The following is a 55,227-nucleotide window of genomic DNA, read 5'->3' on the forward strand; positions in this document are numbered from 1 at the left end:
TTTCTTCAGCGAGCCGGTGCCGTTCGGCAAGCTGTCGCTGCAGGCGCTGTCTGAGCGGCAAAGACAGGCCGTGGCGTAGCGGCGAGGTCCGCGGTATGTTTAACCCGAAACGGCTGAACTCGTCTTCGGCGGTTCGAGATCGTGGCGTGCCTAAATGTTCATCCAGGACGCCGCGCCGGTCTTGATGAATTTCTTATTACGGTGACACTGTCACCGTCATCCCTGATGTGAGGGCGCTATGCGCCATCGCGCGGGAACTTGATGGGCCAAAAATCGTTTGGGCCGGGCGAAGCTCATCTACTCTTCACGGCTCGTTCCTGGCCACACTTCCGCGCCTGAAGGACGTTTCAAAATGGCCAAGAAGTTTAAGGTCGGCGATCATGTCAAATGGAATTCCGAGGCCGGTCGGGTCTCGGGGACCATCATCGCCATTCACACCCGTGATTTCGACTACAAGGGTCATGTGCGTCACGCCTCGCCGGACGATCCTCAATATGAAATCAAGAGCGACAAGACCGACCATATCGCAGCCCATAAGGGCAGCGCGCTCGATCATGCGTAGCGAAGGCAGCGCGTGACGCTTCCGTTCTTCACGATCGGCCATTCCAATCGAAGCCTCGAGGAGTTCGTTGCACTCTTGACGGGAGACGAGATTGACCTGGTCGCAGATATCAGAACGGTGCCGCGGTCGAGAACCAATCCGCAATTCAACAAGGATACGCTTCCCGAAACCTTGGCGCCCTACGGCATCGCCTATGAGCATGTGGCAGCGCTCGGCGGTCTTCGCGGTAAGACACGAAGCCTGCCTCCGGCCATCAACGGTTTCTGGACCAACGAGAGCTTTCATAACTATGCCGATTATGCACTGTCGGCGCAGTTTCACGCAGGCCTTGTGCATCTGCGCGACGAGGGGCAGCAGCGACGTTGCGCGATCATGTGTTCGGAAGCGGTATGGTGGCGCTGTCACCGTCGCATCGTCACCGACTATCTCATTGCGTGCGGGGAAACCGTTTTCCACATCATGGGGCAGGGCCGCCTGGAGCCCGCCCGCCTTACGCAAGGCGCCGTCGTTCAACCCGACGGAACGGTCGTCTATCCCGCTATGAATCAGCCGGACTCATGACCCCGGATGGATGCCGTTTGAGAATCGCGAGCCGCAGAGGTGGTGAAGAAAGAAGGAACGTGGCGATCGCGACCAGGCGTAGCCCGGATGAGCGAAGCGACATCCGGGTTCTGTTAGTTGCGCTGATCCCGGCATGTCGCATGCGCTCATGCAGGCTACTTGCTAGACCTCGCTCACGCCGCCTTGTAAGCCGCGATCTTCTTGATCTGCGGCGCGAGTGCATCTTCGGCGGCTTCGAGATCGTAGCGCGACTGAATCTTCATCCAGAACGCCGCCCCGGTCTTGAAGAACTTGCCGAGCCGCAGCGCGGTATCGGCCGTCACGGGCTTTTCTTCCCGCGCGATGCGTTCGATCCGGGTGCGCGGCACGTGCAGCGCAGCGGCGACGGCGTAAGGTGTCAGCTTGAGCGGAACGAGAAATTCTTCCCGCAAGATTTCGCCGGGGTGAATCGGCGGAAGTTTCTCTGCCATCTGCGGCCTCTCAGTGATGGTCGGTGACCTCCGCTTGCTGCCTTTAACCGAAGTCACTCAAATCTTTACAATTTGAATTGTCGCCGGTGCAGAATCTTAGCCGGTGGAATGTACAGGTTTCCGAAAAACTCATTTCAGGAAACCATTATCATGCCTTCAGCCTCCGGCGAAACCTTCCTTCAAGCGATCGACTTCTCCGGGCGCCTCGTTCGCGCCGCCAATTTTGCGCTGGATCACTGGTGGCTGTGGCTTCTGGCTGGCGCCGCGCTCTGGCTCGCGCTGAAGATCCGTTCGCATCACGCGCTGATCGGCCAGCTCGACGAGCGGGCGGATGCCGCGTTCGGCGATGTCGATGCGCTCTTGATCGAGCGCCACACGCTGATCGGCAATCTGGTCGAGGTCGTCCGCGCCTTCGCGGCGAAGGAGCATGACGTGATCCGCGACGTGCTGGACTCCCGTATCGATGCCCTGGAAGCGCTCAGCAGCGGCGGTGGGGTGATCCAGACCGATACGCAGATCGCCAACGTGCTGCAAAACCTCTTCACGGTCAGCGAAAAGTATCCGGCGCTGGCCAGCGCCGCGCATTACTCTACGCTGCGCAACGACCTGATCCGGATCGAGGATCGCATCACGGCGGCGCGAAAATTCTACAATCTGGCGGTCGAGGAATTGAACGGCGTTCGCCGCGCTTTCCCCGGCAATTTGATCGCACGGATGGGTGCCAATACCGCGCGCGAAAAGTTCACCCTCGGCGAGCGGCGCTCGGAATTCGCCGAGCCGGTCAAGGTCAACCTCTGATCTTCCTTAAGGGGCCGGCGCCATGGCGGTTCACGGCTACATCACGCATGCCGCGCACAACCGGCGCTGCACGGCATGGCTGGTGCTGGCCTATATCGTCTCCTTCGAGGTGATCGGCGCGTTCGTGCTGACGATGCCGCTGCTCATGTGGGATCAAGAGCACACCATCCTCTCGAACCCGGTCGGTTATGCCGTCCGCTACGCGCTGCCGATCGCGGCGCTGACCGGCTTCATGTTCTGGTGGATGTACCGCGGCCATGCCAGGGCCGTGACGCAGGCGCTTGGCGTGCGGATCGTCTCGCGCCAGGACGAGCCGCGCTTCGTAGCGATTGCCGAGGAGCAGTGTACAGCGCTCGGGGTACGTCTGCCGCGCTTCGGTGTGATCGACGCGAGCGAGCCTAATGCCGTGACGGTGGGCGAGGGGCCGACAGCGGGGTTGATTGCGGTCACGCGCGGTCTGCTCGAGCGGCTCGACGATGACGAGCTGGCGGCGGTTCTCGCCCATGAGGCCTCGCACATCCGCCACGGCGATACGAAGCTGCTGGCCGCAAACCACGCGCTGATGCGAACCGCCGTCATCATGCGGATGAACAATCCGCTGCGGTTCGAGGACTGGCGGCAGATGATCATCGTGGTGGCGATTCCGCCCATGCTGATCGTGCTGCTCGCCGGCACTGCGGCGTCGACGCTGTCGCTGCGGCTCGCACGCGCGGCGCGGCGCAGCCTGAAGCTGGGCCGCGATTACGTTGCCGATGGCGAGGCGATCAGGGTCACGCATTTTCCCGAAGCCTTGATCAGCGCCATCACCAAGATCGGCGGCCGCGGTGTCTTCCACGGCAGCGCGCGTGTCGAGGGCCTGCTGTTCGACGGCCCGGCCGATCACGACGGCGGCAGCCATCCCAGCGTCGACGACAGGCTGGACGCCATCGTGGCGCTGGGGGGCGAGCTGATGAATCCCGCGCGGTCGCGGCGCGACAGCCGCGGCCCGGCACAGCCGCAGTTCGGGCGGCGTCCGCGATCGGTCGCGTTGAATTATCCGCTCGATGCGTCGGGCAAGCCGCTCGAGAAGCCGCGGCCGCCTGCTACCAACATCTTCCTGCTGTATCTCACCGATCGCGAGACGTTTCGCGAATACCACAACGCCTGCATCGCCTGGGAAGAATGGCAGCTCAACGAGCGCCGCAATGTCATCGGCCTGGCGCCCAAGCTGATGATTCCGCTCGCCGCGAGCTGCGTCGTCGCGCTTTACATCTACTGGCCAAAGGACGGCAATCTCACCAGGCTGGTCGGCACGTTCAATCCCGCCGAGATGGTCGACATCGCCCGCATGGTCAATTCCGGGCCGTTCTGCTCCGGTCCGTCCTATCCGGACGGGAAATGCCCGGGGGCCAAGGACAAGCCGGTGCTTCCGCCGGCGAATGCCTATAAGGTTGCCGAGCCGCCGGCGAACCGCGGCGGCACGTTCAATAGCCAGCGGCCGGGTGGCATGGTCGATTCATCGGCGCGCGCCGGCGAGCGTTCGGAGCTGCCGTCGAACACGATGCCGCTTCTGTTGTTCACATTGGTGCTCATTGGAATCTTCAGACCAAAACTGCTGCGGCGCATCTTCGGCCATGTCGAGCCGAAACAAATCATCTCGCGCCCGCCCGCGCCCGATCCCATCACGACAGCCAGTTTTGAACGGGCAAGCCCGCCGCCCCCGCCGTGGCGGCAGGACGTTCACAGCCCAGCCCGGGAGTTCGGGCGCCGAAAGGCTTGAGCGGGCGATCTAAGCTAGAGCACGAAGAAATTAGATTTTGATTGCGCCCACGAAGCAGGTGCGCTCCCTCTCCCGCTTGCGGGGGAGGGCTGGGGTGGGGGTGTCTCCGCGGGCGATGCTGCCCGAGTGGAGAGAGCCCCCACCCGGCGCTTCGCGCCGACCTCCCCGCAAGCGGGAGAGGTTAAGCCGGTCTGCGGCCGGCCTATCGAGCCAGACAACATCATGCTCTAGCTAAAGCCGCAGCGCCCTCTCGACATTGCTGTGAAACTTGGCGCGTTCGGGCCCATGGCGATCGAGCGCAGTGGCGAGCTTGATCAGTCCGCTGCCAGCGGCCGAGGGATCAAAACCGAACGGCTTGATCGCAATACAGGCCGCCCTCTCACTTTCGGCGAACGCCAGCATCTGCGAGGCCAGATCACGCAAGATGCCTTGTGCCTCGCGAGCTTTTTTCAGGTCCCGATCGTATTGTCTTATCTGCTCTGACGTGACGCAGGTCTCGCGCGCCTGCGGCGTCGGGACATCGCCCAGAGCCAGCATTTGCTGGCGCACGGTCCGCCTGAGATCGAAGAATTTTCGAACGGGTCGGCCAACGAGCTCAAGCGCAAACCACGTAAACGCGCCGGCCGTGGCGACCGAAATAAAGATCACGTACCAAAGCATTGGCTGACCGCATGCGCCATGTCGGCCGCGATCTAAGCATATTGGAAGCGGTTCCGACCACACCAAGCGTGTTCATCGCCAGATTTTTCCCGCGCCAATGATGCCATAGTGCCGGTGATTTGCCCGACATGTCAAATGCGTCGCAAATGTGCCCGCCACGACGAGCAGATGCCGGCTACTGTGCATGGGGTTGTTTTCGATATTTTTGTTGGGCGAGCCCCAAGGGTGCGGCACGCAGGGTGCTGCCTCCGTTTGAGCCGGGCGGTTTGTCCGTCCATTCGTGGCTCTCATGCGCGCCACTGCCGAGTGAGCCGTAGGAACAGTTTTGCCGATTCGTGCCTTAACCTTCATTAGGAGGTACTCATGGCAGCACGACAACCAGCATGGAAGCGGCAGGGATCACCGATCGGCAAGATGGGGCCGCGCAAGGCAAATCCGAAGTACAAGCGCCGCTCGCGCCAGCCCTGGAGCGACAAGGAAGTGAAGCAGCTGCGCTCGCTGGCCAAGGCGAACACGCCGACCGGCGTCATCAGTCTCAAGATGCAGCGGCCGCCCGCGTCGATTGCGAGCAAGGCACAGCGCGAGGGGATCTCGCTGCGGCCGGTGAACCGCTCGCCGTATAATCGGCGAAAGACGGCGCGGCGCTAGCTGGCGGCCGCGTCGGCGGGCTTCGAGGATCGGGCTTTCGAAGATTTGCCCTTGAGAGGCGCTTGGCTTTCGCCAGGCTCCTCGCGCCCGTCCGCATGATTTCTCGTTCAACCGCGACAAGGCTGTCGGAAATGTTCCGGTCCTAGGAGGCCGTTCCTAGGAGGCCATGGGCAGGCCTTGCTCTGCCCTGAAGCGCTGGTAGGCCGCAATCGCCTTGTTGGATAGCAGCAGCGGTCGCCGCTCACCGTGCCGCATCATCGCCTCGATGGTGTCGAGCAGATGCTGTGCGGTCTGATCGGGGTTTCCGAGCTCGCCCGTCGCTTCCAGATAGTCCCAGGCGATCTGGAAGGCGTTTGCAAGGATGGCTGGCGTTGTCCCGGTCATGAACAACGAACGTCGTCAGCACCGCCCTGTTCCCAAGCCTGGCCTCGGTTTTGCGCAGTCCATCCGCGAATCGTCGGGCCGCGTGCTACATCCGGATATCCGGCCTGAACAGCGCCCGCACCGTCCACTTCATCTGCGGTTGGCTCTGCCTGACGCAAAAGCGTCCGTCGACGACCGGCACCTTGATGACCGAGGTGCGCTTGTTGCCGCAGCAGTGCTGCATGCTGTCGGGAAAGCCCGGCTGGTAGATGTAGAAGCGGGCATAGAACGGCTCGACGGTGACGACGAGATCGAGCGAATGCAGGCCGCGCGGAATCTTGCCGCTGATATCGAGCAGGCGGTCGCCGGGATTGCAGGCCAGAGCTGCCGCGGTCAGGAGCCATTTCATCCGGGCAGAGTAGATGATTCGCGCGGACGGAAAGGGTGGGCGGGATGATCAGCGCGTGATGCCGGCCTCGCGCCTAAAATCCAAAGATGCTGAAGATCGCCCCGAAGATCGCCGCGATCACGGCGACGATGCCGAAGACGACGGACGCCACCGCATCGAGCAGCAGTTCGACCACATCGGAGAGGTTGCTTGCGGCAACGATCAAAACGCAGCAGGTGGTGCCGATCAGCATCGAGACGACCATGCTGAACATCGTGATCCACAGCGCGGTGAAGACCAGGCCGCCGAGAACGACCGCCACCGCAATGCGGCGGACGGAACTGCTGTTCGATACAGGCCGGGCGGCTGGCTCTGGCGAATTCATGACGGGCAATCCTTGAGGGGCCGATGATCCGGATTGTCGCCACCTGGGCGGAAAAGGTTCACCCCTTCAGGGTGCGAGGCCTTGAAATGGCTGATTTCCGCAGCGAAATGCCTGAAATGGCCTGATATCAACGGGACCGGGCGCGACACGAGCGGGCCTGATAACGCGACACGAGCGGGCCTGATAAGGTGCATCCATGACCGAATGGTATTTTGTCTGGGTCGAAGGGCTGCGCGGCCCAATGCCGCAGAAATGGTCGTCGGAGGGGCTCTGGGGCCAGATCGGCCGCCAGGACGTCATCGTCCGCTTCGCACTTGATGATGCCGAGGCGCATCTTCCGATCGATGAATTGGCAAAGCGCCATCCCATTCCCGACCGGAAATAGCTGCCCGCTTCGCGAGCAACGTGTCCCGTGCTGTTCCCCGCCGCTGTTCAGAGCATTTCGAACCGCGCATGGCGGAACATTGCCAATTTAATTCCGTTGCCGGGTTGAAGTGGCGGAAACAACCCCCACTGTCCCGAATTCAATCGCGCCCAGATCGAGCGGGTTGAAACAACCACAAGCCAAGTGGATCAGAAGCCAAGTGAAGGAGTCGTGCATGAAATTGAACTCGGCACAGGTGGAACGCGCGTTGACGCAATTCGAGGCCCAGGCGTTGCCCGACGATCATCCGGTGGTTCCGCAACTGAGCAGCATGTTTGGCGATCACACGTTCTTCATCGACAGCGGCGGCCTCAACGTGCTTGAGCCTGCCGAGACGTCCGAGCCGGAAACGCCGGTCGGCATGATCGTCAACCTTGCCTATTGGAGCGACGAAACGCTGACGAAACTGTCGCCGCACGAGCCCGAGCCGACGGGCGTCATGATCAACCTCGAATCCAGGCACTGACGCCGCGAGGCCGATAGCGCGAGACTGGATCGCCTAGCAGATGTGTCGCGTGCGGCTGCGTGCCGCGCGCGGCGATACGCGCATGTCCGTCAGAGGTCGAAATGAACCCCGATCCGCGTGTCCTTCCGCCAGACGACGCGGCATGGCACGTGGATGTGGTCGGCCTCGATCAGCAGCGTGAAGTGCTCGGGAACGCCGACGGGAGAGCTGACTTCGAGCGCAGCGCCGGTTTCGGAAAGGTTGCGCACCGTGCAATCGATCGCGCCGCCGCCGAACGACATCTTGCCCGCCTTCAAAAACCGACGCCGTGGTGCTGTTCTGTGCTCGTCCACCGCATGGACCTCCGCCATGAGCCGGCAAGAATGCGCCAACAGCGTTACTATCCCGTTACTGCGCCTTCGATCTGCTATGCAACGAAAGGTGGTGGCCGATGGGAGGGCCCGCACTAGCCTCCAGGCCTGGCTCTAGCGGCCAGCTCTGCCCGTCCGCGCGCGCCGTCCCTCGATCGGATAGGCCGGGTCGTTGAAGCCCGGCGTCGATGGGTGGCCGCTGACGACGAGGCGATCGACCAGCGCCTCGTCCTCCGCCGTAAAGCGGTAGTCGAGCGCCCTGATGTAATCGTCCCATTGCGCTTCCGTGCGGGGACCTGCGATCACCCCGCTCACGAAGGACGAGTTCAGCACCCATGAAACGGCAAACTGCCCGGCCGTAATGCCGCGGGCCTCGGCGTGCCGCTTGATCTCTTGCGCTAGCTTCAGCGATTCCGGCCGCCATTCGGTCTGCATCATCCGCTTGTCGGCGCGGCCGGCGCGGGTTTCCTTGTCCGGTGCGGCGTCCGGCGCGTACTTGCCGGTCAACACGCCGCGCGCCAGCGGGCTATAGGGCACGATGCCGAGGCCGTAATAGCCGCAGGCCGGAAAATGCTCGACCTCGGGCATGCGGTTCATCGCGTTGTAATAGGGCTGGCTGACGATCGGGCGGTCGATGCCGTTGTTGTCGCAGATGTTGCAGATCTCGGCGACGCGCCAGGCGCGGTAGTTGGAGACGCCGAAATAGCGGATCTTGCCCTGGCGCATCAGGTCGCCCATCGCGCGCACCGTCTCCTCCAGCGGCGTCGCGTGATCCTCCTTGTGCAGATAGTAGACATCGATGACGTCGGTGCCGAGCCGCGTCAGACTCTCCTCCGCCGCCTGCATCACCCAGCGCCGCGACAGCCCGCCGCGATTGGGATCGTCGCCGATCTGGTTGGCGAGCTTTGTGGCGAGGATCCAGCCCGTGCGCTGGTTCGAGATCGCGCGGCCGACCACCTGCTCGGACTGGCCGCCATTATAGGCGTCGGCGGTATCGATGAAGTTGATGCCGGCCTCGCGCGCCTTCGCGATGATGCGCGAGGAAGTGGCTTCGTCGGTGGGGCCGCCGAACATCATGGTGCCCAGACAGATCGGCGAAATCTTCAGGCCGCTGCGGCCGAGTTGGCGGTATTGCATCGGGTGTGTCCTCTATGCTGGGCCGTCATTCCGGGGCGATGCGCAGCATCGAACCCGGAATCTCGAGATTCCGGGTCTGGTCCTAGCGGACCATCCCGGAATGACGGCAACTATCACCCCTCGCTCTTCAATATCTTGAACACGCCGCTCGCCATCGCGATACAGCGCTTGTCGACGGTCACTTCCGTCGTGATGAAAATCAGGCTGCGGGTGGAGCGTACCACATGCGGCTTCGACACCAGAAGCTCGCCGATCTTGCCGGCCTCGACGAAGTGGGTATCGAGTTGCACCGTCGCCAGCGTCGGCTTGCCCGAGACGAAGCGGGCGGTCATGCCACAGGTCCGATCCGCAAAAGTCATGATGACGCCGCCCTGCACCAGGCCGCGGCGGTTGTGGTGCTTGTCCTCGGTCAGGAGCGCATATTCGTACGTGCCATCGACGACGCGCTGCCAGAGGGGGCCGATCAGGTGCAGAAAGCCTGACGTCTCGACGATCTTCCAGCCGTCGGATTTGAGCTTGTCCGCGGCCTTGGCTGTCATGTCGTGCGATCCATTCCCTGCGGGCTGTCATGCTGTCGGGTCGTTTCATCCGATGCGCCGATGTTGTAGTCAAGCAGGATGGCCCGGTCATTTGACGATACCACACGGCGGAATATCGCAGAGCTCTGCGCGGCGTTCACGAGGGCGCCATCCGTTGAGGCGCCATCCGGGCTGAAGCGAGCGGCGGTCGCCATTGCGCTCACCGGGGCGGAGACGGGCGGCGGCACGGCGTTTCTGCTGACGCGCCGCGCGGCGACCTTGCGCTCCCACGCCGCCCAATGGGCGCTGCCGGGCGGGCGCTGCGACCACGGCGAGACGCAGGCGCAGGCGGCGCTTCGCGAGCTGCACGAAGAGCTCGGCGTCGCCTTGAGCGAAGCGGACGTGCTGGGCCTGCTCGACGATTATCCGACGCGCTCGGGCTATCTGATCACGCCTGTGGTGGTCTGGGTCGGTGCCGTCGCCGATATTGTCCCCAATCCGGCTGAGGTCGCCTCCGTGCATCGCGTCGCACTGGATGACATCGAGCGAGCCGACGTCTTCAGCTTCACCACGATTCCTGAGAGCACGCGGCGCGTGATCCGCTTCCGCCATGCCGGCCAGCACATCCACGCACCGACGGCAGCGCTGATCTATCAATTCGCCGAAGTGCTGGCGGGGCGGGATACGCGCGTGGCGGAGCTGGAACAGCCGGTATTTGCCTGGCGGTAGTGCGCGGTCATGAACGGGCGCATCTATCTCACCATATGAGATACGATGCTCGCGACGATGCCTCATTCGGAAGTCAACTTGCGAACACCGATCGTTTCAGCGACGATGGCTGTCCAACAAGAAAAATAGCTCTGGGAGCGCGCTCGTCATGTCCATTTGGCTTAGTATCGTCGCCACACTGCTCGGCCTGAGCGCAGCAACGGCACACGCCCAAACCTATCCGGCCCGCGCCATCACCCTGGTCATTCCATTCGCGCCGGGCGGCAGCACCTCGATCGTCGGCCGCGCTATCGCCGACAAGATGAGCGAGTTGCTTGGCGAGAAGGTCGTGGTCGATAATCGCCCCGGTGCCGGGGGCACCGTCGGCACCAAGGCGGTCGCGAAGAGCGACCCCGATGGCTACACACTGCTATTGGGCTACACCGGCACGCTGGCGATCGGTCCGTCGCTCTACAAGAATCCCGGCTATGACCCACGCAAGGATTTCGCGCCGATCGGCATGATCGGCAACGCGCCGAACTCGCTAGTGGTGCATCCCTCGTTCCCGGCCAAGACCGTTGCCGAATTGATCGCGTACGCCAAGGCCAATCCCGACAAGGTCAATTTCGGCTCGGCCGGCGCCGGCACCGCGAGCCACATCACCGGCGAATATTTCGCACGCACCGCCGGCATCAAGCTCGTGCATATTCCCTACAAGGGCACCGGCCCGGCGCTGACCGATCTGCTCGGCGGCCATATCCCGATGGCGTTCGCGCCGATCCCGGCCTCGCATGCCAATGTCGCGGCCGGCAAATTGCGCGCACTCGCGGTCACCAGCGTCACCCGTTCGGGCCTGTTGCCGGAGGTGCCGACGATGATCGAGGCGGGCCTCGCCGGCTTCGACGCCTCGCTCTATTACGGGCTGGTCGCGCCGGCCGGCACGCCGCGGCCGATCGTCGACAAGCTCAACAAGGCACTGCGCGACGCGCTCGCCAGCGACGAAGTGAAGAAGCAGCTCGGCAATGACGGTACCGAGATCACGCCCGGCACGCCGGAAGATTACGCCGAATTCATCGACAAGGATGAGAAGAAGTGGTCGCAGCTGGTCAAAGCCAGCGGCGTCGAGCAGGAGTGATGGACTTTCCCTTCTCCCACAAGGGGAGAAGGGAAGAAATGTCGCTCCCTTCAGGGGCTGACTTCGCAGGCTCGCTTGCTACAAGGGTGGCATGCGCCTGCCATTGATTCGCATCGGTTCCGGATTCGTCGCGCTCGCGCTGCTTGCGGGGGCCTCGCCCGCCGTGGCGACGGAGCCTTCCTCCACCGCCGACGCTATGGCGCAAGCCGCTTCGCCGCAGGCCATCACCGAATATCGCCGCAAGCTGAAAGAATATCAGGAGGCGCGCGCCGCGTTCGAGGAGGAGGCGGGCGCCTATTGGACCGCGATCTCCGAGAAGCGAAAGGTTCGCAACGCCAAGCGCCGTGAGCGCCAGACCATCGCGCTCGACGATTACGTGCTGACGCAGCCGCCCGTCTATACCGGTCCGAAGCGGCCGGTCAGCCCGGAGCCGGAGGAGGAGAAGCCGCCGCGCGAGCGCAAGCCGTTGCCTGTGGTAGCCGATTTCCTCAAAGCCGCCGCCGATCATTTCCAGTTCGTGCCGCAGCGGCCTTCATCCGAAGTTGAATTCAAGCGCGCCTATGCGCGCTACGCGCTGGCCGCCGGCCTGACGCGCGAGCAAGCGATACGGGTCTATTCGTTCGAGACCGGCGGCAACGGCAATTACGACATGCAGTCCGGGCTTAATCCGGCCAAGCCGGGCTCGCGCGCGATCTCGACCGCGATCGGCTACAACCAGCTCCTGACCACTAACAGCGTCGAGCTATTCGCCGAGCAGGGCCATGAATTCGTCAGGGAGCTGACGGCGCGGGCCGCGCAGCTGTCGGGCACGCCGCGCAAGGCGATGGACCACAAGCTTGCCGTGCTGAAGAAGATGGTGGCGTTCACGCGCACCGTGCCGGACACCTGGTTCGAGCATGAGAAGCTTGCCAACACCCCGCAGGGCTGGGCGGTGCATGCCATGGTGCTCGATGTCGATGTCGGGCCGATGCTGCAGACCCACAAGCTCCTGACGTCGGTGATTTTCGCGCGCGCCAAGGGCTACAACCGTCCGCTGACGGCGGCGGAGCTCGAAATGATGAACCTGACCGGCGACGGCACCGGCCTCGACATGGTGACGATGCCGCAGGCGATGCGCGAGCGGGTGCCGACCTCGAACTTCTTTCAGCGCGGCGGCTATGAGCGCAACCCCGTCGCAATCCGCCACAACACCGTGGCCAGGCTCTTGGCGGTGACCGACGAGCGGATGGATTTCAACGGTGCCAAGCCCGGCGCGAAGGAGCTGGCGGCGGCGTTTTAACAAGTTGTCGTCCCGGCCAAGCGGAGCGCGAGCCGGGACCCATAGCCACCGGCTTCAATGCATTACCCGAGACGTCTGCCAGATTGCCCGAAGAAAGGCCGCAGCGTATGGGTCCCGGCTCAGCGTTCGCTGCGCTCACTTGGCCGGGACGACGACGGGATTAGCTGCGATCGGAATCAATTCGAGCCGAACATGAATTTGCCGTCGCCCTCGAGATACGGGCCGGACCGCATGTAGAGCTGTCCATTCTGGCCGATGAAGAACAGCGTGCCCCTCGGCACTTTCTTGGCGCCCTTCAGCAAAAGGCCCGCATTGTTGGTGCCCATCTTGTAGGAAAGCGTCTTGCCGTCCTTGCCATAGGCATAGCCCATGTCCGACTTCAGCTCCCAGGGTGTCGGGCCAGCTTGCGCGAATGCGGTAGTCGAGAATCCCGCCAGCATGGCCACCGTCAAAACCGTTTTTATTGAAATGCTCGTCATCATCCATCCTCCCCGTGAGCCGTTCGGCCTCTTGTCCCATGCTTTGAACAAATCACGAACGGTGCTGTGCCGTCAATTGGCACCTTCGACGCATCACGCCGCCCTTGAGACCTTGTGATTTAGACTTTGTGATTTCCCGCCTTCGACTTCGCGACTATCTTCGCCTTTCCGGCTACAAGCATGCAATGCGGAAAAAGTTCAGGGGGATGATTCGGATGAACCACGTCATGAAGATCGGTCTCGGTGTTGCGCTGTCATTCATGACGCTCGCTTCCGCAGCGGCCGATAATTTCAAGCTGTCCAACAATCAGCGGATTGCCTGCAGCCGAGGATTGAGCGCGGGCAAGCTCAATACCTCGACCTGCAAGTCCTATGCGTATGTGTTCAACACCAAGACCTCGGAATATTTCCGCTGCCAGGTCTCGCTGGCGCTGACGCGCGACAACAAGGAAGTGATCAACGTGCAGGCCGACGGCAGCTGCGCCAAAAAGCCGCGCATCTTCGATACCGACGGCGACTATTCGTTCGACGCCACGGAGACCGAGTCGCCGAACACCAATTCGTTCTTCGGGCCCGGCGGCTATGCGGTGTGGGCCAGCGACAACAATGTCCTGAAGGTGCGCGGCTGCATCATCATCTCGTCCGGCCTCGGCTCCGACATCGCGAAATGCATCGACATGAAATTTGAGTGAGCCCGGCTCAGGAGGTGCCGGCGACTGCGAGCTGCGGGCGGGAGCGGGCGAATTTCCGCACCGCCGCCGGTTTGCCGAACAACTGACCCTGGACCAGGTCAAAGCCCATATCGTGCGCGGCGAGGTAATCGGCGCGGGTCTCGATACCCAGGGCGACAGCGCGAGCTTCGTTGTCGCGGGCCAGCTCGATGATGCGCCGGCATACCGTCTGCTTCAGCCGGTTGTCCGCGCAGCCATTGATGTATTTCGGGTCGACCTTCAGCTCGGCGAACGGAAAATGGCCGAGCTCCATCAGCGACGGCCACTCCGCGCCGACATTGTCGATGGCGATCGCGATATTGTGCAGGCGCAGGCGCCGCGCGGCGTCGACTGCAAGCTCCGGATGATCGATGACTTCGCTGCTTTCGATCTCGATCACGAGCCCCCTGAAGGCGGGGTGGACAGGCATGGCGCGGCAGAGGTCGCGCACCGCTTCGGCATTGCCGAAGAATGTCACAGGAAGATTGACCGAGAGATCGACCGGACCCTGGCTCTCGAGGAGATAGCGCCAGTCCTCGATCGCGCGCCCAACCACAAACTCGGAGAGCGCGCGAAAATGCGGATCCTTGTCGTCGGGGATGAAGTAGGCCGGCGGGACCACGCCCCATGCCGGGTGCCGCATCCGCACCAGCGCCTCGGCGCCGTTCGGCATCAGCGTGCGCGCATTGATCTTCTGCTGATACCACAATTCGAGCCAGCCGGCCTTCAGGGCTTCGGCGACATCGACCGCCGGGCTTGGCGCCGGTTCGGCCGGCAACAGCTCTGCGACGGTGGCGCGCAGGCTCGCCGTGCCGAACGGCGTCGGAAGCGAAGGCAGCATGGCAATTCCGTACTCCTCGCCAATTTGCCTGACCGCCTTGACCATGATCGAATCCGGCTGACCGATCACGAGAACCTTGCCGCCGAAATTCTTGCGGACGATGGCTTCGAGAATTTCGCCGACATTGAGCCCGTCGACGCACACGCTGAGCACGATCAGATCCGGCTGCTCGGACTGCAGCAGCCCGGCCAGATCGCCGGCCTGGCCGCATTCGCAGGTGATGAAGCCGAGATCCTCGAGTGCGTCAGAAAGAAACAGCCGAAGGTGCTTCTTGCTGTCGACGACACAGGCCCTGGGTGTCAGCTTTCGATGCCCGAAATGCGCCGCGCGCGAGTACTCGCTGAAGTCGATTTGCTCCATCCCGCCCTCCCAACAGCTACCCCGCCGCAAGTGGTACATCCCCGTTGAGGTCGCAATCATGGAATTTTGTGGCAGCTCACATGATTACTTCAGTAGGGTTAAAGCCGCCGACTAGAATAATGCATTCAGGGGATTGCCCGAGGTTGCGGCTCAGGCCCCGTCGGGTAGCCGATCGGTTGATTTCATTGGACTTCGCCGCGCGGATGCCTTGCCCGCGCAACAATTGATCAGCGCCGCATGTTAACGCCTGTGGCGCGCGTCGACGCCGCGACGTCGGCGTCTTGAGAGCATCCCTGCTCGAAAATCTGTTCGCGTTCCTTCGCAGGAGCAGCAATGATGCAGCGCACGCAACCCTGCGTCCCAAAAAAAGACCGCGGCTGTTCAGCCGCGGCCTATGTTGAATTTATCGCTTCCGCTCCGCGCGGGACGGCGAAGCTAGCCGCCGATGCCCTTTTCCTTGAAGTATTTCAGCGCGCCGGGATGGAACGGAATCGGCGAACGCTCCTGCACCTGATTGTCGAGCGAAAAACTCTCGGCTTCCTTGTGCACGGCGACGATGTCGGCCTTCTTCTCCACCAGCGTCTTGACGATGGTGTAGGCGTCCTCGTTGCTCATCTTGTCGCCGGTGACGATCAGGTTCCAGACCTCGGTGATGGAATTATCCTTGTCGTAGCCGGGATAGGAGCCAGCCTTGATCTTGCTCGGCGAGTAGAGCTTGCCGTATTTGGCGTTCATCTTCTCGGCCAGATCGCCATGGTCGATCAGCTTCATCTTGATGCCAGGGGTTGCCGCGAGATCGGTGACCGCTGCGGTCGGAATGCCGCCGACCCAGAAAAAGGCGTCGATCTTGCCGTCCTTGACCGCATTGACGGATTCGGCAACGCCGAGCCGCTCGCGCTTCATGTCCTTGTCCTTGTCGAGGCCGGCGGCCTCGATGACGCGGAACGCCATCACTTCGGTGGCGCTGCCGGGCGATCCCGTCGAAACACGCTTACCCTTCAGGTCGGCCATGGTATTAATGCCGCGGCCTTCCACCGTCACCACATGCATGCGGTTCGGATAGACCACGAGCAACGCCTGCAGCGGCACCTTGCCGCTCTTGAACTTGTCCTGCCCTTGCAAAGCGTCGAGTGCGGCATCGGCCATGGTGAAGCCCATCTCGCTCTTCCCCGCGCCGATCAGCTTGAGATTGTCGACCGAGCCGCCGGTCACTTCCGCAGTGGCCTGCACGTTGGGAAGGTTCTTCGAGAGCACGTTGGCGACGGCGCCGCCGAGCGGGTAATAGACGCCGCCGGTGCCGCCGGTGCCGATCGACATCGTCTTCTGCTGCGCATGGCCCGCGCCCGCGAAGGCGAACGCGGCAGAAATCGTCATGGCCAGTATGGCTACGGTCTTCTTCATTGTTTTCATCCTCAATCGCTTCCCTGACTTATGTTGTTAGAGCCGGCCGCGTGGGCGACCGTGTTCTTGCCTGCCACAGCACCACGCCGAGGCCGATGATCAGGCCCGGTACATAGGTGTAGCTGATATCGCGCCCGATGATCCCTTCGACGATCGCCTCGATCAGGCTTGGGAACACCAGCAGCAACCCGGATAGCAGAAGCAGGCCGCGTTCGACCGCTGTATTTTGTCGCAGCGCCCAGTTCTGGGCAAAGGCCGCCAGTGCCAAAAGGCCGAAGGTGGTCTTGATCGTGATCTCGACAATGTCGATCCACGATCCGCCCTTCGGGATCGACAGCAAGAGGCCGGGGCCTTGCGGGTCGAGCACAAACACGAACGGCACCAGGAACGCCGGCAGCGTATATTTCCAGGATTGCAGCGTGGTCCGGTAGGGATCGCCGCCGGTGATGGCGGCCGCCGCGAACGGCGACAGCGCGGTCGGTGGGGACACCTCTGACAGCACCGCGTAATAGAAGATGAACATGTGCGCGGCGTAATCGGGCACGCCTAATTTGATCAGCGCGGGTGCCGCGATGACGGCGCAGATGATGTAGGAAGCGGTCACCGGCACGGCGAGGCCGATGATCCAGACGATCAGCGAGGTGTAGATCGCGGTCAGCAGCAGGCTGCCGCCGGCATAGCTGATGACGATCGACGAGAATTTTAGCCCCAGGCCGGTCAGCGTGACAACGCCGACGACGATGCCGGCGCAGGCGCAGGTGGCGGCGGCATTGAGCGCACCGATCGAGCCGTCGGCCAGCGCCTTCACCAGCTTGGCTGGCATCAGCGCGGTCTCCTTGCGCAGGAAACTCAGCGCGAACGTGACGCAGATGGCATAGAACACCGACAGCGTCGGCGAATAGCCGATCACCATGAAGACCACGACGGCGAGCAGCGAGATGAAGTGGAAGCCGTAGCGCTTGGTCATTTCGCCGAGCGACAATTCCGGCTTGAAGGTGACATCCTTGGCGCCGAACTTCTTGGCGTCCAGTTCGACCATGAACAGCAGCGACATGTAGTAGAGACAGGTCGGGATGGTCGCCATCCAGATCACGTCGAGATAGCTGATCTTGAGAAACTCGGCGATCAGGAACGCGGCGGCGCCGAGCACCGGCGGCGACAGGATCGCCCCTAACCCGCCGGCGGCGAGCAGGCCGCCCGCGGCGTTTCGCTCGAAGCCCGCCTTGGCCATCATCGGGTAGGCCACGGTGCCGATCATCACGGTGGTGGCGACTCCCGATCCGGAGGGGCCGCCGAGCAGGAACGACGACAGCACTACGGTGCGGCCGGCGCCGTTCGGCTTGCCACCCATCAGCGCCAACGAGAAATCGATGAAGAATTTTCCGGCGCCGGAATGCTGCAGGAACGCGCCATAGATCGTGAACAGGATGATCAGCGTTGCCGACACGTCGACGGCGACGCCGAAAATGCCCTCCAGCGTGATGAAGAGGTGGCCGACCAGACGGGCCAGGTCGTAGCCGCGATGGGTCCATGGCGCCGGCAGATACGGCCCGAGCATCGCATAGGCGATGAACAATAGCGACACCACGGGCATGATCGCGCCGGTGGTGCGGCGCGTCGCCTCCAGCAGCAGCACGATGAAGACGATGCCGACGATCACGTCCCACTGATCAGGCGTAGTGGCACGGTCGGTGAAATCCTCGCCGCCCCACAGCGCGTAGACGATGGTCGCGACCGCCACAATGCCGGGCACGATGTCCCACCAGCGCACGCGGTTGCGAAAACGTGTCGCCAGCGGAAACAGCAGGAAGCTCAGGACCAGCGTGAAGGCGACGTGGGTGTAGCGAAGTTCCTGGGTCGGAACGATGGCATAGGCCGCGTAGAGGTGAAACAGGCTCATGACCACGGCAATCGTGGTCGAAATCTTTCCTGCCCACCCCATCAGGCGGTTGGCCGCGCCTTCTTCCGCCTCGACGAAGGCTTCCGCTTTTTGCAATGCTTCGTCGGAAACCGCGACGACCTCGTCATTGGGCGGCGTTGTCTTGTCTTGAGCCATGCTTTCCCCGGGACCCGTTAACTTCCCAGACCCGGCTTTCGCGGGCCTTTCGCGGGCGCATTCAGTCCATTTTGGGTAACCGTGGCAAGGGCCTTGTAGGCCTATATCGCGCGCATCTCGTTAGCTTTTCGGAGGCTTGACCCGGGCTCGCCAGATGAGCAAAGCGATATCCGGGAAAACTGCCAAGCTGGACTCCCGGATGAGGTTACGCGCGTCCGGGCTACAAGAAAGCAACCTAATCAGGGAGAAGAAGGTCGATGGAACGGCTCAAGGGCAAGACGGCGATGGTTGTGGGCGCGGGCTCGATCGGCCCCGGGTGGGGTAACGGCAAGGCGACCGCCGTAACCTTCGCGCGCGAGGGCGCGCAGGTATTTTGCGTCGACCGCAACGCTGCCGCGGCGCAAGAGACCGTCGATATCATCACCGGGGAGGGAGGCAAGGCGAGCGCCTTCACCGCCGACGTCTCGCGCGAGGCCGAGGTCGAGGCGATGGTGGCGGCCTGCCTGAAGGCCTATGGCCGCATCGACGTGCTCGACAACAATGTCGGCATCGCTGAGATGGGCAGCGTCGTCGAGGTGACCGAGGCGGAATGGGACCGCGTGTTCGCGGTCAATCTGAAGAGCGCCTATTTCGCCATGAAGCATGTCATCCCGATCATGCAGAAGCAGGGCGGCGGCTCGATCATCAACATCTCCTCGATCGCCTCGATCCGCCATGTCGGCATTTCCTACGTCACCTATGGTGCCTCGAAGGCGGCGATGAACCAGATGACGCGCACCACCGCCGTGCAGTTCGCGAAAGACCATGTCCGCGTCAACTGCATCCTGCCCGGCCTGATGAAGACGCCGATGGTCGCGCATTCGGCGGGGCTGGCGGCCAGCTATTCCGGCGGCGACGTCGAGGCGATGTGGCGGGCGCGCGACGCGCAGGTGCCGATGGGGCACATGGGCGATGCCTGGGACGTCGCCAATGCCGCGCTGTTTCTCGCTTCCGATGAATCCCGCTACATCACCGGCATCGAGCTGGCGGTCGACGGCGGGATCACCGTGAAGTCGGCCTAGGCGCTACCGCCATTCACTCGTCGTCCCGGCGAACGCCGGGACGACGAGGTCAGCCCCGCGCGCTCATTTCGGCCCAGTCCAGTTCTTCCTCGAGCTGGTGAAACGCATCGTCGCCGATCGCCTCGGATTCCCGCAAGGTGAGGATCGATTGCCGGGCGGCGCGAATGGCGCGGCGGCGCAGCGGGTCGGCCGGCAGTTCGCCGCTGGCAACGCCGCCGTCATCGCCGGCGCGCAGCAGCAGCGCGCGGTATTCGAGCCGGAGCAGTTCGGCTTCCTCGGATGGATCGCCGTCGATCTCCTCCAGCGCCGCCCGGTACGCCACCGCGCGGCCATGCGCCACTTCCGCTTTCACCGGATCATCATCCTTCAGCCGCAGCGCTATGATCAGCGGTCGCAGCGTGAGGCCTTGGATCACCAATGATCCCAGCACCACCGTGAACGCCGTCAGCAGCATCAGGTCGCGATAGGGAAAGCTTTCGGGCAGCGCGAACGCCGCCGCCAGCGTAACGATGCCGCGCATGCCGCACCAGGAGACGACGATGCCTCCTCTAACGGTAGGAGCCGTTGTCGGCGGCTTGGTGCGGAGAAGACCGTGCGCGATCACGAACCGCAGTACCACGCCATAAAACATCACCCAGACGATGCGCGTCAGGATGACAATGCCGAGCACGGCGCCGGCGACCAGGCAGTACTTCCAGCGCACGGGATCATCGAGCCGTTCCCAAATGGGGCGCAACTGCAAGCCGATCAGCACGAAGGCCAGCACGTTGAGGACAAAGACCACGGTCTCCCACACCGCATAGGTCGGCACGCGCAGCCGCGCCGGCATTTGCGCCGGTGCGGTGCGCGCCAGCGTGATCGCATAGGCGACGATGGTGAGAATGCCCGATAGCCCGAGATGTTCGGCCACGATCCATATCGTAAACGTGCCGGCGAATTGCACGATGATCGCGCTTGGCGCTTCCGTGATCCGGTGCGTCAGCGGCAGCCAGAGCCGGGCGCAGAGATAGCCGGCCAGCAGGCTTCCGACCAGCGCCAAGCCGAGCGAGGGCGCAAACTCGCTCAATCGCAGATGATGGGCTGTCGCGATGCCGACGGCGACGCGGTAGATCAACAGCGCGCTGGCATCGTTGAGCAGGCTCTCGCCCTCGAGAATTTTGAGCAGGCGGTAGGGCAGGTTGACCTGGCGCAGGATTGCGGTGGCCGCCGCGGCATCGGGTGGGGCGACGATGGCGCCGAGCGCGACCGCCGCGGCCCAGGGCATATCAGGCACCAGCCAGTGCGCCAGCACCGCGACCGAGGTGGTGGTGAGGCCGACGGCGACAAGGACGAGCGTGGCGACCGGCAGCCAGTTGTTGCGGAGGTCGCGCAGCGAGGTGTCGAAGGCCGCATCCAGCAGCACCGGCGCCACGAACAGCGCCAGCGCCAGCTCGGGCTCCAGCATCCAGCGCGGCCCTGACGGCACGAAGGCCAGCAGCATGCCGCCGAGCGCCAGAAAGGTCGGGTAGGGCACGTTGAGCTGCCGTGCCAGCGCGGAGAGCAGCACCGCGCCGAGCAGCAGCCCGATGATCCATTCGAATGCTAGCAAATTTGGAATTCCCTGCCGGTCGAGATCGATGTCGCCATCAATCTAGCACAACCGGCAAGAAGGTATTCCCGTCCGTGCGCTACTGCGCCATCGCCAATATGCCGCCGGCGAACGAATGCCACAGCGGAGAGAGGCTGATCGGCCAGTTCAGGAACTTGATCGCGATCAGCGCGATGCCGCCATAGACATAGACCGGGTGGGGGCGGCCACGCGTGCGCCAGTCGAACACGATGGCAACGACGAGCAAGAGATAGGCGACGATGGCGGGCGGAATGGTCACCGGCACCGGCGGCGGGCCGAGCGGGCCGGGAGACGCGAGGAAGGTGAGAAACCAACGCGCGACCGCGGCATCCAGCAGCGAAATGCCGGCCAGCAGCATCAGCCGCTTGTGGGTTTCCGGCTGACGGATCGATGCAATGGCCAGCGCGAAGACCACGGCAAAGAATAGAATTCCGCTTAGCGGAACAATCGCAAAGGCGATTCCATCCTCAGTGAGCCCAGCAGCCGCCGAGCGCTTCATCGCATTGACGGTAACCAGGAAGCCGAAGATCGTCATGGCGGTCGCCAGCGAGATGCCGATCATGCCGATCGAGCGGTGCCGGGTAATCTTGCCGGATGCGGCAAGCCAGCTCTGAAACGCGAAGTAGAGCGACCAGGCGAAAAACAACAGGCCGTGAAAATGCACGACGGGTGATGCCGAGAATGACCGCTGCGCCAGCGGCAGCCAATAGGTCGGCGCGAAGCCGAGGAAGGCGACGGCCGTGCAGGCCAGAGCCATGTAGAAATAGAAGTAGCGGGTTTGGGATTGCGCGATGGCGCGCGGCGGATTGAGGTCGGTCAACGTGGTCATGGTTATTGAGTCCGGGAAATCAGCAGAAGGTTCACGGCAAATTTTATGGCGAAGAGTATCCATTCGCGTGTGAAGGAGTTCACTTCTCTCGCGCGCCACCGTTCGGCCAAAATCTGTCCCCCGGGATGAAAAGGGAAACGCCAAGCCGGCCGTTGTCGGCGAAGTACGGGCCTTGCTAGAACGGCAGCAGTTGAAAGCGTATTTGCGGACCCATCGATGCGAGGTCATCCCGACATCCAGAGCCTGCTGGCAGCGTTACTGCTGTCGATGATCTGCAGCCAAGCTGCATTTGCGACCGGCGCCGAGCCGGTCAAGGATCTGCGCATCGATCCCGCGCCCTGTCTTGCCGCCTCGCTTGCGCCGGACCACGACAAGACCGTGAATCTCTGCAGCGCACTGATCGACAACGCCAAGACCGAGAAGGCAGATCGCATCAAGGCGCTGATCGCGCGCGCCACCGCCTATGAGCGCAAGGACATGATCGACCGCGCGATATCAGATTATGACGGTGCGCTGCGGCTCGATTCCGCGCAGGCCGATGTTCACAACGCGCGCGGCGAGCTGTTGCGCCGGAAGGGCGATCTGCCCAAGGCGGTGGCGGATTTTGCCGCGGCGATCAAGTTGAATCCCGATCATGCCGCCGCACGGGCCAACCATCGCGCACTGGCGCAGGAGGCGGAGCGGCAGGGCGCCTTGAAGGCGGTCGCCGGCAAGCCGAGCTTCAATTGCGCCACCGCCCGCCGCAAGGTGGAGAAGGCGATCTGCGCCAATCCCGAACTCGCCGATCTCGATCGCGAGGTGCAGGGCTCCTATCAGCGGGCGGTCGCCGAAAAAATGACCCCACAGCAGGCGCGCAAGCTACGGCGAGAGCAGGAGGAATACATCTCCCGCCGCAACAGGGAATACGGCCGGCCCGGCTATGATCTGAAAAAGGCGATGCTGGAGCGCCTGCAACAGATTAACGGGATCGATGGGCACTAGCTTCTGGCTTACAACATGAACAGTCCGAGGCCTTCGACAACTTCGCGCTTCGTTGCCTCGGTTCGGCTCCGCGCCGTTTCCGTACCATGGCGAATCACGTCGAGCACGTAAGCCGGATCGTTAGCCAGTTGCGTCCTTCGTTCTCGCGTCGGTGCAATCAGCGCCTGCAAGATGTCTTCGAGGCGGCGCTTGATCTTGCTGTCGCCTATTCCTCCCCTCCGATACTGCGCCTTCAGCTCTTCCAGCGCGGCGCGGTCCTCGTCGAAAGCATCCAGATAGGTGAAGACGACGTTGCCTTCCACTCGTCCGGGATCTTCGACCCGCAGATGATTGGGATCGGTGAACATCGCCTTTACAGCCGCCGCGATCTCGTCCGGCGAGGCCGAAAGGGCGATGGCATTGCCGCCGGATTTTGACATCTTCGCCTTCCCGTCGATGCCCGGCAGCCGCCCCACCTGCGGAATCACAGCCTGCGCTTCTGGCAGGATGGCCCGTTTGGCGGTGGTGTTGATACGGCGCACGATCTCGTTGGTCTGTTCGATCAGCGGCGCCTGATCCTCGCCCACCGGCACGACGGTCGCCTTGAATGCCGTAATGTCCGCCGCCTGCGCCGCAGGATAGCACAGGAAGCCTGCCGGGATGTCGCGCCCGAAGCCGCGGCCTCGAATCTCGTCCTTGATCGTGGGGTTGCGCTCCAGTCTGGCGACGGTCACGAAGTTCAAATAGAGCATCGACAGCTCGGCCAGCGCGGGCAGGTGGGATTGCAGGCAGATCGCGGTCTTCGCCGGGTCGATCCCGACGGCAAGGTAGTCGAGCGCCACCTCCATCACACCAACCCGCACTTTGTCGGGGGCGTGAGCATTGTCGGTTAGGGCCAGGAGCAGGAACTGCTCGTGGGTCTCCTGAAATCGCAGACGGTTGCGCAACGATCCGGCATAGTGGCCAATATGCAGCGGGCCGGTGGTGCGGTCGCCTGTCAGAATAACGGGTCTGGTCATGAGGTGTCCTTGTGGGATGAAGGGAACACCGCATGGGGGATCATCAAAACAAAAGGCCGCCCTTGCGGCGGCCCCAGATGCAATTAAACGTCCGGCCGCCCTGTCAGAAGGCCAGCCACCAAAGCGTGACAATGAGCATCGCGCGTTTCATGGAGGTCTCCCTAGGCTATGCGCGGATACAGGTCAACACATAGCGCCGCAGGAAGGGCGACAAGGGGCTCGGCCCCGATTTATGGATGGCCCAGAGCTTCTGGCGGTATTGGTCCGATTGGGGGTAGACGCTCCCCGAGCCTTCGAACCTTTGGAAGATCAGCGGCGACCTAGTGATCGGGCGCGGCATAACCGCGCGTCATTCATTTATTTTGAAGAGCCGATGATGCGATCATTTGTTTCGCGATGTGCCGCGAACGCGGCCTTTGCCCTTGCCGTTCTGACTTCTGCAACTGCCGGCGCCCAGACGGCTGCCGAGCCACCGGTTACCTGCGCGCCCCTGACGGTTGCCGAACCCATCAGGCTGATCGAGAGCTGCACCGCGCTGATCGACAATCCGGCGACGACGGAAAGCGACCGCCTCGACGCCGTCATCACCCGCGCCGCCGCATTGCATGGCAACGGCAAGACCGACCAGGCGCTGGCCGAGATCGATGCCGTCATCGCCAAGGACCCCACCCGTGCCCGCGCGTTTCGCGCCCGCGGCGAAATTCTCCGCCAGAGCGGCAAGCTCGACGCGGCCTTCGAAGCGCTGAACCAGGCCATCCGGCTGGAGCCGGACAATGCCACCGGTTACGCCAACCGCGCCAATGCCTTCAATAATGCCAGGAAATATGACCGCGCCATCGAGGACTATAACGAAGCGCTGCGGCTCAAGCCCGATTTCGCGCAAGCGCTGTCCGACCGTGGCGCTGCCTGGTATTTCAAGGGCGAGTATCAGAAGACGATCGCCGATTATGACGAGGCGCTTCGTCTCGAGCCGCACCGCGCCCGCACCTATAGCAACCGTTCCGCGGCCTACCGCAAGCTCGGCCGGACGGAGAGGGCGATCGAGGACGTGAGCACCGCGATCCGGATCGATCCGACGCAGCCGGAATTCTTCGATAATCGCGGCCTCGACCTCGCCGGCAATGGCGACTATGCGCGCGCCATCGCTGACTATGACGAGGCGATCAAGCTGCGTGCTGAGCCGAAATTCCTCACCAATCGCGGCGACGCCTATCAGGCGCGCAAGGATTACGATCGCGCGATTGCCGATTACGACGCGGCGCTAAAACTCGATCCGAAATTCCAGCGCGCCTACAATAATCGCGGCTCGGCCTGGGCCCGTAAGGGCGACCGCGGCCGTGCGCTGCAGGATTATGCGGAGGCAGTCCGTCTCAACCCTTCCGACAGCACCGCCGCCGTCAACCACAAGGAAGTCGCGCAGGCGATCGAACGGCTGGGTTCGCTCGCCTACCAGAAGAATCTGCCGAGCTTCAACTGCGCCACCGCCAAGCGTCAGGTCGAAAAGGCGATCTGCGCCGATCCCGGCCTCGCCCAGCTCGACCGCAATATCAGCGACGTGTTCCTGCGGGTGATCGCCAATGCGGAAGCGGGTAGCCACCGCGCGGCGCTGGCGCTGACGAAGCAGCAGCGCGACTTCATCGACAAGCGCAACGCCTCGTTCGGCAAGCGCGGCTACGATCTCCGCCACGCCATGGAAGAGCGGCTGGAGAAGCTTAATACGATGGCCAGGCAGTGAGATTTAGCCAAAGGGTCATGCTATTACGGCTTGATCTGGCGCAACTTCCCGTGACAATGCGTGCAATAAATACTCGTCCAGCCGTCATGGCCGGGCCTGTCCCGGCCATCCACGTCTTGCCGTGTTCGAAGTGAAGCAAGTACTTGGATGCCCGGGACAACCCCGGGCGTGACGACATCAGGCGAACGACCGGGAGTGCGCCATGAACATCCAGAGCAACAGCCGCTACCACGAGGTCCATGCCCGTTCGCTCGCCGATCCGGAGGGGTTTTGGGCCGAGGCGGCGCGCGAGATCGACTGGATCGAGCCGGCGAAAAAGATCTTCGACCCCTCGATGGGGGCCTATGGAAGCTGGTTCGCCGGGGCGGTGGTCAATACCTGCTACAACGCGCTGGATCGCCACGTCGCGGGCGGGCGCGCCGAGCAGGTGGCACTGATCCACGATTCGCCGCTCACCGGCTCCATCTCGAAATTCACCTATGCCGAGATGCTCAAGGAGGTGCAGACGCTCGCCGCCGTGATGGCCGATTTCGGCGTGGCCAAGGGCGACCGCGTCATCCTCTATATGCCGCTGGTGCCGGAGGCGGTATTTGCGATGCTGGCCTGCGCACGGATCGGCGCGGTGCACAGTGTGGTGTTCGGCGGTTTTGCCGCGAAAGAGCTTGCCACCCGCATCGACGACGCCAAGCCGAAGCTGATCCTGTCGGCAAGCTGCGGCATCGAGCCCGGGCGCATCGTGCAATACAAGCCGTTGCTTGACGCCGCGATCGAACTCTCCAGCGCGAAGCCGCAGGCTTGCGTGATCCTGCAGCGGACGCAGCATCCTTGCGAATTGACCGCAGGCCGCGACCACGACTGGGCAACGCTCCGCGACGCCGCGCTCGCGGCCGGCAAAGCCGCGCCGTGCACGCCGGTGCTGGCGACCGATCCGCTCTACATTCTCTACACCTCCGGTACCACGGGAATTCCGAAGGGCGTCGTGCGCGACAATGGCGGGCATCTGGTCGCGCTGAAATGGTCGATGTTCAACCTCTACGGCGTCAAGCCCGGCGAGGTCTGGTGGTGCGGCTCCGATATCGGCTGGGTGGTCGGCCACAGCTACATCGTCTATGGCCCGCTGATTCATGGCGCCACCTCGATCATGTATGAGGGCAAGCCGGTCGGCACGCCTGATGCCGGCGCGTTCTGGCGCGTCATCTCCGAGCACAAGGCGGTAGCGCTGTTCACCGCGCCGACCGCATTCCGCGCCATTCGCAAAGAAGATCCGGACGGCGCGTTCATCCGCAAATACGACCTGTCGAAATTCCGCACGCTGTTCCTGGCCGGCGAGCGCGCCGACCCGCCGACGGTGGAATGGGCGGAGGCGCAGTTGAAGGTGCCGGTCATCGATCACTGGTGGCAGACCGAAACCGGCTGGTGCATCGCCGGCAATCCGGTGGGCTTAGGCCAGCTGCCGGTCAAGCACGGCTCGCCGACGGTGCCGATGCCGGGCTATCAGGTCGACGTCGTCGACGAGGCTTCCAGGCCGGTCGCAGCCGGCACCATGGGCTCGATCGTGATCAAGCTGCCGATGCCGCCCGGCTGCCTGCCGACGCTGTGGCAGCAGGAGGCGCGCTTCAAGGAAGCCTACCTCTCCGAATTCCCCGGCTACTACAAGACCTCGGACGCCGGCTACAAGGACGAGGACGGCTATGTCTGGGTGATGGGCCGCACCGACGACATCATCAATGTCGCCGGCCACCGGCTCTCGACCGGCGGCATGGAGGAAATCCTGGCCTCGCATCCCGACGTCGCCGAATGCGCGGTGCTCGGCATCAAGGATGCGATCAAGGGCGAGGTGCCCTGCGGTTTCCTGGTGCTGAAGGCGGGCGTGACGCGCATGCCGGCCGAGATCGAGAAGGAGATCGTGGCGCTGGTGCGCGACAAACTCGGCCCCGTCGCCGCCTTCAAGCTCGCGATCACGGTCGGACGTTTGCCGAAGACGCGCTCGGGAAAAATCCTGCGCGGCACCATCAAGAAAATCGCCGACGGCGAGAGCTGGACCATGCCGGCCACGATCGAGGATCCGAAGGTGCTGGATGAGATCGGCGATGCGCTGAAGGGCAGGGTGTAAGGTTCCACGCCCGGCCCTGCTCGTCATGCCCGGGCTTGACCCGGGCATCCATCCTCTTCAAAGCAAGCTGCCATCTTTTCGATGGATTGCCGGGTCATCCCCGATCAAGTCGGGGACAGGAGCCCGGCAATGACGAGATGAAAGAAACGGAGCCTGCGAATGCAATTTGGACCCGCAAAGCACCTCATTGCGCTCCTCTTGGCCGCCCCGCTACTCACCGGCTGCCTCGAACGCGGCCAGCCGACCATGGTCGATTCCAGCGCCGATGACGACGCGTTCTGCCGCGCCAACAATGTCGCGGTCGGCTCGAACGAATACGTCAATTGTCGCAAGAACCGCGACGTGCAGCGCGGCAATGCCAATGCCCGCGCCGACCGCGCCCAGCGCAATATGGCCGAGCAGATGCTCAACAACCCCGTCAGGCCGTGATCAGGAGGCTCTCATGAATGAAGACGTATTCAACGCCAGCCTGCGCAAGTTTCTCAAGCAAGTCGGCGTCACCTCGCAGCGCGAGATCGAAAAGGCGGTGCGCGATGCGCTTGAATCCGGCAAGCTAAAGGGAAACGAGAAACTGTCGGCAAAGATGGTACTCACGATCGACAGCATCAGTCTGGTGCACGAGATCGACGACGACATCGCGCTGACCTGAGGAGATTCTTCGCATCCTTCCCGCTGCGGGAAACAAGTTTCGAATCGATGCTATAAGTCGGCATGGAACCGATCGTAATCAAGCTCTTGGGGTTTGCCGCCGCAACGTGCACGACCCTTGCCTACGCCCCGCAGTTCATCAAGGTCTGGCGAACCCGCTCGACCGAGGACATTTCGCTCGGCATGTTCCTCGTCATGCTGCTCGGCCTCGTGCTCTGGCTGGTGTACGGCCTGCTTTCCGGCGATGTCCCGCTGATCGTCGCCAATGCCATTACGATCGTCCTGGCCGGCGGCATCCTGTTCATGAAGCTGAAATACGGCTGAGCGCCAGCTCCCGCCAAACACAAAGTCCCACCAAACAAAAGGTCCCGCCAAACAAAAAAGCGCGGCAGGTTGCCCCGCCGCGCCTGATGTCGGCCGCAGCCGAAAACCTTACTCCTCGTCGTCGTGCTGCTTCTTGCCGCCGATCGTCTTGAGCTTGGCGAACACAGCGTCGACGTTGAGATCGTCTTCGCTCTTCTCGCTCGTCTCGAATTCCGGCTCCTTCTTCGTGGTCTCGGAGGCCGGCAGCAGGGTGGCGCCGCCATAGGCCGCCGGCACCGGCTTTTCCTTGGCCGCGCGCTGCACCTCGAAATCGAGCTCGATCTGCGAGCACAGGCCGAGCGTCACCGGGTCCATCGGGGTCAGCGTCGAGGCGTTCCAGTGGGTGCGGTCGCGCACGCTCGCGATGGTTGTCTTGGTGGTGCCGACCAGGCGCATGATCTGCGCGTCTTTCAACTCGGGGTGGTTGCGGACCAGCCACAGGATCGCGCTGGGACGCTCGTGGCGGCGCGATACCGGGGTGTAGCGCGGGCCCTTCTTCTTGGCGGCGGGCGGCAGCACGACCTTGCTCTCGCCGAGCTTGAGGCGGTAATTCGGGTCCTTTTCACCCTTTTCGATCTCGTCCCGGGTCAATTGCCCGGTCGAAATCGGGTCCATGCCCTTGATGCCCTGGGCGGCGTCACCGTCGGCAATGGCACGGACCTCGAGGGGATGCATTTTGGTGAAATCGGCCACCTGGTCGAAGGTCAGAGCGGTATTGTCAACCAGCCACACGGCCGTCGCCTTGGGCATCAGCGGTGCATTGCTCATGGCAAATCTCCTTTGTGCCTCGCCCACCTCTTTCGGAGGCGAAGCCTATGGTCATCGGTGATGACGGGAATTCAACGCTTATATAAGCCTTCCGGCCCCATCGGCGCAATGGTCTGCTAAAGTGCCTTGACACAGACCCAAAGCAGTCCCAAGTCCTTATTCGAATTGGCCGTTCCCAGCCCGCCGGCTAGGGGTGATTCGGTCCCGAGATAACCCCCATGCCTCCTGTGTCGATGTCAGCCAAACCAGACCTCAGAATCGTGCTTTGTTCTCCCCGTGGCTTTTGCGCCGGGGTGGTGCGGGCCATCGATACCGTCGAACGGGCGCTCACCATCTATGGTGCCCCCGTCTATGTCCGGCACGAGATCGTGCATAACCGCTACGTGGTCGACAGCCTGAAGACCAAGGGCGCGATTTTCGTCGAGGAACTTGCCGAAATCCCCGACAATACCAACGCCCCGGTGGTGTTCTCCGCCCATGGGGTTCCGAAATCGGTTCCGGCCGAGGCCAAATCGCGCAATTTCTTCTCGCTGGACGCGACCTGCCCGCTGGTCACCAAGGTGCACCGCGAGGCCGCCATCCATTTCAAGCGCGGCCGTGAAATCCTGCTGATCGGGCATTCGCACCACCCCGAGGTGGTCGGCACGCTCGGCCAGCTGCCGCAGGGTGCGGTGACGCTGATCGAGACCGCCGAGGACGCCAAGACGTTTACGCCGAAGGACCCGGACAACCTCGCGTTCGTGACCCAGACGACGTTGTCGATCGACGACACCGCCGAGATCGTGGCGCTGCTCAAGGAGCGGTTCCCGAACATCAACGGCCCGCACAAGGAAGATATCTGCTACGCCACCACCAACCGCCAACTCGCGGTGAAGAAAGTGGCGCCGGTGGTCGATGCACTGATTGTGGTCGGCGCGCCGAATTCGTCGAACTCGCAGCGGCTGCGTGAGGTCGCCGAGCGCGAAGGCTGCAAGATTTCGGTGCTGGCGCAGCGCGCGAGCGATCTCGACTGGTCGCGCTTCGAGGGCATCAAGAGCCTCGGCATCACCGCCGGCGCCTCCGCGCCGGAAGTGATCGTCGAGGAGATCATGGGCGCCTTTGCCGAGCGTTATGAGCTGCATGTGGAGACGGTGTCGGCCGCGGAGGAGAACGAATTCTTCCCGCTGCCGCGTTCGGTGCGGCCAGACGCTGCCTAAAGGTCCCTCATGGCGGTTTACACCGACGTCGCCGCCGAAGACCTCGCGGAGTTCCTGAAAGGGTACGACATCGGCGAGTTGCTCTCCTACAAGGGCATCGCCGAGGGCGTCGAGAATTCCAACTTCCTGGTGCACACCAGCAAGGGCGCGTTCATCCTCACGCTCTATGAGAAGCGCGTGGCAGTGGACGATCTGCCGTATTTCCTGTCGCTGATGGCGCATCTGGCCGAGCGCGGCGTGCGCTGCCCGCAGCCTGCCCGAAACCGCAAGGGCGAGGTCTATAGCGAGCTGGCCGGGCGGCCCGCAGCAATCATCAACTTCCTCGAAGGCATGTGGCCGCGGCGGCCCAACGTCACGCATTGCACCGGCGTCGGCGCGGCGCTCGCCAGAATGCATCTGGCGGGGCACGACTTCCCGATGTTCCGCAAGAACCCGCTCTCGGTCGGCGGCTGGCGGCCGCTGTTCGATACCGCCGCTCCGCGCGCCGACAGCGTCGCGCCGGGTTTGCAGGATTTCATCGCGCGCGAGCTCGATCACCTCGAAGCGAGTTGGCCGAAGGACCTGCCGCTCGGCGTCATCCATGCCGACCTGTTCCCCGACAATGTCTTCTTCCTCGGCGACCAACTGTCGGGCCTGATCGACTTCCCGTTCTCCTGCAATGACATCCTGGCCTACGACGTCGCGATCTGCCTGAACGCGTGGTGCTTCGAGGTGGATCATTCTTTCAACGTCACCAAGGCGCGTGCGCTGCTTAATGCCTATGGCCGCGAGCGGCCATTGTCGGAGGCCGAGCAGGAGGCGTTGCCGCTGCTGGCGCGCGGCTCGGCGCTGCGCTTCCTGCTGACGCGGCTGGTCGATTTCCTCAACGTGCCGCCCGGTGCGCTGGTCAAGCCAAAGGACCCCCTCGAATATGTCCGTAAGCTGCGCTTCCACCAGAACGTCGCCAGCGTGCGCGATTACGGCCTGACCCAGCCCGGATTTGCCGCTTGAGCGAACTCCCCCATGTGACGGTTTTCACCGACGGCGCCTGCTCGGGCAATCCCGGCCCGGGCGGCTGGGGCGCGATCCTGCGCTTCGGCGACAAGGAAAAAGAATTAAAGGGCGGCGAGGCGCACACCACCAACAACCGCATGGAGCTGATGGCCGCGATCTCGGCGCTGGAGGCGCTGAAGAAGCCTTGCGTGGTCGATCTCATCACCGACAGCCAATATGTCCGCCAGGGCATCACCGGCTGGATCCACGGCTGGAAGCGCAACGGCTGGCGCACCGCCGACAAGAAGCCCGTCAAGAATGTCGAGCTATGGCAGCGCCTCGATGCTGCGCTGAAGCCGCACCAGGTGCGCTGGCACTGGATCAAGGGCCACGCCGGCCACGCCGAGAACGAGCGCGCCGATGCGTTGGCGCGCGAGGGCGTGGCAATGGCCAGGTTGCAGGAGAGGGTGGGGAAGTAAGCCCGAGACTTGTAGGGTGGGTAGAGCGAAGCGAAACCCACCATTCGTGCAAGCGTCCACAGCGTTGATGGGTTTCGCTGCGCTCTACCCATCCTACGCGCCGTCATCCCCGCCTTGTGCGCAATTGCGCACTTGGGCGGGGATCCAGTATTCCAGAGACGGTCGAGATCAAGCCGAGAAGCCGCGGCGTACTGGATCGCCCGGTCAAGCCGGGCGACGACAGCGTTGGTGTGGCGACTTCGTCGCGCGACGACGCGCTTCAGCTCAGAGCTGCCCCAGCAGCGTATCGCCGCCGGACACTTCCACCTTGCCCGGCGCGGGCTCGAGGTTGAGCTTCTTCACGACGCCGTCGTCCACCAGCATCGAATAGCGCTTGGAGCGGATGCCGAGGCCGTTGCCGGACGCATCCAGCTCCATGCCGATCGCCTTGGTGAAGTCGGCATTGCCGTCGGCGAGGAAGACAGCTTCGTCGCGCTGGTCGGTGTCGCGCTTCCAAGCGTTCATCACAAAAGCGTCGTTGACGGAGACAATGGCGATGGTATTCACGCCCTTGTCCTTGATGGCATAGGCGTTGAGGAAGATGCTCGGCAGGTGCATCTTGTGGCAGGTGCCGGTATAGGCGCCGGGCACGGCGAACAGCGCCACCTTCTTGCCCTTGAAAATGTCGTCGGTGGTTTTGACCTGCGGACCTTCCGCCGTCATCACGCGAAACTTGGCTTCCGGCAGCTTGTCGCCAACTTGGATCGTCATCGTCAATTCTCCCTCAATGAGCGCTGTTTTGTAGCCCTAGCGGCCCGGCGGCACAATATTGAGCCGGCCCGAAACGGCAACGGCCAAGGCCGTTCACGCTTGCGTCATCAGGGCGCAAATCCGCCTTCGTCCAGGAAGGCCTGCTCCTCGGGGGTGGTCGTGCGGCCCAATAGGCGGTTGCGGTGGGGAAAGCGGCCGAAGCGCCGGATGATATCGGCATGGTGCTCGGCCCATTTCAGGTTTTCAGCATTCCCCGCCGCACGCGTCAGCTCGATGCAGCGGAGCTGGTCGGCGAGGTGCTCTGAATGGTTGAAGGGCAGATAGAGGAATTGGCGCAAGTCAGGATCGATCCGCGCGTCGACGCCGCGTTCGATGGCGCGGTGCGCCACCTCGCGCGCGAGAGCGTCGCTCGCATAGGTCCTGGCATCGCCGCGAAACATGTTGCGGGGAAACTGGTCGAGCACGATGACGAGCGCCAGCGCGCCGTCATCGCTCGCTTCCCATGACGATAGGTCGCCGGCCGACGCCTTCTGCCACAAAGCCAGAAATCGACGGCGCAGTTCGGCATCGAATGCGTCGTCGCGCTCGTACCAGCGAGCGGGGCCGGCGTCGCGCCAGAAGGCCAGGATGTCTGATGGCGCGACGTTCGTCTCGGTCATGTCGTAAAGTCCGCAGGGCCCGCTCAGGCCGCGGCCTTTTTCTCGTCGCGCAGTTCGCGGCGCAGGATCTTGCCGACATTGGTCTTGGGCAGGTCGGTCCTGAACTCGATCTGCTTGGGCACCTTGTAGGCGGTGAGCTGCGTGCTGCAATATTTGATGACGTCATCGGCCGTGAGGTTCGGGTCCTTCTTGACCACGAACGCCTTCACCGCTTCGCCTGACTTGGTGTCGGTAACGCCGATCACGGCGCATTCCAGCACGCCCGGATGGCTCGCGATCACTTCCTCGATCTCATTCGGGTAGACGTTGAAGCCCGAAACCAGGATCATATCCTTCTTGCGGTCGACGATCTTGGTGTAACCGCGCTCGTCCATTACGCCGATGTCGCCGGTGCGGAAGAAGCCGTCCGCGGTCATGACGTTCGCGGTCTCTTCCGGCCGATTCCAGTAGCCGGCCATCACCTGCGGGCCCTTCGCGCAGATTTCGCCCGCCTGGCCGAGCGGCACTCCCTTGCCCTCGTCGTCGCGGATCGAGATGTAGGTCGACGGCACGGGAATGCCGATCGAGCCGGAGAACTGGTCGGTGTCGGCCGGGTTGCAGGTCAGCGTCGGCGACGTCTCGGACAGGCCATAGCCCTCCGACAGCGCGCATCCCGTGACTTTCAGCCATTTCTCGGCGACCGGCTTCTGGGTCGCCATGCCGCCGCCGAACGACGTCTTCAGCTTGGAGAAGTCGACCTTGTCGAAGCCGGGCGAATTCAACAGGCCGTTGTAGAGCGTGTTGACCGCCGGGAAGCTGTTGACCTGGTACTTCATCAACTCCTTGATGAAGCCCGGCATGTCGCGCGGGTTCGGGATCAACAGATTGACGCCGCCGGCCCGCATCCCGAGCAGGAAGCACGCGGTCAGCGCGAAGATGTGATAGAGCGGCAGCGCGCAGACGATGAAGAGCTGATCGACCTGCGGCGGCTTCTTCAACGCCGGCTGCAGCCAGGCATCGTTCTGCAGCACGTTGGCGAGAATGTTCTTGTGCAGCAGCGTCGCGCCCTTGGAAACGCCTGTCGTGCCGCCGGTATATTGCAGGAAGGCGACGTCATCGCGCGTGAGCTGCGGCTTGTTGAGCTTGATGCTGCGGCCGGCCGCGATCGCATCGTTGAACGAGACGGCACCCGGGATCGACCAGGCCGGTACCATCTTCTTCACCTTGCGCACGACGAGGTTGACGATCACGCCCTTGAAGCCGAGCAGGTCGCCCATGCTGCCGACGATCACGTGCTTGACCGAGGTCTTCGCGATCACCTGCTGCACGGTGGTGGCAAAATTCTCCAGCACGACGATGGCTTCCGCGCCGGAATCCTTGAGCTGGTGCTCGAGCTCGCGCGGGGTGTAGAGCGGGTTGACGTTCACCACGGCATAGCCGGCGCGCAGCACGGCGGCGGTCGAGACCGGATACTGCAGCACGTTCGGCATCATCAGCGCGACGCGGGCGCCCTTTTGCAGGCCCTTGCTCTGCAGATAGGCGCCGAGCGCGGCCGACATCTCATCGAGGTCGCGGTAGCTGATCGACTTGTCCATGCAGATGAACGCCTTGCGATCGGCGAACTTCTTGAAGCTTTCTTCCAGCAGCTCGACCAGCGACGAGTACTGCGTGACGTCGATGTCGGCTGGCACGCCGGCCGGATATTGCTTGAGCCAGATCCGCTCCATGGTATCTCCCCTCTGGTTCCGAGCACGGCCCTGAGTGCATCAGATCCGTGTGCTGATTTTTGTTTTGACGCGTTTTCTTCGCGCGAACCGGCACCCACTTCGCTTGAAAACGCGATGGTTGCTGCTGGCTCCGGGCCGGGCACGCCTTGTTTTCGGCAGTATTGTGAATGCCGCCGCCGATGGCAAGCGGCTGTGCGCTATCGACGTATTGCGCGCTTCTGGAATAGTTCGGCCGAATGGCAGGAAAACTGCCTATTTATGGTGCTTCGCGGCCCCGTTAACCAGCTGGCTTGTTTTCGCCCTTGGGTTTAGCGGCGGCCTTTGGCTTGGCCGGCTTCGGCGCGGGCTTGTCGCCGGCAGCCGCAGGCTTGGCGGCCGGCTTCTTCTCGGCGGCGGCAGCCGGCTTGGCAGCCGCTTCGGGCTTGGCGTTGGCGTGCCTGACGGCAGCCGGCTTGGCGGCCGGCTTCGCGCTGGCCTCAGTCTGGGCCACCGCCGCGCCAGGTTTCTTCGCGGCAATCTTCGACTTCTTGCCGCGCCTTGTCGACGCCTGCTTCTCGGCCTCGGCGGCAACGGCCGCGATCAACGCGGCGCCGGTCTTGGTCGGACCGGTATAGACCGGAACGGGTTCGGAGGGCTCCGGCGCGGCCGCCAGCATATCCGCAGGCTTGACCGGCGGCTGCAGCCCCGCCGTGAAGAAGGTCACGGCGCTCTCGCCCGTCGCAGCGTTGCCGTTGCTGGCGACAATATCGGCGTCCTCGTCGGTGGCCGGCCGCTTGCGTTTGCCGTTGCACATCTCATCGCGCAGGTTCGGCGGCGACGCATCGACCGGGACCAGATTGTCGACGGTGCCGAGCGCCGGCTTCAGCCAGCCGAGCCCGCCTCCGCCGAAGCCGCGCTCCATCATCTGCGCCGCGCGCACCGCGCGCGCCTGGCCGGAGGAGGCGCCGAGCACCACCGCGATCAGCCGCTTGCCGTTGCGCGTCGCCGATGCAACGAGATTGTAGCCGGACGCGCAGATGAAGCCGGTCTTGAAGCCGTCGGCGCCGGGATAGCGCCCGATCAGCTTGTTGAAATTCTGCGTCACCCTGCGCCCGTAGCGGATCGAGGGGATGTGCATGAAGTATTCGTATTCCGGCAGGTCGCGAATGACGGCACGCGCCAGGATCGCGAGATCGCGCGCCGAGGTGATCTGTCCGTCCGCCGGCAGGCCGTTCGGATTGACGTAGCTCGTCTGCGTCATGCCGAGCCGTTGCGCGGTCTGGTTCATCATCGCGGAGAAGCCGTCGACCGATCCGCCGACGCCTTCGGCGAGCACCACGGCCATGTCGTTGGCCGACTTCACCATCATCATCTTGAGCGCGTTATCGATGGTGACCTGGGTGCCCGGAGGAAAACCCATCTTGGACGGCGATTCAGCGGCAGCGACCGGCGACACCGTCAGCAGCGTGTCGAGTGTGAGACGCCCGTCCTTCACCGCCTTCAGCGTGACGTAGGCGGTCATGATCTTGGTCACCGAAGCGGGATACCACGGCATGGTGGCGTTGTCGGCCTGCAGCACCTTGCCGGTGTCGGCTTCGACGAGCAGCAGCGCCTCGGCCCGGGCCGCGCGCGGCGTCACGGCGGCAAGCGCCGCCACGACAAGCGCGGCGCAGAGGAGCGTCCAGTTTACCGACGAATGGCGAAACAGCGGGCGAAGAAAATGCACTTTTCCGTTCCGGTCCTCTGAGACCCGCCTTCGAAAAGGAGGTCCTCTCAAGATCTAGCGTTCGGGTTTCAAGCGTGTCCGGCGCCGTCGCGTTGCGGCTGGGCGCAAACCTATACCGGCTTGCCGATCCAGAACAGAGGCCTGTCAACTAATTGGTGGACGAAATGGGCGCAATTTCGGCGGTATCTGACTCGCCCCGGCTCCCGGCTGCGTTATTTGACCTCGATCCCGGCGCGTACGCTCTCGTGCACCATGAACTGGGCCTTGGCGAGTTCCGCAAAGCGTCCACCCTTGGCCACCAGTTCATCGAAAGTTCCACTTTCAATCACGCGGCCGTTGTCGAACATCAGGATACGGGTGGCGTTGCGAATGGTCGACAGGCGGTGTGCGATCACGAAGGTGGTGCGGCCCTTCATCACCTCATCGAGCGCGGCGTTGACCTTGGCTTCAGTGACGGCGTCGAGCGCGCTGGTCGCCTCGTCGAGGATCAGGATCGGCGGGTCCTTGAGCAGCGCACGGGCGATCGACAGGCGCTGGCGCTCGCCGCCGGACAGCATGCGGCCGCGTTCGCCGGCGTGGGTCTCGAATTTCTTCTCGCTGCGCTCGATGAAGTCGAGCGCCTGGGCGCGGCTTGCCGCGACGCGCATTTCCTCCTCCGTCGCGTCCGGCTTGCCGACCAGCAGATTGTCTGCAATCGAGCGGTTGAACAGCAGCGCCTCCTGAAACACCACGGCGATGTTCCGCCGCAGCGCCGTCAGCTTCAGCGCGCGGATATCCATGCCGTCGATCTTGATGATGCCGGATTGCGGATCGAAGGCGCGGTGCAACAGCGCAATCGCGGTCGATTTGCCGGCACCGGTCGGGCCGACCAGGGCGATGGTCTGGCCGGGCAGGGCGGTGAAGGTGACATCCTCGACCGCCGGCCGCTTGCCGTCATAGGAAAACGAGACGTCGTGGAATTCGACCAGCCCGGACAGCCGCCCGGTGTCGACCGCGCCGGGGCGATCGCGCACCGCCGGCACGGCGTCCAGCACGTCGAAGAATTCCTGCAGGCGCGGCGCCTCCATGAACACGCTGTTGATGAAGCTCACCACCTGTTCGAGCTTCTGAATCAGCATCGTCGCAAAACTCACGAACATCACGATCTCGCCGACCGTCGTTTCTCCCCGTTGATGCAGGTATATGCCGACGGTGAAGATCGCGAGCACGGTGATGGTGGTGGAGGCGCGCGTAATCACCGTCACCAGCGCCCACCAGCCGAGCACCGGCATCTGCGCGGCGAGCAGCTTGTCGGCGACGAAGCGCAGGCCCTGCACCTCGGCGTCGATCCGCACAAAGCTCTGCACCAGCGCGACATTGCCGAGCGCGTCGGATGCGCGCGCTGACAGGTCGCTGTATTGCGCCTCGACGTCGCTTTGCATGCCGTAGGTCTTGCGGACCACAAACGTAGTTAGCAGCGTGAATACGACACAGAGCACGAAGAGCAGGATTGCCAGCCGCCAGTTGATGTAAAGCGCCAGCGGCAGCAGCACGATCAAGGACAGGATGGCGGCAAAATGCTCGCGGAAGAAGGCGAGCCAGAGCCGCCACAGCGCATCGGTGCCGTTCAGCATCACCTTCATCAGCCGCCCCGAATGGGTGCCGGTGTGGAAGGTTAGCGGCAGCTGCATGATGTGTTCGAAATAGTCGGTCAGCACCGCCTGGCGCTGACGGTGTGCAAGGCGGTCGGCATGGAGGGCGACGAGGGCGCTGCAGGCGATGGTGAACAGGCCGAAGACAACCCAGGCCGCCAGCAGCGGCCAGGCCGAATTGGTGGCCAGCGGCCCGGTTTGCGGCTTGCCCGAGAGCACGTCGACGATCTTGCCGAACAGCACCGGCTCGGCGAATTGCGCGCCGGCCAGCAGCAAGTTGGCTACGGCGAGAATCCAGCCCAGCCGCGCCTCCTTGCCGAGCAGTTCGAGGACGCGGGTGTAAAGGCGAAGCATGGACATGCGGGCAAGGACTCGGAAGCAAGCGGGGCGTGATCAGTGGGACCCATTCTAATCAGGGATCGCGGTGAAGAACCAGAGCGGGTTGAATTTTGTTCCGATCGCCGCGAGACACGCACCGATCTCATCCTGAGGAGCCGCGAAGCGGCGTCTCGAAGGATGGGCCGCGGGCGCCTTTGGGGGCCGCATGGTTCGAGACGGCGCTGCGCGCCTCCTCACCATGAGGAGTTACATTTTACTCAATTGATCAGACGCCCGTTGAGCGGCGGCAAGAACTGGTCGTCGAAAATGTCCGACGTCTGCGGCCGCTTTTGAAACTTGAAATCCTCAGCGACCTGGTCGATCGAGCGTTCGAAGCGCGCCGGATCGATCGCACCGATGCCGTTGCGCCTCACTTCGCTGGTCAGGATGTTGTCGCGCAGGATGGCTTGCAGGCGCTCCAATTCGAGGTCCTTTGAGCCGCCGTCCATGCGGCTTGCTACTTCGGCGGCGGCGCGAGCCGGATCCTTGATCGTCAGGTTTAATCCGCCGATCACCGCGCGCACGAACCCTTTGACCGCCTCGGGCTTGCCGGCCGCCACCGCGGGATTGACGATAACAGCGAACCCGTAGGCCTCGCAGCCATAGTCGGCAAATTTGAGCACCGCCAGATCGTCGGCCGGCACGCCGCGGTCCCGCAGGTTGATCGCCGAGAGATAGGAGAAACCGGTCACGGCGTCGACCTGGCCGGCCGACAACATCGGCTCGCGCACCGCGGCGCTGATGCTGCTCTGCTTCACGTGCTTGATGTTGATGCCGTTCTGTTTGGCCACCGCCGGCCACAGCCGGACGGAGAGGTCGCCCTCGGCGACGCCGAGCGTCTTGCCCTCGATGTCCGTCAGCGCGCGGACACCGCGGCTTTTGCGGGCGATGATGGCGTAAGGCGCCTGATTGAACAGCACGAACACAGCCTTGATCCGCGGCCCGCCCTGCTTGTCCTTGTCGCGAAAGCGCATCAGGGCGTTGAGGTCGACCACGGCAAAGTCGCTGCTGCCGGCCGCGACACGTGCAATGGCGTCCGACGATCCGCTGGCAATGTTGGTCGTGACCGCGAGCGCTTCGGCGCTGAACAGCCCGCCCGTGGCGGCCATCACGAATGGGGCCGCCGCGGCGTCGATCGGGCGATCGAGCGAAAACTGGATTGCAAGCGGAGGCGGGGGATCGTCCGCAGCCAGGACGCCCTTCGCCGTGAAGCCCGCAACCGCGCACAGGCCGGCCATGAAAGCGAGAAGAACGCTCAAACGAGAGCGGATGGCGTTGGTCCTGATCGCACGCATGAGGCTACATCAGCATGAGGTGGGACAAGTTGACGCGCCGGTCACGTCAGCTTGATGACATCAACGACAGCATTTCTCGCCCTTGGGCAGAGGTATTGTGCAGCATCTAACCTGAACGGTCGATGACTGCCACGATTTCGCCAGGGATCGTTCAGCCGCCGTTCGGATTCGGGAACCTAGTATCCGCGACGTGGTTAGCTATCTGAGGCCTGTCGGGCCAGCTTCCACGGAGGATGTGCAGATGTTTGCGCGAAAAGGTGTGTTTTCATCGATTGGCCGGGCCGGCGCGGTGGCGACGGTTGTCGCGGCGTTGACGGCAGTGCAGCCGTCGATGGCTTTTGCCGGCTCCGCGACGTCGGGCAAGGGCATCACGGCCGCGACCAGCGACGCCACCGATATCAGCGCCCGCCGCCGGCACTACCGCGGTGGCGGTGGCGGTGGCGCCGCGGCAGCGGCCGCCTTTGCCGGCATTGTCGGCACGGGCCTCGCGATCGCGGCCACGCAGAACCGCCGCGACTACTATTACGACCACGGTTACGGTTACTATGGTGGTGCGCCGGCCTACTACGGCGACCCGACCCCGTATTACTACCCGCGAAACTGCATCGGATGCGGTCCCTACTACCGCCCTCGCTGGTAAACAGGACTGCTAAAATCAGGATCGTTAAAGATGAATCCACCGGCCGCCTGCCGGTGGATTTTTTTACGGCTGCAGGCCCGGCCGTTAACGCGCTTGTCGCGACTTTGCATTAGGTTACGAGGATGAGTGATTCGCTCGAACGGCTTTATCAGGCTGTCCTCGCGGCCCGGGACCTCGATCCGGCAACGTCGCGCACGGCCCGGCTGTTTCAGCGAGGCCCCTCCAAGATGGCGAAGAAGCTGGCCGAGGAAGCCATCGAAGTCGTGATCGACGCCGTCAACGGCAAGGCCGACGCGGTGGTCCGCGAGAGCGCCGATCTGCTCTACAACCTGACCGTTCTGTGGGCGTCGGCCGGCGTGACGCCGCAGGACGTCTGGCGCGAAATGGAGCGGCGTGAGGACATGCTCGGCATCGCCGAGAAGCTGCCGAAGGCCAAAATGCCGAAGGTCCTCACGAGCAAGGCGTCTGCCAAAGGACTACCGAAGCCGCTGCCCAAGACACTGCCCAAGGCGACAGCGGCGCCGGCGGTTCGGCGGCGAATTGTCGCGCTGGAAGGCCGCTCGGCGCGCAAGCGGCACTAAATCCCGCCAAAATCCTCATTTTTACGGCATGGACAAATCCGCTCCATGATGGTTCATGCCCGCATGCTCAAACGGATTTACGACTGGTGCATCGACGCCGCCGACAAGCCCTATGCGCTTTGGATCATGGCGGCGGTCGCTTTCGCGGAAAGTTCATTCTTCCCGATTCCGCCCGACATCATGCTGCTGCCGATGTCGCTGGCGCGGCCGAAGAAGGCATGGTGGTTTGCCACCGTTTGCACCATCGCGTCCGTCGCCGGCGGCGTGGTCGGATACGCGATCGGCGCGCTGCTCTACGATTCGGTCGGGCATTGGCTGATCACCGTCTACGGCCTCAGTGACAAGGTCGAGACCTTCCGCTCCTCCTATGCCGAATGGGGTGCGGTGATCATCCTGCTGAAGGGGCTGACGCCGATCCCCTACAAGCTCGTGACGATCACCTCTGGCTTTGCCGGTTACAATATCTGGCTGTTCATCCTGTTCTCGATCCTGGCGCGCGGCGGCCGTTTCTTCGTGGTCGCGGTCCTGCTCAACCGCTATGGCGACCTGGTCCGGAGCGAACTGGAAAAGCGCCTCGGCCTATGGGTCGCGATCGGTGCGGTCGTTCTGGTGCTCGGTTTCTACATCGCGTTCAAATTGATCTAGCGCTTGGCCGGCCTCCCGGCTTCAGGCTAGGTTTCGCGTCATGTCCGATCGAATGGGCCGTTTGTTCGAACTAAGCCGGCCGCATCTGGCGACCGCGGGGCTCGTTGCGTCCATGCTGGCGATCTCTTCCGAGGCCGGCTGGCCGCAGGCCGCGCCGCCGCCGACCCTCGGCGTGCAGTCGCCGGCGCAGCAACCGCTACCGCCGCAGCCGGCCCCGCAGCAGACCGAGCCGCCGCCGCGCGAGGAGAATCCGGGCCTGATCAACGAAATCGGAAAGCTGTTCGAGAAATCCAAATCGTTGCTGCCGCCGCTGAAGAGCCCGAGCGAGGCCTTGGAAGAGCTCAACGCGGGTGCCACGAACGGCGGCGGAGGCCTGCCGAACCTCGCCAGGCCTTCGATCATGGTGAGCGGCCGGGCCGCGTGTCTGGTCGCGGCCAATGGCGCGCCCGACTGCAAGGCCGGCGCCGACCGGTTGTGCCAGAGCAAGGGCTACAAGGAGGGCAAGAGCCTCGATACCGATGCGGCCGAGAAATGCTCGCCGAAAGTGTTCCTGCCGGGCTACAAGCGGCAGGCGGGCGACTGCAAGACGGAAAATTACGTGACACGGGCGCTCTGCCAGTAGCGGACGGCCGAACGCCCACACAAATCATGCGCAAACGCATCGCCGCCAGCGCCAAAACGCAATACTTGACACTGGAAAGATTGCCTTGTCGGTTGGTATGACGTCTGGCATATCTTTACGCCATGCCGCTTGCCGCAATAACCAAAGGATAGCCGCTCTATGTCCATGCCCGCGCTGTTCAAGGGCCGCCTGTCGATACCCGTCATCGGGTCGCCGCTGTTCATCATCTCTGTGCCGGACCTCGTGATCGCCCAATGCAAGGCCGGCGTGGTCGGCTCGTTTCCGGCGCTGAATGCGCGCCCCGCCTCGCTGCTCGACGAATGGATCGCACGGATCAAGGAAGAGCTCGCGGCCTGGGACAAGGCCAATCCCGATCGCCTGTCGGCGCCGTTCGCGGTCAACCAGATCGTGCACAAGTCCAACAACCGGCTCGATCATGACCTTGCGGTCTGCGAGAAGCACAAGGTGCCGATGCTGATCACCTCGCTCGGCGCGCGCGAGGATCTCAATCAGGCCTGCCGCAACTGGGGCGGCATCGTCTTCCACGACGTGATCAACCAGAAATTTGCGCACAAGGCGATCGAGAAGGGGGCCGACGGTCTCATCCTGGTGGCGGCTGGCGCCGGCGGTCATGCCGGCGTGATCTCGCCGCTCGCTTTCGTCGAGGAGACGCGCGCCTGGTTCGACGGTCCGATCGCGCTGTCGGGGGCAATCGCCAACGGCCGCGCGATCCGCGCCGCGCGCATTCTCGGCGCCGACTTCGCCTATATCGGTTCCGCTTTTATCGCGACCAAGGAGGCCAACGCGGTCGAAGGCTACAAACAGATGATCACCTCATCGTCGGCCGAAGACATCGTCTATTCGAACCTGTTCACCGGCGTGCATGGCAACTATCTCAAGCCCTCAATCGTCAATGCCGGCCTCAACCCCGACGATCTGCCGACGTCCGATCCCTCCAAGATGAGCTTCGGCACCGACGCCTCCGGCGAGCGCACCAAGCCGAAGGCCTGGAAGGAAATCTGGGGCTCGGGCCAGGGCATCGGCGGCATCGGCAAGGTGATGCCGGCGGCCGAACTGATCGCACGGTTCAAGAAGGAATATGACGAGGCGGTCGACCCCGCATTCTGATGCGTCTTGCGGGATGCGCCCCGTCGTTGATACGACGGAGGATCGATGATGGCGGCACAGGATCTGAGCGCGCATGTCGCGCTGGTGACGGGCGCATCCCGCGGCATTGGCGCAGCGGTTGCGCGGACGTTGGCGGAAGCCGGAGCGGCAGTCGCGGTCAATTACCGCGAGCGCGGCGCCGACGCGGAGGCGATCGTGGCCGAAATCAAGGCCAAGGGCGGCCGCGCCATCGCGGTTGCGGCCGACGTTTCGCAGGCCGCGGCCGTGACCCAGATGGTTGAACAGGTCGTTGCCGCGCTCGGGCCGATCGACATTCTCATCAACAATGCCGGCGTCGCCATCGTGCGCGGCGTCGACGATCTCACCGAAGACGATTTCGACCGCACCATCGCGGTCAACCTGAAATCGGCGTTCCTGTGCACGCAGGCGGTGCTGCCGGCGATGCGGGCGCGCAAATGGGGCCGCATCGTCAATATCTCCTCGGGCGCTGCGCGCGGCGCGGGGGCCATCGGCGTGCACTACAACGCCTCCAAGGCCGGCATGGAAGGGCTGACCCGCGGCTATGCGGCCCGCCTCGTCAAGGAAGGCATCACGGTGAACGCGGTGGCGCCGTCGCTGATCGCGACCGACATGATGGGCGGCCGGACTGATCTGGCGCGCAACATCCCGCTCGGCCGCATGGGCGAGGCCGCGGAAGTGGCACAAGCCGTCATGATGGTGCTCGGCAACGACTACATGACCGGGCAGACCATCGTGCTCAATGGCGGCATGGCGTTCATTTGATGCGCCGTCTCGCTTTCCACCTGCCGCAGATGGCGCGCGGCGTTCGCTCCGCGGCGGGCTCGACTCGGCCTGCTGAAGCAGGCAAGAAGCTCGTCCCTCGATCGACAGGACCCCTCAGCTGATGGATGCCATCTTTCGCGTTGACGGCAATGACGTCGTCACCAGCCCTTTTGCCGCGGGACCATGGCATCAGAGCATGCAGCATGGCTCGCCGCCGGCAGCGCTGGTGGTGTGGGCAGCGGAGCGGATGGCTGCGCCGGTCCCGATGCGCATTGCCCGCGTGACCGTCGATTTGATGCGCCCGGTGCCGGTCGCGCCGCTAACGATCGAGAGCGAAGTCCTGCGCGAGGGGCGCAAGATCCAGCTTTGCGCCGTCAGGCTACTCGCCAAGGGCGTCGTGGTGGTCGCCGCCACCGTTCTCAAGATCAAGATGCAGGCGCAGCAATTGCCGCCCGATGCCGTCATCCCGCCGGTCGATCTCCCCTCGCCGGACCAATCGCGCGTCGAGCCCGCGGATTTCTCCTCCTCGCCATTCGTCACCGGCATGTCGCTGCGCGCTGCCCGCGGCCGGTTCGGCTCGCCGGGTCCCGGCGCGATCTGGTACCGCGTCGACCGGCCGATCGTGGAGGGCACGGCGGTGTCACAGGCGATGCGGGCGATGGCGGCCGCGGATTTCTGCAACGGCACCTCGCCGGTGCTGGATTTCCGCGAATGGACTTTTCTCAACGCCGACCTGACCGTGAATTTCGCGCGCGAGCCGGTCGGCGACTGGATATTGGTCGACGCCGAGTCCTGGATCGGCCGCGACGGCGCAGGGCTCGCGATGGCGCGGCTTGCCGACGTCAGCGGCTATTTCGGCCGCGCCGTTCAGAGCCTGGTTATCGAGAAGCGGTGACTTGCGGAGATCAGACGTGAAGAAGCCGCGATCACAGGGATCGCGGCTCTTCGATCATTCGAGGTCGAGCGCCTGGTAACGCCCGCTTTCGTCGAGCGCCGTGCCCCACACCTTATTCGAGGCCTGATGCTCGGAGCGACCGAAGCTCAGCTGGGTGCCGAGACCGAGGTCGAGATTGCGCATCGTCTCCAAGGTGTCGATCAGCCTCTCAGTGTCGAGCTGAGGTCCAGCCCGCTTGAGGCCCGCGATCAGCACGTTGGCGGCGACATAGCCTTCGAACGAAACGTAGTCGGCCGCTTCGCCGGGGAAATACTTGGCGAGCGCGTTCTTGTATTCCAGCACGGCCGACGAGTAGCCCGACACCGCCGGCACCACCTGCGTCACGATCACGCCGTTGGTGTAGCGCGGCCCCAGCAGCTTCAGTTCTTCGGCGAGCGCCGTGGAGCCGACGAACGAGACGTTCGAGTAGAGCAGGCCGGGATACTGCTCGCGCGTCTTCTCGATGAAGCGTGCCGCGGCCCGATAGGTCGCGACCATGACCACTGCCTTGATCGGCGGCTTCGCGAGCTTCAACTGGTTGATGGCATCGTCGACGTCGACGGTGTTTCGCGCGTAGTTGAGCCGGAGAATGGCGCTGTCATTCACGCCCATGGAGCGGAACGCCTTTGCGACGCCCGCAAATCCTGCATCGCCATACGAATCCTGCTGAGCGAACACGGCGATTTGCCGCGGCTGCAGCCGGCGGATCTTGACGAGGTAGCGCACGACAGCGTCGGTTTCCTGAGCGTAGCTGGCGCGGTAGTTGAAGACATAGCGATCGGGCGGATCGTTGCGCAGGATATTGGCACCGGTGAAGGCCCCGAAGAACAGCATCCGGCGTTCGAGCGCATAGGGGATCGCGACCGCCGCGGTCGGCGTGCCGACATTGCCGACGATGCCGAACACCTGGTCCTTCTCGTAGAGCTGCTTCATGGCCTCCGCAGTGCGTGAGGGCTCGTAGCCGTCGTCGGCGGCAAACAATTTGAGCATTCGTCCGTCGACGCCGCCGGCATCGTTGATGCGGTTGAAGGCGGTCTCGATGCCGAGCTTCATCTGCCTGCCAAGCTCACGTGCGGAGCCGGAGAAGGGCGCTGCGATGCCGAAGCGGATTTCCTTTTCACCGATGCCGCGCGGCAACGGGCCGGTCGGCACGGGAGCTGTCGGCGCGGTCGCGGCCTGTGCCGCTGTTGCCGCAGCGGCAGGCGAGGGGCCGATCACGCTGGAGAGGCTGGGGCCGGAGATCGAGCGCTCGAGATCGGCGAGCTGACGGTCGGCGCGAATGCAGTCGAGCCGGCCCGAGGTGACGGCCGTGCGCCCGTCCGCGACGCTGCGATCGAACACCTGGGTGAGATCAGAACGCTCCGCTTCGTTTGACGAGGCTTCCCTGATCACCTGCGTGAACTTGTCGACGATGTTCTGGATGCGGGGGCGTGCGATGTCGCGGCACGCCTGTGCCGAGCCGATCACGGGTCCAACGCGGCCTGCAAGGTCGCGCACGATGCCGATGTCACCGGCTGCCTGGGCGCTGCCTGCGAGGCCGAGAAGCACGGCCCCGACCAGCAAGGTGATCCGGCGCGAGGTCATGGCAACCTCCATGAAAGCAAGATGGCGGAAAGTCGGTCCCCGGACATTATCATCCTCCATCTGGATCATTGGTTGGCGCGTTGCGGCGCGGCCTGGTCCGGCTTCTCGCGCCACTGCATGAACTGCTGGAGCAGTTGGTTGGATTGCTCGGACTGCGCCGGAGCGCTCGGCGGCGGTGAGGCGAGCAGCGCCTGGAACTCGTTGATCGCAGGCTTTTGCGATGCCTCGGTGGCCAGCGCGCTCTTGATCGACTGCGCGACGCCGGAAAGCGCCGACGGCTGCGGCTGGGCTTGCGCCTGCTCGCCATCGCTCTGCCGGGATCCGGGCACCGCCACCACGAAGAACAGCGCCACCAGCGCCGCGACGCCGATCGCGGCCGCGAAGCGCGCCGCAACGCTCCACAATGCCTTCTTCGACTGCAGGTCGGGTTCGTTCATCACCTCGGGATCGAGCGGATGGCGCAGAGCATTGGAGACCGCGCTCTCAAGCTGGGTGTCGAACGAGGTCGGGGAGAAGGGCGTCTCTGCGGGGCTGCCGCCACGCTGGGAGGCCGAACGCTCGCGCAGCCAGCGCGGCGCGTAGTACAGCGGATCGCGGGGATTGATGTGGTCCTGTTCACTCACACTACTCATACCCTTACTCCTCGTGTCGCTTGTCGGATGATGCGGTGGATCGGTTTGCGGCGAAACGGCTGCGGACGTATCGGACAAGAGTTCGAGCTCACGGAGCAGGTGTTCGGAGGAATTCGCCTCCGTCGACCCGTCGCCATGCTTGTTTGGAAGATTTGAATCAGATCGTGGGGCGCCGTCCTTGTTTTCGACGACACCTGTCTGCGAGATATGCTCTCGCGACGACTCCATCCCCACGGCTTCCACTGCCTATTCCCCTGCCGGCAAAGTCCGTCTGCCCAACGGAATGAGCTGCCAGACCGCACATCTGGCACCGCACATAAAGTTTGTTGGAACTGCGCAGGGACGAATTTAGGTCGGAAACGTGACGAAACTAAGTTGAGGTCTTGTTAACTACAACCGCGCGGCCCCCTGTTTTAAAAGGCTTTAATACGCGTCCGCCTCGATTAGTAGCTGGAATCGGCCATAAATACGCCGGATTTGCCGCTCGTTTCGCGGGATTTCTGCGCGCAATGCGGGTTTTCGCGCGAAATTCCCGTTAATTACTCGTTAACCAAGTTGGTCGATTCTTAACCTTTCAATAAGGAAAGGCGAGTCGAACATCATGGACGTCCGAGCGGATCCCACGCGTCAACTGGTCCGGCTGCGCGGCCGTTCCTATGTCGCGTTCGTGTTCAGCCCCGTCGTACCGATCGTGGATTGGCTCGCCGAAATCGACGCGACGCTGGCACGCTCGCCGGGCTACTTCGTCGGCAAGCCGATCGTGCTCGACCTCTCCGCCGTCGACCTTTCCAGCTCCGCCATCGCCCATCTGCTCGGCAGCCTCGGCGAACGCAACATTCGCGTGCTCGGCATCGAGGGCGTGGACGAAGAACGGCTGATCGAGAACATGCCGCCCCTGCTGACCGGCGGCCGCGCCTGCGTGATCACGCGAACCGAGCCGGCGCAGAAGCCCGAACCGGAAGCCAAGCCGAAGCAAACCTCTCTGCTGCTCGAAAGTCCGGTGCGTTCGGGCCAGTCCATCGTCTTCATGGAAGGCGATGTGACGGTCCTGGGTTCGGTCGGCTCGGGCGCAGAGATCGTCGCCGGCGGGTCGATCCATATCTACGGAACGCTGCGCGGCCGCGCGATGGCGGGCGTCAACGGCAATTCGTCGGCACGGATCTACTGTCAGAAGATCGAGGCCGAGCTGCTGGCCATCGACGGCTATTACCAGACCGCCGAAGAAATCGACGTCTCGCTCCGCAACCGCCCGGCGCAGGCCTGGCTGCAGGGCGAGACCATGAAAATTACCCCGCTGAATTAACCGGCTAAGGAGATTACGTATGGCCAAGGTCCTGGTCGTTACCTCTGGCAAAGGAGGCGTTGGAAAGACTACCTCGACGGCCGCGCTCGGCGCGGCGCTCGCGCAAAGCGGGCAGAGCGTCGTGGTGGTCGATTTCGACGTCGGCTTGCGCAACCTCGACCTTGTGATGGGCGCCGAACGCCGCGTGGTGTTCGACCTCATCAACGTCGTGCAGGGCGTGGCCAAGCTGCCGCAGGCGCTGATCCGCGACAAGCGGCTGGATAATCTCTGGCTGCTGCCGGCCTCGCAGACCCGTGACAAGGACGCACTCACCGACGAGGGCGTCGGCCGCGTCATCGAGGAGCTGAGGTCGCGCTTCGACTGGGTGCTGTGCGACAGTCCGGCCGGCATCGAGCGCGGCGCGACGCTCGCGATGCGCTACGCCGACGAAGCCGTCATCATCACCAATCCCGAGGTTTCCTCGGTGCGCGATTCCGACCGCATCATCGGCATGCTCGATTCCAAGACGGTGAGGGCGGAGCGCGGCGAGCGGGTGGAAAAGCACGTGCTGATCACCCGCTATGATCCGGCGCGCGCCGCGCGCGGCGAGATGCTCAATATCGACGACATCCTCGAAATCCTCGCAACGCCCTTGCTCGGCATCATTCCCGAGAGCCAGGACGTGTTGAAGGCGTCCAACGTCGGCTCACCGGTGACGCTCAATAATGCCGAGAGCGCGCCGGCCCGTGCCTATATCGCAGCGTCGCGCCGCCTCATGGGCGAGCAGGTCCCGATGGTGGTGCCGGCCGAACGCAAGGGCTTCATGGATCGGCTGCTGGGACGGAGGGCTGCATGAGCTTGAAGCTGCTGCGGCTGTTCGGCGGCCGCGAGGCGACCGCCCCGGTTGCGCGGGAGCGGCTGCAGATCCTGCTGGCGCATGAGCGCGGGCTGCTCGGCCAGTCCGATCTCCTGGTCACGCTGCGGGAAGAAATTCTCGCCGTGGTGTCCAAGCACGTGGCGCTCGATCCCGACAAGGTCATGGTCAAGCTGGATCGGGGCAAGACGGTCTCGACGCTCGAGGTCGACATCGAAGTCCCCAACGATTTCGAGAAGGCGAAGCGGGCAGCCGAGCGGCGCATGGCCGGGTGATCGTCAAGGCGACGCGATGTCAGCGCGAACCTCCCGCTCTCGTGTCCCGGATGCTGCGCAACGCGCCGCCTTTTGCGGCGTGGTGCGCTGCTGATCCGGGACCCGTCACACGGCACGTCGCCATTAGTCGCGTCATAGTAGGTCCCGGCTCTGCGGAGCAGCGCTTTCGCGCTGCACCGCGTCCGGGACACGATCGCTTCGCCGGAGCAACTACCCCACCATCCGCTCGCGGCCGCTCCAGAACTCCGCTTTCAGCACCTTCTTGTCGACCTTGCCGACGCCGGTCATCGGCAGTTCGCTGACGAACTTGATCTGTTTCGGCGCATGCGCCGAACCCTTCTTCGCTTTCACCAGATTAATCAGTTCGTCCGCGTTCGGCCTGGCGCCGTCGCGCGGCACGACGACCGCGGTGACGGCTTCGCCCCATTTGTCGTCGGGTACGCCGACCACGGCGACCATGGCAACGTCGGCGTGCTGCGACAGGACGTCCTCGACTTCGCGCGGAAAGATGTTGAAGCCGCCGGAGACGATCATGTCCTTCTTGCGGTCGAGGATGAACATGTAGCCGCGCTCGTCGACGCGCGCGATGTCGCCGGTGTGCAGCCAGCCGTTCTTCAGCGTCTCCGCGGTGGTGTCCGGCCGCTTCCAATACTCGTTCATCACATGGGTGGCGCGCACGCAGATCTCGCCGGCCTCGCCGGTTGCGACTTCCTGGTCGTCACTATCAAGGATTTTTACCTGACATGCGGCGATCGGGAATCCGCATGACAGGAACAGTTCCGGCGCGTTGGGATCATGGTCCGCCTTGCGCAGCACGGAGACCGGATAGCATTCGGTCTGGCCATAGAGCTGCGAGAATACCGGGCCGATTCGCTCGATACCCTCGACCAGCCGGCTCGGCGACATCGCGGAAGCGCCATACAGCAGGAGGTCGAGCGAGGAGAGGTCGGTCTTGTCGAGCGTGGGGTGATCGAGCATGACGTAGATCATCGTCGGCACGAACAGCGTGAAGTTGATCTTCTCGTGCGCGATGGTCTTGAACACCGCCTCGGGATCGAAGCCTTTCAACATGTGCACGGTGCCGCCGCGCATCAGCGTGGGCAGCACCTTGGTCCCTGCGACGTGGCTGATCGGCGCCACCGCCAGATAGCGCGGCGTATCGGGAATTTCAAAATCGGCGAGGATCGCGCTGGCGAAGCCGCCAATGTTGCGGTGATAGCGCAGCGCGCCCTTGGATTTGCCGGTCGTGCCGCCGGTGTAGTTGAGGGTGGCGACATCGTCGGGGCCTGCGAAGTTGCGCGCCGTGGCGCTGCCGGCGGTCTCGATCGCCTGCAATAGATCGGCGCCGTAGCCGGCAGGGCCGAGCGTGAACACGCTCTTCAGCCCCGTGGCTCGCGCGGCGAGTTCACCGCCGCGATCGCGGAACGTCACGCCGTCGACGACCAGCATCTGCGCTTCGGAATCCTCGAGCTGAAACAATTGATCATCCAGCGACCCCAGCGGATGCAGCCAGGTGATGGCGAACCGCGATAGTTGCGCTGCGACCCCGGCGCACCAGGTGTCGGCACGGTTGGCGGTGAGAAAGGCGACAGGGGTACCGGGGGCAAAGCCGAGCTGCATGAAGATGCTTTGGATGCGGCCGATCATGTCGGTCGCGCCGCGATAGGTGATCGATCCACCCGGCCAGGCGAACGCCGTACGTTCGGGGTAGCGCGCCAGCGCCCGCAAGGTCTGCTCGCCCACCGCCGGAAACGCGTACAGCGAATTGCTCATTGTTTTCTCCCGCCCGTTTTGTAATTGGCCTTCGGCCGTGCCAATCTTAATAACCAACGCTAGCACACCAAGCAGGCGGCTCAAGCCGGGAAGAAACGCTTTGCCATCCGTCGATGTTCTCGCGCACTTTCGCGACCGCCTCAGCCTACCGCTGATCGCGGCGCCGATGTTTCTCGTCTCCGGTGTCGAGCTCGTGGTCGCCGCCTGCCGCAACGGTGTGATCGGCTCGTTTCCGACGGTGAATTGCCGTACGACGGAACAACTCGAGCAATGGCTCGGCGAGATCGAGGACCGGCTGCAGCGGCATGCCGATGCCAGCGGCAAGCAGGCCGCGCCGCTCTGCGCCAACCTGATCGTGCACCGCTCCAACGCGCGCCTGCAGCAGGATCTTGCGGTGCTGCTGCGGCATCGGCCCGAACTGGTCATTACCTCGGTCGGCTCGCCGGCGCCGGTGATCGGGCCGCTGCACGATGCCGGCGCGCTGGTGTTCGCCGACGTCGCCTCGATCCGCCATGCCGAACGCGCGATCGCCGCCGGTGCAGACGGGCTGGTGCTGTTGACGGCGGGTGCCGGCGGCCAGACCGGGTGGCTCAATCCTTTCGCCTTCGTGCGTGCGGTTCGTGCCTTCTTCGATGGGCCGCTGGTGCTGGCCGGCGGCATTGCCGACGGCCATGCCCTTCGCGCCGCCGAGGCGCTCGGCTGCGAGCTTGCCTATATGGGCACAAAATTCATCGCGACGCGCGAGAGCATGGCGGATATCAGATACAAGCAGATGCTGGCCGCCAGCAGCGCCGACGACGTCCTGCTGACGTCGGCATTTACGGGGTTGCAGACCAACATGCTGCGTCCCTCGATCGAGCAAGCCGGGCTCGACCCGGATGACCTGCCGACGCGCGGCGCGATCGATATCGGCAAGGATATCGACATCGGCGCGCGGGAGAACAGTCCCAAGCGCTGGAAGGATATTTGGAGCGCAGGCCACTCCGTCTCCGGCGTGACGGAGGTGCTCTCTGCCGATGAAATGATCGCGCGCACCCGTACGGAATATCTGGTGGCCGCTGCGCGCATAAGACTCAGCTGAGTGCGTCGGGCTTCACGCCCCTCATTCATGGCGATTTGCCGGGTTCCCGGCGATCAAGCGCAAATGCCAAGAGAATACCGCTGGAGTGGCAAACTTCCGACACAGGATGGCGGCGAAAACGGGCCTTCCGACATGACGCACGCCCGAAGGTGAAACCGTTCCGGTTTTGCCGGCGGGCGCGTTTTATTCGACGAGGCCTTCGTGTCGCACAAACTGCTCTCCTCGATCCTGCTGGTCTTCATCCTGCACGCAGTCCCGGCTTTTGCCGAGCAAGGCGCTGCGCCGCCAACGCCCGCGGCAGGCAATGCCGAGGCGCTGACGCCCGATCAGGCGAAGCGGGCGCTTGAGACGCTTTCCGACGACAAGAGGCGCGCGCAAGTGATCGACACGCTGCGTGCGATCGCCAATGCCTCGCCGCAAGCGCAAGCCGAGCCGAAATCCGCCGTGCCGCTGACCGCCGACAGCCTCGGCGCGCAGCTCCTGCTGATGGTGTCCGAACAGGTCGGCGAGATTTCGCGCGAGGTCGCCGACCTGGCGCGGACGCTGACGCATTATCGTGCGTTCTATTACTGGTTCCTGCGGACCGCCAACGATCCCTCCGCCTATCAGCAATTGCTCGATATCGCCTGGAAGCTGGCGCTGGTGTTTCTCTGCGCCTTCGCTGCCGAGTGGCTGGTGTTCCGCCTCATCAAGCGACCGGTGGCGCTATTGGAAGCGCGGCTTCCGCAGGCGGCGCAGGCGCCGGTGCAGACATTGGCCTTGGCCGATCCGCCATCGTCCGCGGCCGACGTCGCCGCGGCGCCCGCGCAGCATCGGCGGCTGCTCAGTCTGGCGCGCACCTGGCAATCGCTGGTCAGGTTGCCTTTCGTCCTCGGACGCCTCGTGCTCGAATTGCTCCCGGTGCTCGCATTCATCGGGATCGCGACGATGCTGCTGGGCACCGGGATCGGCGATCTCGCCACCACCCGGCTGGTGATCCTCGCGGTCGTCAACGCCTACGCGCTGTCGCGCGTGCTGATCTGCGTCGTGCGGGCGCTGGCCGGGCCCTTCGGCCTGTTTCGTGTTCGCGCCGAAACCGCCGTCTATGTCGAGATATGGGCGCGGCGCATCGTGACAGTCGCCGTCTCGGGCATCGCCTTCGCCAACGTGGCCTTGTTGCTGGGCCTGCACCGCGCCGGCTATGCCGCCTTGCTGCGCCTTGTGATGCTGGTCGTGCACCTTTTTGTCGTCGTCGTTATCCTGCAATGCCGAAAGCCAATCGCCGACGCCATCCGCGCACCGGCAGGCCGCAACGGTTTCGCAGCCAGGATACGCAACCGTGTCGCCGGCCTCTGGCACCTGCTTGCGATCGCGCTCGATCTCGCATTGTGGGCGGTGTGGGCGTTGAACATCCGCAACGGCTACTCGCTGCTGCTGCAATATTTCGTCGGCACCGTCGCGGTCGTGCTGATCGCGCGCCTCGCCACCATCCTGGTATTGAGCCTGATCGATCGCGGCTTTCGCATCAGCCCGGATCTGTTGCGCCGCTTCCCGGGCCTTGAGGCCCGCGCCAATCGCTATCTGCCGCTGCTACGAAACATCGTCTCGGCCGCGATTGCCTTCATCGGCTTCGTCGCACTCCTCGAGGTCTGGGGCGTCGACGCCATCGTCTGGTTCTATGGCGGGCAGATCGGCAGCCGCTTGCTGTCGGCGGTGGTGACCGTTGGCATCGCGGCGCTGGCGGCGGCGGCGATCTGGGAGATCAGCAACGCGATGCTGGACCGCAAGATCAATGCGTTGTCGCGCGAGGGCCATTACGCGCGCGCGGCCAGGCTGCGCACTTTTCAGCCGATGCTGCGCACGGCGTTGCTATGCGTGATCGTCACCGTCGTGGGCCTAACCGCACTCAGCGAAATCGGCGTCAACGTCGCGCCCTTGCTCGCCGGCGCCGGCATCGTCGGTATTGCTATCGGCTTCGGTTCGCAGAAGCTGGTGCAGGACCTCATCACCGGATTGTTTCTGCTGCTCGAGAACACCGTCCAGGTCGGCGACACCGTCACGCTGTCGGGCCTGTCGGGCG

59 protein-coding genes (2 of these 59 only partly in view) are annotated in these 55,227 nt (G+C 63.7%); 34 read left to right on the forward strand and 25 right to left on the reverse strand.

Going from position 1 to position 55,227, the window contains the following annotated elements; genetic code table 11:
- The 3 genes from QA643_RS04000 to QA643_RS04010 all read left to right on the forward strand — a co-directional run.
- On the forward strand, positions 1–79 hold the 3' end of the coding sequence (locus QA643_RS04000) for an EAL domain-containing protein (RefSeq protein WP_283031910.1). Its footprint begins 2,564 nt before the window's first position; only the last 79 of its 2,643 coding nucleotides appear in the window; its start codon lies beyond the left edge, outside the window; the stop codon is at positions 77–79.
- A 273-nt stretch (positions 80–352) separates the two neighbouring features.
- Positions 353–562, forward strand: coding sequence for a DUF2945 domain-containing protein (locus tag QA643_RS04005; RefSeq protein ID WP_283031911.1), 210 nt, complete (start codon positions 353–355; stop codon positions 560–562).
- Positions 563–574: 12 nt separating this feature from the next.
- Entirely contained in the window at positions 575–1,123 is a 549-nt protein-coding gene (locus QA643_RS04010) for a DUF488 domain-containing protein (RefSeq protein WP_283031912.1), read from the forward strand.
- 173 nt (positions 1,124–1,296) lie between these two features.
- Here the strand turns inward: QA643_RS04010 and QA643_RS04015 are convergent, their stop codons facing one another.
- A complete protein-coding gene (locus QA643_RS04015; protein ID WP_283031913.1) occupies positions 1,297–1,593 on the reverse strand; it encodes a HigA family addiction module antitoxin in 297 nt (98 codons plus the stop codon).
- Between the two features lie 150 nt (positions 1,594–1,743).
- Between QA643_RS04015 and QA643_RS04020 the strand changes: the two genes are divergently transcribed.
- Together QA643_RS04020 and QA643_RS04025 are read left to right on the forward strand one after the other, a co-directional pair.
- Positions 1,744–2,391 carry a LemA family protein gene (locus QA643_RS04020; RefSeq protein WP_283031914.1) on the forward strand — a complete coding sequence of 216 codons (648 nt, stop codon included), beginning with the start codon at positions 1,744–1,746 and terminating at the stop codon, positions 2,389–2,391.
- Between the two features lie 22 nt (positions 2,392–2,413).
- Positions 2,414–4,150 (forward strand): M48 family metalloprotease, encoded by a 1,737-nt coding sequence (locus QA643_RS04025; protein WP_283031915.1) that lies wholly within the window; start codon positions 2,414–2,416, stop codon positions 4,148–4,150.
- A 231-nt stretch (positions 4,151–4,381) separates the two neighbouring features.
- On the opposite strand, the gene QA643_RS04030 is transcribed toward QA643_RS04025, so the two are convergent.
- The gene (locus tag QA643_RS04030; protein WP_283031916.1) at positions 4,382–4,687 is read right to left on the reverse strand and encodes a hypothetical protein; all 306 of its coding nucleotides are present in this window, start codon (positions 4,685–4,687) and stop codon (positions 4,382–4,384) included.
- 486 nt (positions 4,688–5,173) lie between these two features.
- On the opposite strand from QA643_RS04030, the gene QA643_RS04035 reads away from it, so the two are divergent.
- A complete protein-coding gene (locus tag QA643_RS04035; RefSeq protein WP_283031917.1) occupies positions 5,174–5,458 on the forward strand; it encodes a hypothetical protein in 285 nt (94 codons plus the stop codon).
- 156 nt (positions 5,459–5,614) lie between these two features.
- Here QA643_RS04035 and QA643_RS04040 read toward each other — a convergent pair whose 3' ends face one another.
- The 3 genes from QA643_RS04040 to QA643_RS04050 form a co-directional block, all read right to left on the reverse strand.
- The gene (locus QA643_RS04040) at positions 5,615–5,842 is read right to left on the reverse strand and encodes a hypothetical protein (protein WP_283031918.1); all 228 of its coding nucleotides are present in this window, start codon (positions 5,840–5,842) and stop codon (positions 5,615–5,617) included.
- An 85-nt stretch (positions 5,843–5,927) separates the two neighbouring features.
- Positions 5,928–6,230, reverse strand: coding sequence for a hypothetical protein (locus QA643_RS04045; RefSeq protein WP_283031919.1), 303 nt, complete (start codon positions 6,228–6,230; stop codon positions 5,928–5,930).
- Positions 6,231–6,303: 73 nt separating this feature from the next.
- Positions 6,304–6,594: a hypothetical protein gene (locus QA643_RS04050; RefSeq protein ID WP_283031920.1), complete on the reverse strand. Its 291-nt coding sequence runs from the start codon at positions 6,592–6,594 to the stop codon at positions 6,304–6,306.
- A 196-nt stretch (positions 6,595–6,790) separates the two neighbouring features.
- On the opposite strand from QA643_RS04050, the gene QA643_RS04055 reads away from it, so the two are divergent.
- Both QA643_RS04055 and QA643_RS04060 read left to right on the forward strand, forming a co-directional pair.
- Positions 6,791–6,979: a hypothetical protein gene (locus tag QA643_RS04055; RefSeq protein ID WP_283031921.1), complete on the forward strand. Its 189-nt coding sequence runs from the start codon at positions 6,791–6,793 to the stop codon at positions 6,977–6,979.
- A 214-nt stretch (positions 6,980–7,193) separates the two neighbouring features.
- Complete coding sequence (locus QA643_RS04060) at positions 7,194–7,484, forward strand: hypothetical protein (protein ID WP_283031922.1); 291 nt, start codon at positions 7,194–7,196, stop codon at positions 7,482–7,484.
- 89 nt (positions 7,485–7,573) lie between these two features.
- Here the strand turns inward: QA643_RS04060 and QA643_RS04065 are convergent, their stop codons facing one another.
- The 3 genes from QA643_RS04065 to QA643_RS04075 form a co-directional block, all read right to left on the reverse strand.
- Positions 7,574–7,816, reverse strand: a complete 243-nt coding sequence (locus QA643_RS04065; RefSeq protein ID WP_283031923.1) for a PilZ domain-containing protein — start codon at positions 7,814–7,816, stop codon at positions 7,574–7,576.
- A 132-nt stretch (positions 7,817–7,948) separates the two neighbouring features.
- On the reverse strand, positions 7,949–8,971 hold the full coding sequence (locus tag QA643_RS04070) for an aldo/keto reductase (protein WP_283031924.1): 1,023 nt from the start codon (positions 8,969–8,971) through the stop codon (positions 7,949–7,951).
- 113 nt (positions 8,972–9,084) lie between these two features.
- On the reverse strand, positions 9,085–9,510 hold the full coding sequence (locus QA643_RS04075; protein WP_283031925.1) for a PaaI family thioesterase: 426 nt from the start codon (positions 9,508–9,510) through the stop codon (positions 9,085–9,087).
- Between the two features lie 78 nt (positions 9,511–9,588).
- Between QA643_RS04075 and QA643_RS04080 the strand changes: the two genes are divergently transcribed.
- The 3 genes from QA643_RS04080 (at position 9,589) to QA643_RS04090 (ending at position 12,611) form a co-directional block, all read left to right on the forward strand.
- Positions 9,589–10,218: a CoA pyrophosphatase gene (locus QA643_RS04080; protein WP_283031926.1), complete on the forward strand. Its 630-nt coding sequence runs from the start codon at positions 9,589–9,591 to the stop codon at positions 10,216–10,218.
- Positions 10,219–10,366: 148 nt separating this feature from the next.
- Positions 10,367–11,332, forward strand: coding sequence for a tripartite tricarboxylate transporter substrate binding protein (locus tag QA643_RS04085; protein WP_283031927.1), 966 nt, complete (start codon positions 10,367–10,369; stop codon positions 11,330–11,332).
- Between the two features lie 91 nt (positions 11,333–11,423).
- Positions 11,424–12,611 (forward strand): hypothetical protein, encoded by a 1,188-nt coding sequence (locus tag QA643_RS04090; protein WP_283031928.1) that lies wholly within the window; start codon positions 11,424–11,426, stop codon positions 12,609–12,611.
- Positions 12,612–12,787: 176 nt separating this feature from the next.
- Here the strand turns inward: QA643_RS04090 and QA643_RS04095 are convergent, their stop codons facing one another.
- Entirely contained in the window at positions 12,788–13,090 is a 303-nt protein-coding gene (locus QA643_RS04095) for a hypothetical protein (RefSeq protein WP_283031929.1), read from the reverse strand.
- Between the two features lie 215 nt (positions 13,091–13,305).
- Here QA643_RS04095 and QA643_RS04100 point away from each other — a divergent pair, with 215 nt between their 5' ends.
- Entirely contained in the window at positions 13,306–13,782 is a 477-nt protein-coding gene (locus tag QA643_RS04100; protein WP_283031930.1) for a hypothetical protein, read from the forward strand.
- Between the two features lie 7 nt (positions 13,783–13,789).
- Here the strand turns inward: QA643_RS04100 and QA643_RS04105 are convergent, their stop codons facing one another.
- The 3 genes from QA643_RS04105 to QA643_RS04115 form a co-directional block, all read right to left on the reverse strand.
- Complete coding sequence (locus QA643_RS04105; protein WP_283031931.1) at positions 13,790–15,001, reverse strand: EAL domain-containing response regulator; 1,212 nt, start codon at positions 14,999–15,001, stop codon at positions 13,790–13,792.
- Positions 15,002–15,436: 435 nt separating this feature from the next.
- Entirely contained in the window at positions 15,437–16,402 is a 966-nt protein-coding gene (locus tag QA643_RS04110; protein ID WP_283031932.1) for a TAXI family TRAP transporter solute-binding subunit, read from the reverse strand.
- Positions 16,403–16,430: 28 nt separating this feature from the next.
- The gene (locus QA643_RS04115) at positions 16,431–18,458 is read right to left on the reverse strand and encodes a TRAP transporter fused permease subunit (protein ID WP_283031933.1); all 2,028 of its coding nucleotides are present in this window, start codon (positions 18,456–18,458) and stop codon (positions 16,431–16,433) included.
- A gap of 257 nt (positions 18,459–18,715) precedes the next feature.
- Between QA643_RS04115 and QA643_RS04120 the strand changes: the two genes are divergently transcribed.
- The gene (locus QA643_RS04120) at positions 18,716–19,519 is read left to right on the forward strand and encodes a glucose 1-dehydrogenase (RefSeq protein ID WP_283031934.1); all 804 of its coding nucleotides are present in this window, start codon (positions 18,716–18,718) and stop codon (positions 19,517–19,519) included.
- Positions 19,520–19,568: 49 nt separating this feature from the next.
- Here QA643_RS04120 and QA643_RS04125 read toward each other — a convergent pair whose 3' ends face one another.
- Both QA643_RS04125 and QA643_RS04130 read right to left on the reverse strand, forming a co-directional pair.
- Positions 19,569–21,107, reverse strand: a complete 1,539-nt coding sequence (locus QA643_RS04125; RefSeq protein ID WP_283031935.1) for a sodium:proton antiporter — start codon at positions 21,105–21,107, stop codon at positions 19,569–19,571.
- 79 nt (positions 21,108–21,186) lie between these two features.
- The gene (locus tag QA643_RS04130; RefSeq protein ID WP_283031936.1) at positions 21,187–21,957 is read right to left on the reverse strand and encodes a hypothetical protein; all 771 of its coding nucleotides are present in this window, start codon (positions 21,955–21,957) and stop codon (positions 21,187–21,189) included.
- A gap of 267 nt (positions 21,958–22,224) precedes the next feature.
- On the opposite strand from QA643_RS04130, the gene QA643_RS04135 reads away from it, so the two are divergent.
- Complete coding sequence (locus tag QA643_RS04135) at positions 22,225–22,938, forward strand: tetratricopeptide repeat protein (protein ID WP_283034707.1); 714 nt, start codon at positions 22,225–22,227, stop codon at positions 22,936–22,938.
- Positions 22,939–22,946: 8 nt separating this feature from the next.
- On the opposite strand, the gene trpS is transcribed toward QA643_RS04135, so the two are convergent.
- Entirely contained in the window at positions 22,947–23,936 is a 990-nt protein-coding gene (trpS, locus tag QA643_RS04140; protein WP_283031937.1) for a tryptophan--tRNA ligase, read from the reverse strand.
- A gap of 376 nt (positions 23,937–24,312) precedes the next feature.
- Between trpS and QA643_RS04145 the strand changes: the two genes are divergently transcribed.
- The 5 genes from QA643_RS04145 to QA643_RS04165 all read left to right on the forward strand — a co-directional run bounded on the left by QA643_RS04145 (position 24,313) and on the right by QA643_RS04165 (position 28,756).
- Positions 24,313–25,671 carry a tetratricopeptide repeat protein gene (locus QA643_RS04145; protein ID WP_283031938.1) on the forward strand — a complete coding sequence of 453 codons (1,359 nt, stop codon included), beginning with the start codon at positions 24,313–24,315 and terminating at the stop codon, positions 25,669–25,671.
- A 202-nt stretch (positions 25,672–25,873) separates the two neighbouring features.
- Positions 25,874–27,784, forward strand: coding sequence for a propionyl-CoA synthetase (locus tag QA643_RS04150; RefSeq protein ID WP_283031939.1), 1,911 nt, complete (start codon positions 25,874–25,876; stop codon positions 27,782–27,784).
- A 159-nt stretch (positions 27,785–27,943) separates the two neighbouring features.
- Positions 27,944–28,213, forward strand: coding sequence for a hypothetical protein (locus tag QA643_RS04155; protein ID WP_283031940.1), 270 nt, complete (start codon positions 27,944–27,946; stop codon positions 28,211–28,213).
- Between the two features lie 13 nt (positions 28,214–28,226).
- Complete coding sequence (locus tag QA643_RS04160) at positions 28,227–28,433, forward strand: DUF6494 family protein (protein WP_283031941.1); 207 nt, start codon at positions 28,227–28,229, stop codon at positions 28,431–28,433.
- A 62-nt stretch (positions 28,434–28,495) separates the two neighbouring features.
- The gene (locus QA643_RS04165; RefSeq protein WP_283031942.1) at positions 28,496–28,756 is read left to right on the forward strand and encodes a SemiSWEET transporter; all 261 of its coding nucleotides are present in this window, start codon (positions 28,496–28,498) and stop codon (positions 28,754–28,756) included.
- A gap of 108 nt (positions 28,757–28,864) precedes the next feature.
- Here QA643_RS04165 and QA643_RS04170 read toward each other — a convergent pair whose 3' ends face one another.
- On the reverse strand, positions 28,865–29,563 hold the full coding sequence (locus QA643_RS04170; protein WP_283031943.1) for a cell cycle transcriptional regulator TrcR: 699 nt from the start codon (positions 29,561–29,563) through the stop codon (positions 28,865–28,867).
- A gap of 233 nt (positions 29,564–29,796) precedes the next feature.
- Between QA643_RS04170 and ispH the strand changes: the two genes are divergently transcribed.
- Genes ispH through rnhA form a run of 3 tightly spaced genes read left to right on the forward strand, consistent with a single transcriptional unit; the run spans position 29,797 to position 32,210 of the window.
- Positions 29,797–30,759 (forward strand): 4-hydroxy-3-methylbut-2-enyl diphosphate reductase, encoded by a 963-nt coding sequence (gene ispH / locus QA643_RS04175; RefSeq protein ID WP_283034708.1) that lies wholly within the window; start codon positions 29,797–29,799, stop codon positions 30,757–30,759.
- A gap of 9 nt (positions 30,760–30,768) precedes the next feature.
- Positions 30,769–31,749, forward strand: coding sequence for a homoserine kinase (locus tag QA643_RS04180; protein ID WP_283031944.1), 981 nt, complete (start codon positions 30,769–30,771; stop codon positions 31,747–31,749).
- A complete protein-coding gene (gene rnhA, locus QA643_RS04185; protein ID WP_283031945.1) occupies positions 31,746–32,210 on the forward strand; it encodes a ribonuclease HI in 465 nt (154 codons plus the stop codon). Before QA643_RS04180 ends, rnhA begins: the two co-directional genes overlap by 4 nt.
- A gap of 264 nt (positions 32,211–32,474) precedes the next feature.
- Here rnhA and QA643_RS04190 read toward each other — a convergent pair whose 3' ends face one another.
- The 6 genes from QA643_RS04190 to QA643_RS04215 all read right to left on the reverse strand — a co-directional run bounded on the left by QA643_RS04190 (position 32,475) and on the right by QA643_RS04215 (position 40,334).
- Entirely contained in the window at positions 32,475–32,960 is a 486-nt protein-coding gene (locus QA643_RS04190; RefSeq protein WP_057854710.1) for a peroxiredoxin, read from the reverse strand.
- Positions 32,961–33,067: 107 nt separating this feature from the next.
- Positions 33,068–33,619 carry a DUF924 family protein gene (locus tag QA643_RS04195; RefSeq protein ID WP_283031946.1) on the reverse strand — a complete coding sequence of 184 codons (552 nt, stop codon included), beginning with the start codon at positions 33,617–33,619 and terminating at the stop codon, positions 33,068–33,070.
- Positions 33,620–33,642: 23 nt separating this feature from the next.
- A complete protein-coding gene (locus tag QA643_RS04200; RefSeq protein ID WP_283031947.1) occupies positions 33,643–35,325 on the reverse strand; it encodes a long-chain fatty acid--CoA ligase in 1,683 nt (560 codons plus the stop codon).
- Positions 35,326–35,602: 277 nt separating this feature from the next.
- Entirely contained in the window at positions 35,603–37,030 is a 1,428-nt protein-coding gene (locus QA643_RS04205; protein WP_283031948.1) for a D-alanyl-D-alanine carboxypeptidase family protein, read from the reverse strand.
- 212 nt (positions 37,031–37,242) lie between these two features.
- A complete protein-coding gene (locus QA643_RS04210) occupies positions 37,243–39,021 on the reverse strand; it encodes a glucan ABC transporter ATP-binding protein/ permease (protein ID WP_283031949.1) in 1,779 nt (592 codons plus the stop codon).
- Between the two features lie 236 nt (positions 39,022–39,257).
- The gene (locus tag QA643_RS04215; RefSeq protein WP_283031950.1) at positions 39,258–40,334 is read right to left on the reverse strand and encodes an ABC transporter substrate-binding protein; all 1,077 of its coding nucleotides are present in this window, start codon (positions 40,332–40,334) and stop codon (positions 39,258–39,260) included.
- 241 nt (positions 40,335–40,575) lie between these two features.
- Here QA643_RS04215 and QA643_RS04220 point away from each other — a divergent pair, with 241 nt between their 5' ends.
- The 7 genes from QA643_RS04220 to QA643_RS04250 all read left to right on the forward strand — a co-directional run bounded on the left by QA643_RS04220 (position 40,576) and on the right by QA643_RS04250 (position 45,628).
- Complete coding sequence (locus QA643_RS04220) at positions 40,576–40,974, forward strand: hypothetical protein (RefSeq protein WP_283031951.1); 399 nt, start codon at positions 40,576–40,578, stop codon at positions 40,972–40,974.
- 122 nt (positions 40,975–41,096) lie between these two features.
- Entirely contained in the window at positions 41,097–41,555 is a 459-nt protein-coding gene (gene hisE / locus QA643_RS04225; protein WP_283031952.1) for a phosphoribosyl-ATP diphosphatase, read from the forward strand.
- Between the two features lie 63 nt (positions 41,556–41,618).
- Positions 41,619–42,200 carry a YqaA family protein gene (locus QA643_RS04230; protein WP_283034709.1) on the forward strand — a complete coding sequence of 194 codons (582 nt, stop codon included), beginning with the start codon at positions 41,619–41,621 and terminating at the stop codon, positions 42,198–42,200.
- A 40-nt stretch (positions 42,201–42,240) separates the two neighbouring features.
- Entirely contained in the window at positions 42,241–42,822 is a 582-nt protein-coding gene (locus QA643_RS04235; protein WP_283031953.1) for a hypothetical protein, read from the forward strand.
- A 159-nt stretch (positions 42,823–42,981) separates the two neighbouring features.
- Positions 42,982–43,950, forward strand: a complete 969-nt coding sequence (locus QA643_RS04240) for a nitronate monooxygenase family protein (RefSeq protein ID WP_283031954.1) — start codon at positions 42,982–42,984, stop codon at positions 43,948–43,950.
- A 48-nt stretch (positions 43,951–43,998) separates the two neighbouring features.
- A complete protein-coding gene (locus tag QA643_RS04245) occupies positions 43,999–44,733 on the forward strand; it encodes a 3-oxoacyl-ACP reductase family protein (protein ID WP_283031955.1) in 735 nt (244 codons plus the stop codon).
- Between the two features lie 121 nt (positions 44,734–44,854).
- Positions 44,855–45,628 (forward strand): thioesterase family protein, encoded by a 774-nt coding sequence (locus QA643_RS04250; RefSeq protein WP_283031956.1) that lies wholly within the window; start codon positions 44,855–44,857, stop codon positions 45,626–45,628.
- A 54-nt stretch (positions 45,629–45,682) separates the two neighbouring features.
- Here QA643_RS04250 and QA643_RS04255 read toward each other — a convergent pair whose 3' ends face one another.
- The gene (locus QA643_RS04255) at positions 45,683–47,251 is read right to left on the reverse strand and encodes an ABC transporter substrate-binding protein (protein ID WP_283031957.1); all 1,569 of its coding nucleotides are present in this window, start codon (positions 47,249–47,251) and stop codon (positions 45,683–45,685) included.
- Positions 47,252–47,316: 65 nt separating this feature from the next.
- A complete protein-coding gene (locus QA643_RS04260; RefSeq protein WP_283031958.1) occupies positions 47,317–47,883 on the reverse strand; it encodes a hypothetical protein in 567 nt (188 codons plus the stop codon).
- 601 nt (positions 47,884–48,484) lie between these two features.
- Between QA643_RS04260 and minC the strand changes: the two genes are divergently transcribed.
- Genes minC through minE form a run of 3 tightly spaced genes read left to right on the forward strand, consistent with a single transcriptional unit; the run spans position 48,485 to position 50,314 of the window.
- Positions 48,485–49,186, forward strand: a complete 702-nt coding sequence (gene minC / locus QA643_RS04265; protein WP_283031959.1) for a septum site-determining protein MinC — start codon at positions 48,485–48,487, stop codon at positions 49,184–49,186.
- A 19-nt stretch (positions 49,187–49,205) separates the two neighbouring features.
- Entirely contained in the window at positions 49,206–50,021 is an 816-nt protein-coding gene (gene minD / locus QA643_RS04270; RefSeq protein ID WP_283031960.1) for a septum site-determining protein MinD, read from the forward strand.
- The gene (minE, locus tag QA643_RS04275) at positions 50,018–50,314 is read left to right on the forward strand and encodes a cell division topological specificity factor MinE (RefSeq protein ID WP_283031961.1); all 297 of its coding nucleotides are present in this window, start codon (positions 50,018–50,020) and stop codon (positions 50,312–50,314) included. The genes minD and minE overlap by 4 nt, the downstream gene beginning before the upstream one ends.
- A gap of 210 nt (positions 50,315–50,524) precedes the next feature.
- Here minE and QA643_RS04280 read toward each other — a convergent pair whose 3' ends face one another.
- Entirely contained in the window at positions 50,525–52,087 is a 1,563-nt protein-coding gene (locus QA643_RS04280; protein ID WP_283031962.1) for an AMP-binding protein, read from the reverse strand.
- 100 nt (positions 52,088–52,187) lie between these two features.
- Here QA643_RS04280 and QA643_RS04285 point away from each other — a divergent pair, with 100 nt between their 5' ends.
- Together QA643_RS04285 and QA643_RS04290 are read left to right on the forward strand one after the other, a co-directional pair.
- Positions 52,188–53,168: a nitronate monooxygenase gene (locus QA643_RS04285; protein ID WP_283031963.1), complete on the forward strand. Its 981-nt coding sequence runs from the start codon at positions 52,188–52,190 to the stop codon at positions 53,166–53,168.
- Between the two features lie 201 nt (positions 53,169–53,369).
- Positions 53,370–55,227: the 5' portion of a mechanosensitive ion channel domain-containing protein gene (locus QA643_RS04290; RefSeq protein ID WP_283031964.1), read on the forward strand. It continues 470 nt past the right edge of the window; 1,858 of the gene's 2,328 nt are visible here — the first part of the coding sequence; the start codon lies at positions 53,370–53,372; its stop codon lies off the right edge, out of view.

Source organism: Bradyrhizobium sp. CB3481 (genome assembly GCF_029714305.1).
Lineage (GTDB): Bacteria > Pseudomonadota > Alphaproteobacteria > Rhizobiales > Xanthobacteraceae > Bradyrhizobium.

Coding starts and splice junctions, on each gene's coding strand:
- QA643_RS04190 (WP_057854710.1), bottom strand. CDS start 32,960: ATGACGATCCAAGTTGGCGACAAGCTGCCGGAAGCCAAGTTTCGCGTG.
- QA643_RS04165 (WP_283031942.1), top strand. CDS start 28,496: ATGGAACCGATCGTAATCAAGCTCTTGGGGTTTGCCGCCGCAACGTGC.
- QA643_RS04055 (WP_283031921.1), top strand. CDS start 6,791: ATGACCGAATGGTATTTTGTCTGGGTCGAAGGGCTGCGCGGCCCAATG.
- QA643_RS04035 (WP_283031917.1), top strand. CDS start 5,174: ATGGCAGCACGACAACCAGCATGGAAGCGGCAGGGATCACCGATCGGC.
- QA643_RS04095 (WP_283031929.1), bottom strand. CDS start 13,090: ATGACGAGCATTTCAATAAAAACGGTTTTGACGGTGGCCATGCTGGCG.
- QA643_RS04240 (WP_283031954.1), top strand. CDS start 42,982: ATGTCCATGCCCGCGCTGTTCAAGGGCCGCCTGTCGATACCCGTCATC.
- QA643_RS04230 (WP_283034709.1), top strand. CDS start 41,619: ATGCTCAAACGGATTTACGACTGGTGCATCGACGCCGCCGACAAGCCC.
- QA643_RS04110 (WP_283031932.1), bottom strand. CDS start 16,402: ATGAAGAAGACCGTAGCCATACTGGCCATGACGATTTCTGCCGCGTTC.
- trpS (WP_283031937.1), bottom strand. CDS start 23,936: ATGACCAGACCCGTTATTCTGACAGGCGACCGCACCACCGGCCCGCTG.
- QA643_RS04120 (WP_283031934.1), top strand. CDS start 18,716: ATGGAACGGCTCAAGGGCAAGACGGCGATGGTTGTGGGCGCGGGCTCG.
- QA643_RS04210 (WP_283031949.1), bottom strand. CDS start 39,021: ATGTCCATGCTTCGCCTTTACACCCGCGTCCTCGAACTGCTCGGCAAG.
- QA643_RS04040 (WP_283031918.1), bottom strand. CDS start 5,842: ATGACCGGGACAACGCCAGCCATCCTTGCAAACGCCTTCCAGATCGCC.
- ispH (WP_283034708.1), top strand. CDS start 29,797: ATGTCAGCCAAACCAGACCTCAGAATCGTGCTTTGTTCTCCCCGTGGC.
- QA643_RS04085 (WP_283031927.1), top strand. CDS start 10,367: ATGTCCATTTGGCTTAGTATCGTCGCCACACTGCTCGGCCTGAGCGCA.
- QA643_RS04245 (WP_283031955.1), top strand. CDS start 43,999: ATGGCGGCACAGGATCTGAGCGCGCATGTCGCGCTGGTGACGGGCGCA.
- QA643_RS04005 (WP_283031911.1), top strand. CDS start 353: ATGGCCAAGAAGTTTAAGGTCGGCGATCATGTCAAATGGAATTCCGAG.
- QA643_RS04050 (WP_283031920.1), bottom strand. CDS start 6,594: ATGAATTCGCCAGAGCCAGCCGCCCGGCCTGTATCGAACAGCAGTTCC.
- QA643_RS04070 (WP_283031924.1), bottom strand. CDS start 8,971: ATGCAATACCGCCAACTCGGCCGCAGCGGCCTGAAGATTTCGCCGATC.
- QA643_RS04130 (WP_283031936.1), bottom strand. CDS start 21,957: ATGACCACGTTGACCGACCTCAATCCGCCGCGCGCCATCGCGCAATCC.
- QA643_RS04115 (WP_283031933.1), bottom strand. CDS start 18,458: ATGGCTCAAGACAAGACAACGCCGCCCAATGACGAGGTCGTCGCGGTT.
- QA643_RS04280 (WP_283031962.1), bottom strand. CDS start 52,087: ATGAGCAATTCGCTGTACGCGTTTCCGGCGGTGGGCGAGCAGACCTTG.
- QA643_RS04135 (WP_283034707.1), top strand. CDS start 22,225: ATGATCTGCAGCCAAGCTGCATTTGCGACCGGCGCCGAGCCGGTCAAG.
- QA643_RS04235 (WP_283031953.1), top strand. CDS start 42,241: ATGTCCGATCGAATGGGCCGTTTGTTCGAACTAAGCCGGCCGCATCTG.
- QA643_RS04100 (WP_283031930.1), top strand. CDS start 13,306: ATGAACCACGTCATGAAGATCGGTCTCGGTGTTGCGCTGTCATTCATG.
- QA643_RS04145 (WP_283031938.1), top strand. CDS start 24,313: ATGCGATCATTTGTTTCGCGATGTGCCGCGAACGCGGCCTTTGCCCTT.
- QA643_RS04215 (WP_283031950.1), bottom strand. CDS start 40,334: ATGCGTGCGATCAGGACCAACGCCATCCGCTCTCGTTTGAGCGTTCTT.
- minD (WP_283031960.1), top strand. CDS start 49,206: ATGGCCAAGGTCCTGGTCGTTACCTCTGGCAAAGGAGGCGTTGGAAAG.
- QA643_RS04075 (WP_283031925.1), bottom strand. CDS start 9,510: ATGACAGCCAAGGCCGCGGACAAGCTCAAATCCGACGGCTGGAAGATC.
- QA643_RS04195 (WP_283031946.1), bottom strand. CDS start 33,619: ATGACCGAGACGAACGTCGCGCCATCAGACATCCTGGCCTTCTGGCGC.
- QA643_RS04080 (WP_283031926.1), top strand. CDS start 9,589: ATGGCCCGGTCATTTGACGATACCACACGGCGGAATATCGCAGAGCTC.
- QA643_RS04170 (WP_283031943.1), bottom strand. CDS start 29,563: ATGAGCAATGCACCGCTGATGCCCAAGGCGACGGCCGTGTGGCTGGTT.
- QA643_RS04155 (WP_283031940.1), top strand. CDS start 27,944: ATGCAATTTGGACCCGCAAAGCACCTCATTGCGCTCCTCTTGGCCGCC.
- QA643_RS04020 (WP_283031914.1), top strand. CDS start 1,744: ATGCCTTCAGCCTCCGGCGAAACCTTCCTTCAAGCGATCGACTTCTCC.
- QA643_RS04200 (WP_283031947.1), bottom strand. CDS start 35,325: ATGGAGCGGATCTGGCTCAAGCAATATCCGGCCGGCGTGCCAGCCGAC.
- minC (WP_283031959.1), top strand. CDS start 48,485: ATGGACGTCCGAGCGGATCCCACGCGTCAACTGGTCCGGCTGCGCGGC.
- QA643_RS04025 (WP_283031915.1), top strand. CDS start 2,414: ATGGCGGTTCACGGCTACATCACGCATGCCGCGCACAACCGGCGCTGC.
- QA643_RS04150 (WP_283031939.1), top strand. CDS start 25,874: ATGAACATCCAGAGCAACAGCCGCTACCACGAGGTCCATGCCCGTTCG.
- QA643_RS04220 (WP_283031951.1), top strand. CDS start 40,576: ATGTTTGCGCGAAAAGGTGTGTTTTCATCGATTGGCCGGGCCGGCGCG.
- QA643_RS04015 (WP_283031913.1), bottom strand. CDS start 1,593: ATGGCAGAGAAACTTCCGCCGATTCACCCCGGCGAAATCTTGCGGGAA.
- QA643_RS04090 (WP_283031928.1), top strand. CDS start 11,424: ATGCGCCTGCCATTGATTCGCATCGGTTCCGGATTCGTCGCGCTCGCG.
- QA643_RS04250 (WP_283031956.1), top strand. CDS start 44,855: ATGGATGCCATCTTTCGCGTTGACGGCAATGACGTCGTCACCAGCCCT.
- QA643_RS04060 (WP_283031922.1), top strand. CDS start 7,194: ATGAAATTGAACTCGGCACAGGTGGAACGCGCGTTGACGCAATTCGAG.
- QA643_RS04160 (WP_283031941.1), top strand. CDS start 28,227: ATGAATGAAGACGTATTCAACGCCAGCCTGCGCAAGTTTCTCAAGCAA.
- QA643_RS04105 (WP_283031931.1), bottom strand. CDS start 15,001: ATGGAGCAAATCGACTTCAGCGAGTACTCGCGCGCGGCGCATTTCGGG.
- QA643_RS04045 (WP_283031919.1), bottom strand. CDS start 6,230: ATGAAATGGCTCCTGACCGCGGCAGCTCTGGCCTGCAATCCCGGCGAC.
- minE (WP_283031961.1), top strand. CDS start 50,018: ATGAGCTTGAAGCTGCTGCGGCTGTTCGGCGGCCGCGAGGCGACCGCC.
- QA643_RS04260 (WP_283031958.1), bottom strand. CDS start 47,883: ATGAGTAGTGTGAGTGAACAGGACCACATCAATCCCCGCGATCCGCTG.
- QA643_RS04030 (WP_283031916.1), bottom strand. CDS start 4,687: ATGCTGGCTCTGGGCGATGTCCCGACGCCGCAGGCGCGCGAGACCTGC.
- hisE (WP_283031952.1), top strand. CDS start 41,097: ATGAGTGATTCGCTCGAACGGCTTTATCAGGCTGTCCTCGCGGCCCGG.
- QA643_RS04180 (WP_283031944.1), top strand. CDS start 30,769: ATGGCGGTTTACACCGACGTCGCCGCCGAAGACCTCGCGGAGTTCCTG.
- QA643_RS04255 (WP_283031957.1), bottom strand. CDS start 47,251: ATGACCTCGCGCCGGATCACCTTGCTGGTCGGGGCCGTGCTTCTCGGC.